Here is a 50,085-nt window from a genome sequence, read left to right as displayed (position 1 = left end):
CCGCTGACCGCTGACCTTTACCAAATCATCTCAACAAATTCTGGATGATCGATATATGGATTGCGATTGCCTTGATGCTCATAAGCGGCTTGGTTTCTATCTAGTTCAAGTTGACTGACTGGATCGTCGTTATGCCAATTAACCAACATAGTCACTACCCAATTCTCAAACACTTGGTTACTAGAGCCGTTAAGCACGGCATTACTAGCCGTGGTGTTGTTTTGCCAAGTACCAATGACGTTTTCGTAGCGGGTTGCCATATAAAAATAGGCGCGGGCAAAGTCACCTTTAAACTCATCGATTGGCTCAAATACTGTGCCTGAGTAATTAATCGAGCTGGCTGCACTGCCAAGTTTACTGCCATTGCTTGAGGTGAAACTGGCGCTGCCTACTTCGCCAAATGGGTAATTGCTACGTTTTGAATTAACATAACCATCGGTTGCAAAAATATGATGTACGTCTGAATTCATAGGCTCATTTGTGCCGCCAAACCAACTTTTCGGAAATGAATGTTCGCGGTTATAACAATCAGCTTCACTATTGTAAGTGCCGCATTGATCACTTACAGCGACATAGTTATAGCTGTCTTGACCGGTGGGATTTTCTGAATAGCGATCGAGTATTGAATTGTCATTTTCAAAGTACTTATCCCGTGAAGCAAGATCGTAAAAACTCCAAATAGCTGAATAACCTTGTGAGTTGTGACCTTTAATAATGTTATAAAGCGCGGTTTTAAGTGCATAGCCCGTTAAACCTTGTGCTGTAACATAGTAGCCAGTTGGCTCGATGGGTGGCGTTTCGGGGTTGGTATTATCACCAAGTATAAAGGGAGTTGCTTCACTGCTTTGAAAACTACTGCCGTTAGCCAATGTTGTTTGGGCAGATGTTAGCGCGTAGCTACCATTACCAAATGAACAGCAAATACCGTCGCCGTAACTATCAAAAATACTAAATGTGTAATCGCCATCAACTAAGCAAGCTTGCTCTGTGTAGCTGTTGTTGCCACTATAACTGCCACCTGACGCAACTGCTATGCCTTGGGCGTTAGTGATCTGCCAGCTAGTCTCTTCGCCATAGTTATCAGTTGTCAGTGCTAAGTTAACGGTGTTATCAGCACAACCGACTGGTGGCGGTGGGGTGGTATCACTAGAACCTGGTGTAAAACTATCCACATAAATAGTTTCACTGCCATCAAAGCCGCTGACATCGTAAAAACGCAGGCCCACGGTAATCGTAGCATTGCTGGTTGCTGTATATGTATAGCTTATTTGTTGCCACTGATTTAATAACGCTGGATTTGAATAGCCTTGATAGCCGTCGGCAATTAAGCGCGCTTTAATGCCGCCTTCGGTGTGATAAACCCAGCTTGAGAATAAGTAGCTTTTGCCGGCCTCAACAGTAACTTCTTGCAGTAAATCAGTATTGCTTTGACTAGCGGTATTAACCACTACTTTTGCAGCAAGAGCTCCTGAATTCACTATGGTATTTGAAGCTGATAGTGTAATGCCTGAGTCAATCGTACTCCAGCCGTTTGGGCTATTACTTGACCAGTTTTCAAAGTCACCATTATTAATGCTGGCCATGCAGGGAAGTGCTGTAGCTAACATAGCACTGCTGAGTATGAGTTTTCTATATGCCCCGTGTGACATAGTGTTTCCTTATTGTATTTATAGTCGGCGCACAGAATGTGGCCAAATCCACTATAGCCTACTCAAGATTTGTTGCAAAAAAGTTAATTTGTATTTTGAAAAAAATGAAGTGAATAAATTTTTGTATGATATTTCTGATCGGCTAAGCGTGGTGCTGAAATCATCAGCAGTTATTTTTACCTTTTAATCTGTTTTTACTGGTTAATTTATAAATTAATAACTAAATGGAATAACAAAGCAGATTCTATTCTTTTTTTATTGGCGCGTACCCCGTTATTCTTCACACTAAGAGAAATCTTTAGGGCCTGAGTTATTTGCCTTAAAGGCGACACAAATTTTAGGCAAAGTGATTACTGTAATCAGTGATCATTTTGCAGATAACTTTCAGGGTTACGGGGAATTAATTCATGTTGTTAGGTCAACTCAATGCCGCGGCAAGTCCGCTATCGCAAGAGCAAGTACAAAAGCTGCAAGGTTTAGTGGCTGAGCTTAATCCAATTCAGCAAGCTTGGGTAAGTGGCTACCTTGCTGCGAATGCCAATACGGCGGCCTTAGGTGGTGTTGTAGGTGCTGCGCCAAGTGCTGGAGATGCAGCTGCATTGACCATTTTATATGGCTCACAAACCGGTAATTCAAAAGGTGTAGCGACTAAGCTCAAAGAGCAAGCGGAGTCTCGTGGTTTAGCTGTTAAGTTAGTTAGCATGGCTGATTACAAACCAACGGCCCTGAAAAAAGAAAAATTCTTAACTGTCGTTGTTTCTACTTACGGTGAAGGTGAGCCGCCTGAAGATGCAGAAACATTACATGAGTTTTTAGCAACCAAAAAAGCACCTAAGCTTGATGGCGTTAAAATTGCGGTTATAGGTTTAGGTGATTCAAGCTATGAGTTCTTCTGTCAAACAGCAAAAGATTTTGAACAGCGCTTAAATAAGCTCGGTGCAGAAACCATTTATCAGCGTGCTGATTTAGACGTTGATTACGATGATGAAGCCGCCAGCTGGATCAGCGGAGCACTTGATGCATTTGAACCTGATTTAAAAGCACAGCAAGGCGCAACAGGTGGGCAAGTGGTGTCATTTGGTACACCAGCAACAGCTGCCAGCCAATATACTAAGCAAAACCCATTTCCAGCAGAGCTTAGCCTAGTGCAAAAGATCACTGGTCGTGACTCTAGCAAAGATGTGCGCCATGTTGAGATTTCACTGGAAGGGTCTGATATTACTTACACACCGGGTGACTCGCTGGGTGTGTACTTCTTAAATGATGAAGCACTGGTTGATGAAGTACTGACACTGACGCAAATTGATGCTGCAAGCCAAGTTAAAATCGCTGATGAAGAGCTCAGTATTCGTGATGCACTGATTGAAAAACTTGAATTGACTCAGTCATACCCTGGCTTTGTGGAAAAGTACGCGATAGCGACAGGCACACCTGAGTTATTAAAGCTGGTTGAAGATAAAGCGGCAATGCGTGAATACATCGAGCCTCGTCAAATCTATGATGTGATCCGCCAAAATCCAGCCAAGCTTGAAGCACAAACTTTAGTTGATTGCCTACGCAAACTACAAGCGCGTTTATATTCTATCGCTTCAAGCCAAGCTGAGGTTGAAGATGAAGTGCATTTAACCATTGGTCTAGTTGAATTTGAGGCATTCGGTAGTGAGCACTTAGGTGGTTGTTCGGGTTATTTAGCACGTCGTGCCGAAGAAGGCTGTAGAGTAAAAGTATATAGCGAGCATAACGATAACTTCCGTTTACCTGCTAACGACGAAACGCCAGTGATCATGGTCGGCCCTGGTACTGGTATTGCGCCGTTCCGTGCTTTCTTACAAGAACGTGATGCCCGCGAAGCATCCGGTAAAAACTGGTTATTCTTTGGTAACCCACACTTTACCCAAGATTTCTTATATCAAGTAGAAATTCAAGGTTACTTAAAATCAGGGCTACTAAGTAAAGTTGATGTGGCGTTTAGCCGTGACCAAGCAGAGAAGGTCTACGTGCAAGACAAGCTACGCCAAAACAGCAAAGACGTATTTGCATGGCTAGAAGCGGGCGCGCATTTATATATTTGTGGTGACGCTAATCGAATGGCAAAAGACGTGCACAATGCGTTGGTTGATATTATTAGCGAGAACACAGGTAAGAGCTATGAAGATGCAGATCAATACTTGAAAGATTTGCGCAGCGCTAACCGCTATCAGAAAGACGTGTACTAAGCGCACGTAGTTTATTTTATTAAAAGCTAACAGCCGTCACTGTAACAAATTTAGGATTAAACATGAGCGAACAAGATAAAAACGTAAAGCTTTCTGATAACGAGCGCTTGAAAAGAGAAAGTAACTTTTTACGTGGCACAATTGAACAAGACTTAAAAAATGAGATCACCGGTGGTTTCACTGCGGATAACTTTCAGTTAATTCGTTTCCACGGGATGTATCAGCAAGATGACCGTGATATTCGTGGTGAGCGTGCTAAGCAAAAGCTTGAGCCATTACACAACGTCATGTTACGTGCACGTATGCCTGGCGGTATCATCAAGCCAGAGCAATGGTTAGCAATTGATAAGTTCGCAGATGAAAAAACCAGCTACGGTAGTATTCGTTTAACAACTCGCCAAACGTTTCAGTTTCATGGTGTGTTAAAGCCAAATATAAAAGGCATGCACCAAATGTTGGATAGCGTGGGCATTGACTCAATCGCAACAGCGGGTGATGTAAACCGTAACGTACTATGCACTACTAATCCGGTTGAATCTGAGCTGCATCAAGAAGCGTATGAGTGGGCAGCGAAAATTTCTGAGCACTTGTTACCAAAAACTAAAGCGTATGCTGAAATTTGGCTAAACGGCGAAAAAAGCGAAACCACAGAAGAGCCAATTTTAGGTTCAACTTACTTACCACGTAAGTTTAAAACCACAGTGACTATTCCACCGAACAACGAAGTGGATGTGCATGCGAATGACTTAAACTTTGTCGCGATTGCTGATAACGGTAAATTAGTTGGTTTTAACGTGCTAGTAGGTGGTGGTCTTGCTATGACTCACGGCGATACTGCAACGTATCCACGTAAAGCCGATGATTTTGGTTTTATCGCACTCGAAGATACGCTAAAAATTGCTGAGCATGTGGTGTCTGTACAGCGCGACTGGGGTAATCGCTCAAACCGTAAAAATGCAAAAACTAAATACACCTTAGATCGTGTAGGTACTGATGTATTTAAAGCGGAAGTAGAGCAACGTGCAGGGGTTAAATTTGCACCAAGCCGCCCTTATGAGTTTACTCATCGTGGCGATCGCATTGGTTGGGTTGAAGGTATTGATGGTAAGCATCACTTAACCTTATTTATCCAAAGTGGTCGTATTTTAGATTTTCCGGGTAAACCACTGAAAACAGGTTGTCGTAAAATTGCTGAAATTCACCAAGGTGATTTTCGTATGACGGCAAATCAAAACTTGATCATTGCCGGTGTGCCTGCTGATCAAAAAGCAATAATTGAAAAAATAGCGCGTGAACACGGTTTGATTGATGACAAAGATTCAGAGCAGCGAAAAAACTCAATGGCCTGTGTTTCACTGCCGACTTGCCCTTTAGCGATGGCGGAAGCCGAGCGTTATTTACCAAGCTTAATTGAAAAAACTGAAGCGCTGCTTGCTAAACACGGTATTCCTGATGATAGTATTATCATGCGTGTTGTTGGTTGCCCGAATGGCTGTGGCCGCGCAATGTTGGCTGAAGCAGGGTTGGTGGGTAAAGGACCTGGCAAATATAACGTTTACTTAGGTGGCAATCTTGAAGGTACTCGTATTCCTAAGTTGTATTTAGAGAATGTCGGTGAAGACGTGTATTTAGAGGCCTTTGATAAATTAATAGGTCAATGGGCAAGTGAGCGTAACGACGGCGAATGTTTTGGTGATTTTGTGATCCGCAAAGGCATTGTTGCTGAAGTTAAAGTCTCAGTCACCGATTTCTACGCATAATTTAAAGCAAGCGTTCGCGCTTGCTAAGGTTTGGAATTTACTATGAGTGAATTTAAAAACATTTTACAGCTTGATAAAGAAAGCCAAGTAACACTGCTTGCTGATGCTAACCGCATATTAAAAGATATGAGCGCTGAGCAGCGTGTAGCATGGGCACTGGAAAACTTGCCAGATACGCAGTTTTTATCATCAAGCTTTGGTATTCAAGCCGCGGTAATGTTGCATTTAGTAACGTCACAAAAAGCCGATATTCCAGTGGTGCTAACTGATACAGGTTATTTATTTCCAGAGACTTATCAGTTTATTGAGCAAATGACCGAACGCTTATCACTAAATTTGAAAGTGTATAAGTCGCAGTTAAGCCCAGCTTGGCAAGAAGCCAAGTTTGGTAAGTTATGGGAGCTAGGCGAAGCGGGTATTAAACAATATAACCAGCTTAATAAAGTTGAGCCAATGACTCGCGCATTAAAAGATATAAATGCAGGTACTTGGTTTAGCGGCTTGCGTCGTGACCAATCATCGACACGTGCTGACAAGCAAGTTGTTGAAATTAGCCGTGGCACGGTAAAGGTTTATCCAATCATTGAATGGTCAAATCGCGATGTTTATCAGTACCTGACTAAACATGACTTACCATACCACCCATTATGGGAGCAAGGTTATGTGTCAATGGGCGATGTGCATACTACGCGTAAACTAGAGCCAGGTATGACCGAAGAAGAGACCCGTTTTTTTGGTCTAAACCGCGAATGTGGCCTACACATTGATGGTGATGGGATCTAATCTTACGGTTATCATTAAATTCCTAAAGCGCAGCCTACTAGCTGTGCTTTATTTTTTTGACTACAGTATAAAGTAAGTAGCCATTAGCTTTGTGTGCATCATTGATGAATAGATACTTTGCTATCTTGTTTTTATTTTTTCCAAACCACTCTTTTGCTGACACCTTTCGTGTTGCGTTACCTGATGAGAATTATCCCCCATATCACATTATTGGAGGCGCTAAAAAAGGACTGTTGAATGAGTTAATAACCCAGTTTGCTGAGCAGCACTCCCTTACTATTGAGTATACATATGTCCCTGAAATGCGCTCGGAGAAAATGGTTTGTAATGGTGAGGTTGATGCGCGTATGGAATCTGAAAGTTGGCTCTTGACAGCCCATAAGTATTATTGGAGTCAAGAAATTGTGATGGTTGAAGATGTCATGGTGGTGACCCATGGTGCAAACCCCAGTGATTTTCAAGATGAAAAAGTGCTGCATAATGGTGTACTGCTAGGGCGCTTTGGTTATGTATATCCTGAATATGAGCCATTGGTGCGTGATCAAATCCTACATCGTGAGAACTTTTATTCGGATCTAGATGTATTACAGAGTCTTTATAATGATAACCATATTAGTAGACGTTTTACTATTATGTCGCGCGCGGTTTTTGATTGGTACGTCAATAAATACCCTAAATTCTCAGCTCTTGGTGTAAGTGCTTTTAATGTCGGTGAGGCGCCTTTGCAGCTACAATTTGCACATACTGAGCGTGGCAAGAAGCGGGCAAAAGAATTTAATGATTTTTTACAAAGCTTGAAAGATAATGGTGACCTAGCTAAAATCATAGCTCGCTATCAATGATAGTAAGAAAATAGAAAGAAAAAAATTTAACTCAAAGGATTGAAGATGAAGTATTTTGCGTACCTAGCGATTATGGTATTGCTGATCAGTGTCGCGGCATTATTTTACTTGCAACGACCCGATGGCCAAACGTGGTTAACCAGTGATGGTATTAGTAGTAAATCAAATCAGCTAACAGAGCAAATGGTTGAGTTATCAAGTGACACCTTTGCTATAGCTGCCAAATTGGTCAGTGAGACTAGTCAAAAAGTTGTTGAATCAATTACCGATGAAAGCTCAGTAGCAACGACCGTTATTTATAAATGGCAAGATCAGCAAGGGCAATGGCATTACTCCGATCAGCCTAATCCTAACGGTACAAGTGAAAAAGTAATTCTAGATCCGCGTGATATTACGGTAACTGCCGCAGAAGATACGTCTATTTTAAAAGGTACCTCAAAAACAACTAATATGTCTTTAATGCCAAACTCAAGCAGTGTTTATGATCCTGCGGTGATGAAAAAGCTGTTTGAAGATGCAGAGCAAGTGAAAGAACAGTTAGAGCATCGCACTAAATCGTTAGATGAGACGCATTAATTTGCTTCAATAGCGTTGTTTTGCTGTGTTTTTTCGGGCTGTGTTACAAAAAATTGTTGCTTAATGATTGGCAGGTTATAAGCTTTTAACCAACGCTCAGTAGCTATCATTAGTTCTCCTGAAGCAACTAACCTTGTCAGGCCTTCATCAAAATTATCTCTGACAGACTTATCTTGAAAAACAATGTAAGAGCCTTGATAGTTTAAAATATCGCGATATATAAAACTTGTAGGGTCAAGTTGGGTGTTTGTTGATGTATGCCAGTAGAGCATTAAATAATCACCGATACGGACATCGATCTTATTGGTAAGTAACTGTTTATTTAGGGCTTGTTGATTTCCTACTTCACTATAGTGAGTGAATACCTGTGTCGCCATGTTTTTATACTCAGCACCAAAGATATCGCTCGCCCCTATAAAACTACCGACTCTTAAATTTTTCAAATCGTTCAGCGTAGTTACTTTCTCGGTCCATGCAGAACGGAGCATGGTCACGCGGTTCATAAATCGCACACGATAACGAGAAGTAAAGGCGTGTGCAGCTGGTTGTGCCGTATAGTTGATCGCGATATCAGCGACTTTATTGTTGAAGTAGCGTTGAATAGCATCATTATTTAACGGCACCAACTGCGGGTTTTGATAGCCTTGTATCCGTAACACTTGAACCACAAGCTGATCGAAGTAACCATTACCGGTTACGTTATCTTGCATGAAATAAGGTGCAAAATTACCGGATGCAATAATCAGTTTTTCATTTGCACGTAATTGAGTGGGTAAGCAAAGCACTAAAAGTGCCGCTATTAATAAAGTTTTAGAGGTGTTAAATGGTTTGATTAATTGCAAGACCTTGCTGCTATACATGTTGGTCATGTACAGCCTCTATGTTCATTAAAACAATAGTGAGGTAAATTTTTGTAGGCAGAGAAAATAGCACCCCAATAGCAATAAAAGCGGCGCTGATAATAATGCCATGAATACTATTTTGTTCACCAAACAGATCAGACACTAATAAATAATGTCCAGTCACAATAAGGCATATGCCAAGGACAATAAATACTTTTAGTACTTTGATGATCTTTTGCTCGGTCATAGTATGCAGGCGTTAATGATAAGATGAATTAAGTGTAGTTAATAATGAGTAAGCTGACTTGTTTTACATCAAAAAATTAAGGGCTAAGCAAATTAATTTTGCAAAGCCCTAATATTATAGATTAATTAGCTAGTTAACATATTACGCAATACATACTGTAAAATGCCGCCATGTTTGTAGTAATCCCACTCTTTGGGGGTATCAATACGGACATCGGCACTAAAGCTTAGTTTTTTGCCTTCGCTATTGGTGGCAACGACACTAACTTCCTTGGTTTTATCGTAGAGACCTTCGATATCGAACTGCTCTTGACCTGTTAACCCCAGTGATTCATGGCTCTCACCTGCTTTAAATTGCAGTGGTAGCACGCCCATGCCAATTAGGTTCGAGCGATGAATACGTTCATAACTTTGCGCAATGACCGCTTTAATACCTAATAATAGCGAACCTTTCGCTGCCCAGTCTCGTGATGAACCCGTACCATACTCAGCACCGGCAAGCACAACGAGTGGCACGCCTTGCTGTTGATACGCCATTGCAGCATCGTAAATACTGGCAAGCTCATCATCAGGTTGAGTGCGCGTTACACCGCCTTCGGTGCCTGGTGCAAGCAAGTTTTTTAAGCGTACATTGGCAAATGTACCGCGCATCATTACTTCATGATTACCACGGCGAGAACCGTATGAGTTAAATTGCGATTTATCTACGCCATTTTCTTGTAAGTATTCGCCAGCAGGCGCGCTTGCTTTAATTGCACCAGCAGGGGAGATATGATCAGTAGTGACGGAATCGCCAAGTTTTGCTAAACAGCGAGCACCCGTAATAGTAGGGATGCCTGGTGGTTCTGTCGTCATGCCATCAAAAAACGGCGCTTTTTTAATATACGTTGAGGCATCATCCCAGTCATAAAGTTTACCATCAGGAATTTTGATTTGTTGCCAGCGATCATCACCCTTATAAACATTACCGTAACTGGTAGCGAACATTTCTTTAGTGACGGTTTTTTTCACCAGTTCATTCACTTCGCTGACACTAGGCCAAATATTTTTCAGGTAAATATCGTTACCATTAGCATCTTGCGCAAGTGGCTCGTTATAAACATCGATATCAGTACGACCTGCAATCGCATAGGCGACAACTAAAGGTGGTGAGGCTAAAAAGTTCATTTTCACATCTTGGTGAATACGTCCTTCAAAGTTACGGTTACCCGATAAAATAGAGCTTACTACTAATTTATGTTGTTGAATTGCCTCACTGATCTCATCGGCAAGCGGACCTGAGTTACCAATACAGGTAGTGCAGCCATAACCTACTAGGTTAAAGCCAAGTGCATCTAAATCATCCATCAGGCCTGCTTTTTTTAAGTAGTCAGTGACCACTTGTGAGCCAGGTGCCAGTGATGTTTTTACCCAAGGTTTTACGTTAATTCCTAACTGGCGAGCTTTTTGCGCGACTAAACCCGCGGCTAAAATCACACTTGGGTTAGAAGTGTTGGTACAGCTAGTAATGGCAGCAATTACACAAGCGCCATCTTTTAACTCAAATTCTTGCCCTTTAAAGTTAACCTTTGCTGCGCCCATAAATTGCGCTTCGTTGGTTGGCTCATCAGGATTAGTGACAGGGCCTTCACCTTCAATTCGTGATTGCTGTTCATCACTATCGTCGCGCTTAGCAAGACGTTCATCTTGAAAGGTTTTTAAATGATTGGCAATAACTTCGCCAGCTTGATCAAGGGCAATTCTGTCTTGTGGACGTTTCGGACCGGCAAGGCTTGGCACTACATCATTTAGGTTTAATTCGAGCTTGTCGGTGTAATTTGCTTCATCGCCATCGTTGCGCCATAAACCTTGATGTTTTGCGTAGTCTTCTATCAGTTTTAGCTGTGTTTCATCACGGTTGGTTAAACGAAGATAATTAATTGTTTCATCATCGATAGGGAAAATACCACAGGTAGCGCCGTATTCCGGTGCCATGTTGGCTATGGTTGCGCGGTCGGCTAGTGGTAAATCAGCAAGGCCATCGCCATAAAATTCTACAAATTTACCGACAACGCCATGCTTACGCAATATTTCAGTAACGGTCAGCACTAAATCGGTCGCTGTGGTGCCTTCAGGTAAGCGGCCACTGAGCTTCATGCCCACAACTTGTGGGATCAGCAAGCTAATTGGCTGGCCGAGCATTGCGGCTTCTGCTTCAATACCACCTACACCCCAGCCAAGCACGCCTAAGCCATTGATCATGGTAGTATGAGAATCAGTACCAACTAAGGTATCTGGGTAAGCAAATTTTTGCCCGTTGCGGTCTTCGTTAAATACCACTCGTGCCAGGTATTCTAAATTCACTTGGTGAACGATCCCTGTTGCAGGCGGCACTACTTTTAAGTTATCAAAGGCTGTTTGCCCCCAACGTAAAAACTCATAGCGTTCTTTATTGCGTTCATATTCTAGCTTGGCATTTAAATCAAATGAGCCATCATTACCATAGCCATCTACTTGTACAGAGTGATCAATTACCAATTCGGCAGGAGAGAGTGGGTTTATTTTCGCAGGATCGCCACCGAGTTTTTCCATGGCGTCACGCATTGCGGCTAAATCAACGATTGCTGGTACGCCAGTAAAATCTTGCATCACCACGCGGGCGGGTGTAAATGCTACCTCAGCACTGGGCTTGGCTTGTGAATCCCAGTTTAGCAACGCTTCAATATCTTGTTTTTTAATATTTACGCCGTCTTCATTGCGCAGTAAGTTTTCGAGTAGGATCTTGAGCGAGAACGGCAGTCGCTTGGCTTTATCGCCTAAACCTTGCAGTGAATGGATATGAAACTGCTCACCGTTGATAGTGAGTTGTTTTTGGGTGTCAAAACTATTATTCATTATATGCCCCTAAAGTAGATGAATGTCCTTAAATGGTAAATGTAACCTCTTTTAAATAGTGAAATGCAAACTGCATACCAGTATCAGATTGCACGATTAGTAGACAGTTTATGATACTGAGATGATGCTGAAAATTTAGATTTCAAGCCATGGGTAGTAAAACCAATCAAAACAACGCAAGCTTGCAGTGATGTTTTATCTCAGCCAGCCTTGTTGTTTGCCACGATGACTAAGTTGTAATAATAAAACAGCGATGATGATCACCAGTAGTGGCATAAATACAGCACTCGCACCGAGTAATGCAATACTGTTAATGACGATAAAATTATAAAATTGCTGGATAAAAATCGCGATTAAAGACAACGCAAAACACGCTCGCGCAATGGCATTTTTAAGCAATAAGAAAACACAGCCTAATGTGCCAGCAAAAACGGCTACAGCAAATGCTAAGGTAGACCATAAAGGGGTATTTGAATATGCAGCTTGTTGATCTGCAGGAAGTTTACTAATCATCTCAGGTGTCATAAGCAGTTGCATAATAAATGCAATTACCCCGAGTAAATTCCAAACTAATGCGGCCCAAGCAACACTTTTGAGCCAAGTAGGGGCTGTTGAAGTCGTCATAAAATGCTTTCTATTTGTCGTTATTTAGAAAGTAATTAAAGACGACCTCAAACTGTTTTACAAGTTATGCTGGTGATTAACCAAATGAAATTGGACGACGGCCCGTTTTTTCATCTACTTTCGGCTTTTTAGTACGTTTACGTTTGTTTTTAGGTGCCGCTGGTGTTTCTTGCACAGGGCTTTTTACACTCTCAGATTGAGTATTTTCCACAGCACGCTGCGCCGGTGTTGCATCTTCACTTAGGGTTAACTTAAATAGCTCACCATCAAATTCAAGCACATCACCACTGTATAATTTTTTCCGCTTGATTGTACAAATTTCATGGTTAACGCCAACATAACCTTCAGTGATAAGGTTTTTGGCTTGGCCGCCACCTTCGACTAAATCAAGAACTTTTAAGAGTTTGCATAGCTCAATTGGCTCTTCTTCTAATTCAATTTCAATATATTCGTCGTTCATGTTTGATCTCATTAAGGTAGGGCACAGCCTGTAGTATAAAGGCTGTGCGCGACTTTTGCATCAAGCTGCCAAAAGTATACAGGGCATTAAATAGAATTAATCTGAAACTTTTTTGAATTTTCTACCGTCTTTAAAAAAACGGTAGTAATTCAAGCGTAGTATCCGCGTCAGTAGCTGGCCTGTAATTTGCTATTCGTGTCGTATTCGATATTTAGTTGGTCATTTTATTACAAATGCCGCAGTACTGGAGATTTAAAATGGGTGTTAGATCAGCCATGAAAAAAGAGTTAATGGGCTTGGAGGGTTCAGGGTTTATGACCGCTGATGATGTAAGGTCTGAACTTAGCAAGATTGTAAAAAAAGCGCCTGATAGGTCAGATCGTGGTTTTTCTTTAATTTCACGTTTTAACGACAATCACAGCCAATTAAGTTGTGGTGAAAATAGTAAAGAAAAACTACTTGAGTTTCAACGTCACCGCTTGTTCAAGGATATTCTATATACCCGTAAAAGTGTGGATGCTTGGCTCAAAAGCCAGGTAAATTAACTTGCTATAAATAGTCACCCCAAATAGACTACAGATGTAATCTATTTGAGGTGACTATGAAATATGGCATTTTAATTGGCATGTTGTTATTACTAACTGCGTGCCAACAACCAACAATATATGTGTACACGCAAGCGTTAACAGAGCTAGAAAAACAACAGCTAACAATACGCTTACAGCAACAACCATTACCGTATCAGTTTATTCAATTACCAATCCCCAAAGAGTTTGCCGCTGCGACACTGTTAACTTCCGAAGATAAGTTACTTACAGCTGAAACAGAGCAGCTTGCAAATATTATGCAAGCAATGGGTTATCAGCCGCAGCTTAATTATGTGTCGGTGGCAAATCATCACTATAGCGATGGCAATATTGGCTTTTACTTACGTGGTGAGCAAATAGAGCAAGGTTTTGAGATGCCGCAACAGCTGCATACTACTGGTTGCGTTGAAGACCGCTACAATAACCTTAAAGTCAGATTTTTTGATAACTTGGTTGAATTTACTTTACTAAACGGTGCCCGCGCTCAGTTAGTTTGGCAGCGTTATGAAAATTATTTAGTCATCAATTATAGAGATACTGCGCAGTCATACACGCATTCAACCCCTTTGGTTGCAACGCCTTTTGGTGAAAAACCCTCAGATACATTTCGCTATAACGCACACATTGCAGGACCGCAATGGTTAAACTGTTCGCTACAGGTTGTGTATATGGATTAGCCGCGTGACTCGAGGTAATCGCTTAATTTAGCAATACGTCCACTCATCCCTTCGATAATGCGGTCTTTAATTTTTTCGCGGATCACATTTGGTAAACGTATTAGTGCTTCGCTGGTAATCGCCAGTACTATGGTATCGCTTTTAGCACGAGCACTGGTGCTGTGCTCGCGGTTATTTATAAACGCACCTTCACCAATAAATTCGCCGGGTTCAATGGTGCCTAAATCCATCAAATGACTATGTTTAAATACCACAATAGCGCCGCTGAGCACGATATACAGTTGTTTGTCGTTATCAAACTGTTTAAACACAAAGCGATCTTTATTGATTAAGTATAAGTGACTGAATGACTCCAGTAATACTTGGCGCTCATTGAGGCTGAACTCTCTAAAAAAACTCAGCCTATTAAGTATCTCCATCTGCTTTATTAATGGAATATGCTCGATTAACTTCAACTTATTTTCCTTCGTTTGAGCAGGGAAGTTAGTTGATATTGCGCTCTTTTAATTTACGGGTCAATGTATTGCGGCCCCAGCCTATTTTTACTGCGGCTTCTTGTTTATGTCCTGCACAGTTTGCCAATGCGGTTTTAATTAGGCGGGTTTCTAATTGCGCTTGTACATTAGGCCAGATGTTTTCTTTGCCTTGCTTAAGCTCTAGGTTAAGCCATTGTTGAAAGGCATCAAGCCAATCACCCTCTTGTTGAGTCTCGTCAATTGCTAAGATCTCTGGAGGTAAGTCTTGCTCACTCACAAGCTCGCCGGGAGCCATAACAGTAAGCCAGCGGCAGGTGTTCTCTAGTTGACGAACATTGCCAGGCCAGTTGAACAAGCGTAGTAAGTCGGTGGCTTTTGAGCTGAGAATTTTGCTTTCGACTTGTAAGTCTTTGGCGCTTTTATGTAAAAAATGCTGTGCTAAGCGTTCAATGTCTTCGGTACGTTCACGCAGTGCAGGTAGGCGCAGGCGCACAACATTTAAGCGATGAAATAAATCGTCTCTGAATTTGCCTTGTTTTACTAAGTCTTCAAGGTTTTGGTGAGTCGCGGCAATGATCCGGACATCAACTTTAATACTTTGATGGCCACCAACACGATAAAACTCACCATCAGCTAAAACACGCAGCAAACGGGTTTGTACATCCAGCGGCATATCACCAATCTCATCTAAGAATAGCGTACCGCCATTGGCTTGCTCAAAGCGACCTTTACGTACGCTATCAGCACCAGTAAAAGCGCCTTTTTCATGGCCAAATAGCTCTGATTCAACCAACTCTTTTGGAATAGCTGCCATGTTTAAGGCAATAAACTGGTTTTCTTTGCGTGGGCTGTGGTTATGTAAAGCACTGGCTACTAATTCTTTACCGGTGCCAGATTCACCATTGATAAGTACGCTCATACTTGATGCTGACAGCTTACCTATTGCCCGAAATACTTCCTGCATGGCTGGCGCTTCGCCAATGATATGGGCACTTTTAGGTGGTGCGGGTTTACGTTTTACTTTTTTAGTTGAGTTAGCGCGACACGCGCTTTCTACTAACGCAACGGCTTCATTTAAATCAAATGGTTTGGCTAGGTATTCAAAAGCACCTTTTTGAAACGCATTTACCGCTGAATCTAAATCTGAATGCGCAGTCATGATGATCACTGGCAAGCCTGGGTTTTGTTCAGCGATCAGTTCTAATAATGCCATACCATCCATACCTGGCATACGTACATCAGACACCAGTACCGTAGGTTGGCTAAACTTTAATGCTGACAGCACGTCTTGTGCATTAGAAAAACTTTCAGCATTAAATCCTGCGCGAGTTAGTGCTTTTTCAAGTACAAAGCGAATAGATGCATCATCATCAACCAGCCAAACTGTTTTCATGCAAACTCCAAAAACCGATTAATCCGCAAAAGGCAGATATATATTAAACTCTGTATGACCTGGCCAGCTATCGCATTCTATATAGCCGTTGTGTTGATCGATCAAGGTTTGTGCAATCGAGAGACCTAAGCCAGAACCACCTTCTTTGTTGGTGATCATCGGGTAAAATAATGTCTCTTTGATGCTGGAATCGATACCTGGTCCGTCATCTGAAATTTGGATCAGCAGTGCCTTTTTAGGGGCTTTTCCGGGGCGACGTTGCTGGTGATTAATACGTGTTTTAATTTTTATCACGCCACCACCGACTAACGCTTGTTGTGCATTTCGAACGATGTTAAGTACTACTTGCTGAATTTTACCTTGGTCAATATAGACATCAGGTATACTTGGGTCGTAATCTTTCTCCAAGCTAATATTGGCGCAATTATCTAATGTACTTAGTTTAATTACAGACTCTAAGGTTTGATGAATATTACCGTATGACTTTTGTGGTAATTGATTCGGGCCCAGTAGCCTGTCAACAAGCTCTCGTAAGCGATCGGCTTGTTCAATAATTAATTCTGCACATTCATCCCGTTCTTGCTGATCAACCTCATACTGCAATAATTGCGCCGCTCCGCGAATTCCGCCTAAAGGATTTTTGATTTCATGAGCAAGCCCTCTAATTAGGTTACGTGCTGCTTGATATTGATGCATTTGATTAGAAGCTTGATCGTGGCGAATTTCATCATCAGTTTGGCGACACTCGAATAAAATAAAATACTCATTTTGTAACTTCACGCGACGCGAACTAATTGCCAGTTTGGCATGACGAGAATCAACAAAAACCACGTCAGCTCTGTGCTGGTGGCAATCTACACCATCTACCAAAGAGTATTGTGCAATGCGTTTAAGGTCAATGGAATGGTAATTAAAAAGACTGTCAAACGGTTGATTGAGGATACGTTTAGGGCCTAATCCTAACAGTTCACTGGCGCTATTATTAGCGTAAATAAGGGTGAATTGTTGATCAAGTAAGATCACTGCCGTTGACAGGTTTTGCCAAATGCTAGTTAGTAACTCAGGGTTAAAATTTTTATTATCGGGCATGGTTGCACCATTTTAGTGCGTTGATGATTATTAGCAGCTTAGCACAAATATTTTAAGTAAATTATGGTCTTTGATAGAAATACATGGTTTTTATAAAGACGATGCTCTATGCATATAAAATGTGCTCACTGGACTAACAGAGACAACAGAGCCTTGTGGGTCAAATAGCTTCAGTTGCAATGTGTGTTCGCCACGGTTTACCTCGCGCAGGGCAAAAGTACTGATATTGCTAGGTTCTGCGTACGGTGCGCCATCAACTAGTAGTTGAATTTTAAAACCATTCTCAAAGCGTGGTGTTATACGGCTAGTTACATACACTGAACCGGTATTTTCACGAACAGTGCCTTGATCGGCAGGGGAAGAAATAACCGCTTTATAGCTTTTCACAGCCGCTGGTTGCTGTTCATCTAAAATGCTTGTATCAACAGTCGGCATCGACAAACTTTGATTGGTGAGCTTGATTTCTTGCGCACCTGGTTTAGGAGTATCTGAAAATACTGATACGCCATTTTTATCTTTCCAAGAATAAATTTTCTTATCGCCAGAATAGCCATAAAAGCTGATTAAAATCAGAGTTACTAGTAATAAAAGCGTCTTTTTCACCTTGTCACCTTGCATTTTTTGCACTAATTAAACTTTAGTGGAGAATGGGAAAATTAGCCATAAAAAAAGCCCGCAGAACGGGCCTTGAGAACACACATATATTATCTATAAGATAATTTTTCTACAGCCTAATTAACAGCTGTAGTACATTTCGAACTCAACAGGGTGAGTCGTCATGTTAAGCTTTTCAACTTCTTTAGACTTAAGCGCAATGTAAGCATCGATTAAATCGTTAGTGAATACACCACCTTGATTTAAGAACTCACGGTCAGCATCTAGAGACGCAAGCGCTTCTTGTAGTGAAGTTGCAACTGTTGGGATTTCTGCTGCTTCTTCTGCTGGTAAGTCGTATAAATCTTTATCCATTGCATCGCCAGGGTGGATCTTGTTTTTGATACCATCAAGGCCAGCCATAAGCATTGCAGCGAAAGCAAGGTATGGGTTAGCTGTTGGATCTGGGAAGCGTACTTCGATACGACGACCTTTTTCTGATGGAACCACTGGGATACGGATTGATGCAGAACGGTTACGTGCAGAATATGCAAGCATTACTGGCGCTTCAAACCCTGGTACTAAACGTTTGTACGAGTTAGTAGACGCATTTGCAAAAGCATTGATTGCTTTAGCATGCTTGATAATACCACCGATGTAGTAAAGCGCTTCTTCAGAAAGACCGCCGTACTTGTCGCCTGCGAATAAGTTAACACCGTCTTTAGCTAAAGACTGGTGACAGTGCATACCAGAACCATTGTCACCAACTATTGGCTTAGGCATGAAGGTAGCTGTTTTGCCATATAAATGAGCCATGTTATGGATAACATATTTCATTTCTTGGATTTCATCCGCTTTTAATACCATAGTGTTAAAGCGAGTTGCGATTTCGTTTTGACCAGCTGTAGCCACTTCGTGGTGATGCGCTTCTACAACTTGACCTAGCTCTTCAAGAACTAAACACGTAGCTGAACGCCAATCTTGGAAATCATCAACTGGAGCAACAGGGAAATAACCACCTTTCACGCCTGGACGATGGCCAGTGTTGCCGCCTTCGTAGCTTTTATCTGAGTTCCAAGCTGCTTGCTTAGAATCAATTTTGTACATTGAACCTGACATATCAGTTTTGTATTTGATGTCATCAAATACGAAGAACTCTGGCTCAGGACCAAATAGCACGGTATCAGCAATACCAGTAGAACGCATGTACTCTTCAGCGCGCTTAGCAACTGAACGAGGATCACGCTCATAACCTTGTAATGTGCCAGGTTCAACAACATCACAACGTAAAATTAAAGTAGCTTCTTCTGTGAAAGGGTCTAATTTAGCAGACTCAGCAACAGGTAGTAATACCATGTCTGATTCGTTAATGCCTTTCCAACCAGCAATTGAAGAACCGTCAAACATTTTGCCGTCTTCAAAGAAATCTTCATCTACTTGGTGATGAGGAATAGAAACATGTTGCTCTTTACCTTTGGTATCAGTAAAGCGTAAATCAACGAACTTAACGTCATTTTCTTTAATAAAATCTAAAACCGATTGTGACATGTGTCCTCCAACTGTTGGGTTTTATTTTGCTGCATAATTGCTTTTGCTTTTATAGTAAGCGGCTTTTATGCCATTTTTATAGTGCATTGTTTTTTAAGGTTAAAAAATAAGTTCTACATCCAGCTGTTATATGTTTTGCACCATATTGGATCGGCTTGTGATCATTTTGGTGCGTCAGTGTGGTCACTTCTCTTTGCGCTAAATTGTATAGATTATAAACACCAACATAAAGCTAACTTACTCACCAAATACTGCCAAATTATGACAATAATAGCTAGGAATGAGCAAAATAGTGACAAATTGAAAAATTAAATTAATTAAAATGTCATATATAAAACAGATACTTATTAGAAGTATGAAGAAAGTTGTGAAATATATATTGGATAAACTTTCATCCATGTCATTAATGAGGGATAATATGCGCCCTTTTAAATCCTATGCTGGGACATCTCGTGAAAACGCAGGTGAGTGCGTAGATCTTGCAGGATCATTGAGAATTAATTTCTCTGAGTAAAAATATGAGCATCGAAAAGTTAAGAAATATAGCGATTATCGCGCACGTTGACCACGGTAAAACAACATTGGTTGACAAACTACTTGAGCAATCAGGTACATTAGAAACACGCGGCGGTAACGAAGAGCGCGTGATGGACTCAAACGACATTGAGAAAGAACGTGGTATTACCATTTTGGCTAAAAACACAGCCATTTCATGGAATGACTACCATATCAATATCGTAGACACCCCTGGACACGCCGACTTTGGCGGTGAAGTTGAACGCGTACTTTCGATGGCTGACTCAGTATTACTACTTGTTGATGCTCAAGAAGGTCCAATGCCACAAACGCGTTTCGTTACGCAAAAAGCATTCGCGCAAGGCTTAAAGCCAATCGTTGTTATCAATAAAATTGATAAGCCAGGTGCACGTCCTGATTGGGTTATGGATCAAATCTTTGATTTATTCGACAACTTAGGCGCAACTGACGAACAGTTAGACTTTAAAGTAATCTATGCATCAGCAATCAACGGCTGGGCAACATTAGATTTAGACGAGCCATCAGACAACATGGAACCTATGTTCAAGATGATCGTTGACGAAGTATCACCACCGGATGCAGATCCTGAAGGTGACTTCCAAATGCAGATTTCGCAACTTGATTACAACTCATATGTTGGTGTAGTCGGTATCGGTCGTATCAAACGTGGTTCTGTTGCTCCTAACCAACAAGTTACTATTATCAGTGCCGATGGTACTAAACGTAATGGTAAAATTGGCGCAGTACAAAGCTACCTAGGCCTTGAGCGTATCGAAACTGATAAAGCTTACGCTGGTAACATCGTTACAGTAACAGGTATTGGTGAGCTTAAGATTTCTGATACAGTTTGTTTCCCTGGCAACGTTGAGGCATTACCACCACTAAGTGTTGATGAGCCAACTGTAACAATGACATTCTCTGTAAATAACTCACCTTTCTGTGGTAAAGAAGGTAAGTTTGTAACGTCACGTAATATCCGTGAGCGTTTAGACAAAGAATTAGTACACAACGTAGCACTTCGCGTTGAAGATACTGCTAGCCCAGATAGCTTCCGTGTATCTGGTCGTGGTGAATTACACCTAGGTATCTTAATCGAAAACATGCGTCGTGAAGGTTACGAGCTAGCTGTTTCTCGTCCAGAAGTAATCTTACGTACTGTTGATGGCGTTCTAGAAGAACCGTTTGAAACAGTAACAATTGACTGTCAAGATGAGCACCAAGGTTCTGTAATGGAACAAATTGGTCTTCGTAAAGGCGAACTAACAAATATGACGCCAGATGGCAAAGGTCGTATGCGTTTAGACTTTATGATCCCAAGTCGTGGTTTAATCGGTTTCCAAACTGATTTCATGACGCTTACATCAGGTTCAGGTCTTATGTACCATACTTTCGACCATTACGGTCCGCACAAAGGTGGCGAGATCGGTGTTCGTAAGAACGGTGTAATGATTGCAAATGCAACAGGTAAAGCACTTACTAACGCATTATTCAACTTACAAGAACGTGGTCGCTTATTCATCGGTCACGGTGTTGAAGTATACGAAGGTATGGTTATCGGTATTCATAACCGTGATAACGACCTTACAGTTAACGCCCTTAAAGGCAAGCAGTTAACTAACGTACGTGCATCTGGTACTGATGAAGCGCAAACGCTTTCTCCGCACCTAAACTACTCACTTGAGCAAGCGCTTGAGTTCATCGATGATGACGAGCTAGTTGAAGTAACACCACTAAACATTCGTATCCGTAAGCGTCATCTTACAGAAAACGAACGTAAACGTGCTGGTCGTGCGCCTAAAGGATAATCACCTTATAAATTAAGCTGATTTTAAAAGCCGCTGTATTGCAAAATACAGCGGCTTTTTTGTGGTTATTAGTTAGCGAGAGTAAAGTTTGTGAGGGGAAGAGCTGTAAGCTATAAGCGGTCAGCTGTCAGATTAGAGCAGCGTAGTTGGCTAGATTGGTGTTTGTATAGCTATTAGGTAAAAACCGCTAGATTTTATAAACCATGCAACATAACCTCTTTCCTCTAAAAGTGCAGCGCCTCTTATCCTCTTTGTGAATAACTGACTTAAAGATTTTTTGCACAAGGAGAAGAAAATGAGCAGTAAAAGAGGAAGGGCTTTTAAAGTAGCTGATAATGCAAAGCCCCTGTTTTTGTTAGCGGGGTATTTTTTCGTTGGGTTTCGCTGCGCTCAACCCAACCTTGCTTAACTTGATAACTTTACTCTAGTTGACTCGCCAACTCCTATTACTTTTTCGGTAATAACGTAATCTTTCCAAATACGCTGGCGTCGATATAGCCTAGGTTGCGGCTGCCATTTACGGGTTGTACTTCATGCGAACCCATAAAGTGCTCACGAATTTTACTGCCGTCGTTATCGCAGTAGGCGAGCATAAAGCCGATTACTTGTTTTGCCGTTAACTTAAGCGGGGTGTTTGGCGCGCCTTCTTGGAAATCATTCGGGTAGAGCTTAATGGCTACTTCCCATGTGATGTTATATGGGGCGGTACTGTTTCGTTGCCAGTGGCTGATTAAATGATCTGTGTATAAATGGGGGTTTTTATCAGCTCCGAAATCGGCAGCTTGGTTATCAAGACCAATGTGATAGGCAAACGCAGTATGATTGAACTGATGGTTACCGCCAGATGCGTCGCTATCAATAAACACTTCTAAGGCATCATCGTCCCAGTACTTATCGGTAGGATCTGGATGGGTATCAATTAGTACATCATCCACAATATCGGCTTGTAAATACAGGTAGTTTTCATCCCAAAGTAACTTGTAGCGGCCTATAAAGTCTTTATCTGAGTCAGGCAAGGTGCCATCCATAAGAAAAGGCATAGGCTGCCATTTTGCTTGGTCCCATGCGCTTTCAGATACACCGTCAATAGTAATTGGTGTTGCTGTATGCTCTACATCGATAGCCATAGCGGCGTTGCTCATTAATAGGCTTAAGGTAAGCGCGGCTGTTTTCATCTAATTCTCAAAGTTTCTTATTTTGTTTATGGCTTAATAGTGACTGAAACAAAAATTGAAAACAACAGACATAATGTTCAGGTATAAAATTACTGGTAGTAATGGATCGTAAGTGAGTACAGTTTTTTACATTGTTGAGTGTAATTAACAGCTAAAGTAATGGCACTACTAGAATTAATATAAAAGGAATAATTGTGGCTAACGTATTGTTGTTGATTGTGGCTATGTTGTTATCTGGCTGTACTTCGTCGCAAGTAATGAGCTCAGGTTGTGACTTTGTTGTTGGTAGTGCGCAAAGTCAGCAACGGCAAGTGCAGAACCACTCGCTTGATAGCTCAGAGACACACCAAACAGCGAATATAATTAATGGTTTTTTTAGTATGTTACTTGGGCCAATACATCGCTCTCTCGGTGATGGTCAATGTAAGGCGGAAGAGCAATCGTATCAGTACCCAAGTATTGTTTTATAGTGCGACACTTTGCCCTTCATTTAAAATATACAGCGGGATTTGTGACTTCATCTCATCATACATATGCAATAAGCGCAGCAATGCAGAATGGCTGCTGTGATCGCCCATCTTCCAACTTGAGTTGCCATAGCCCCAAGGTATCATAACTTTACAATTAAGCTGCTGTGCAGCTGTTAAGGCATCCTCAGGAGTAGTATGTACATAACGATACCAGTTGCCATTCTCTTCGTGGTAATAAGAGGCAATCGGCATTAAACAGATATCAATATCACCGTATTTTTGTTGGATATCCTTAAAATGTTGGGAGTAGCCAGTATCGCCTGCAAAAAATAAAGTGCTGCCATTTTGCTCAAGTAACCAGCCATTCCATAAATCTTTATCGCGATCTTCATAAATAAAAGGTACCAGCACGCGGGCGCTAAAATGATGTGCAGGTAGCGCATGAATGGTTAAATCATCAATGTTAGTGTTTGCGTACCACGCCATTTCGCTAATATTAAAACCACCGGTAGGAAAGTTATCTGCCATACCAAGTGGTGTTAAGTAGCGAGGTTTATTACCGATGCTTTCAATGTCTGCTTTATTGAAGTGATCGTAATGAATATGAGAATAAATTACTGCGTCTAGATTGTTAAGTTCGCTTTCGCTAAGCCAGTCCCCAGGCTTACGATAAAACCCAGATGCAAGCCGAAAAGCTAAATCAACAGGGGAGTCAAATTGCTCTTTTACTGGGTCAAATACAACTTGCTGGCCGTTAGGAGTGTTGATCATAAACCCGGCGTGACCGAGCCAGCGAACTGTGTAGCCGGTATTTAGTTGTGGTGCTAGTTGCGCGCCTTGATAGAGGCAGTTTTCACCCGGAGTTTCACATATCAAGTTAGCATTACTTGGGTAACAATCACTTTCGCAGCTAATCGGATAGGTTTTTTTCCCTGGATAGAGGTTGTGGTAGCGCCCAGCCTGTTCACCCTCTTGATGAAGTGGCACAACAGTATCAGCGCCTGCAATTCTTTGCACATGATTGGCAGTGCTACACGCAGCTAATAAACTTGATGCGATAATTAAACTAACTGCACGTATTTTCATTGTTTAATGTTTTTATAATTCTAATTAGGTAGAATTGTAGCAAAAATAGCCGATGAAAAAACACTTAAAAAGTAACAAGATATAACAACAAAAAAGCCTACATAAATGTAGGCTTTGATTACTCTGCGACTAGCAAACTAGCGCTCTTGATAAGTGACAGGCAAACTCACAGCTGATTTAGCCTGCTTTACTCATTTGCTCAATAAATTTATTTGAATCAGCAATCGACTTGTTCATGTCATCCATTAACACTTTGATGTCGCGCTTAAGATTAGTGAATTCACCTTGAATGGCTGATACAGCTTGTGCATTAAGGTTATGCTTCAAGTATAAAACATTGTCATGCAGTGATGACAGTACCGGCTCCATCTTGCTTTCAGCATTACGCATAGAGCGTAATAGTTTATCAAAGTCACGTTTGGTTGCGGTGAGCTTTTTATTACTTTCACGTTTAAGTGAGGCGTTAGAATACTGTTCTAATTCATCGCTCCATTCTTCAAACAATGCTTCAGCTACATCTTCAACTTTGTTGATGTTATTTGTAACGTCATTAGCAGCCGCAAGGCTAGATTCGTAGTCATCATTGAGTTGGTCATAGGCTGCTTGTACATCTCCACCATCAAAGTTAATCAATGTTGTTAAACGCTCAAGTGCAGATTGGAATTCCTCTTGAGACTCTTCTTGAGACTCTTTAGTTGCTTCTACGCGGTCCACTAAAATGTCACGCTTATGCACACCAACTGATTCCATAGCCGAGTAATATGCAGATTGGCAGCCAGATAAAGCCAGTGATAAGGCCAATATTGGTGCGCTGAGTAAAGTCAGTTTTTTCATCGAGATCCCTTTTTAAATCCGTTAGTGCTGTAAATTATGTGGTGGATTGCTATGATAATCAAAACTATTTTAGCAGAAAGTTAACTTTATGAATGAAAAGGTCGCACATTATAAACAGCAGTTGAGGGTACTTATACGTCAGCAGCCAACGTGGTGGATGCAGTATATTAATCGCTGTATTGACGACCAAATTACTGTAAATGCTGGTTATTTAGCCTATGTAACCTTACTTTCATTGGTTCCTTTAATTGCAGTTGGCGTGGCTATTTTCTCGGCTTTTCCTGGCTTTGAAGATACCCGTATTGCTATTGAAAACTTTTTATTTACTAACTTTGTGCCCACCTCATCAGATGTAATTAAAGAGCATATAACGTCTTTTGCAGGTAATGCGAATCAAATGACTGCTGTAGGTATTGGTTTTCTTGCAGCGATAGCATTGCTACTGATCCGTAATGTTGATGCGACACTGAATCGAATTTGGCGGATTAAAACCAAGCGACCAATGATGATTTCTTTCGCGGTATATTGGATGGTGTTGAGTTTAGGGCCATTGTTATTAGGCGCAAGTATTGGTGTTACTTCATATATTGTGTCGTTAGTATCATTTGCCGATCAGGGTATTCCGGGCTTTAGTGGCTTTTTATTAAAATTACTGCCTTATTTAATTTCTATGGCTGGCTTTATTATGCTCTATACTTTAGTGCCTAATACTCGCGTATCTTTTAAAGCTGCAGTACCAGGTGCTTTATTTGCAGCCTTGTTGTTTGAATTAACTAAAAAAGGTTTTGCACTTTATATCAGTCACTTTCCTTCATACGAAGTGATTTATGGTGCGGTGGCAACTATTCCAATTTTGTTTGTGTGGGTGTATTTGTCGTGGGTGGTTGTGTTACTCGGTGCAGAGTTTACAGTATGTATTGGCCCTAAAAATATCGAAGATACACCCGATATTATCCTTGATGAGGGCGATGCTAATAAGTAATTCACTGCATCGCTGATAGGAGAATCGGCATTATGCAGTTATATCCAAATATTACCCCATACCATGATTTTCATTTGAGTGTGGGAAGTGGGCACCAAATTCATGTACAAGAGTTCGGTGATCCAGCTGGCTTGCCGGTGGTAATTTGCCATGGCGGGCCCGGCGTAGGTTTACATGCTGATAATTGCCGTTTCTTTGATCCTACCCGTTATCGTATTATTTTATATAGCCAACGCGGCTGCGGGCAATCAACGCCTCATTTAACTAGCGCTAATACAACCACAGAACTGGTCGCTGACCTTGATTATTTACGCACTTACTTAGGACTAGAAAAGTGGGTGTTAAGCGGTGGTTCGTGGGGAGCAACTCTGTGTTTGCTGTATGCCATCGAACACACTCAACATGTACATGGGTTAATTTTACGAGGCACGTTTTTAGCTACTTCAGCCGATTTTCAGTGGCTATATAGTCGTCATGGTGCTGCTGCACATTTTTATCCTGAATTATATGCGCGTTTTTCTCAGGATTTACCTGATGTTGCCAGCATTTTTGCGTTTTATCGGCGGCAATTAAATGATGATAATCAAATTAATGCAAATCACTTTGCTAAATTATGGTGCCAATGGGAAAACGTATTAAGCCATGGTAAACAGCAACATCAATGGGGGTTAAGTTCACCACAGTTGGGGCTTAATATGGCGCGTTTAATGGTCCATTACTTTACTGCTCAGTGTTTTATTACTGATAACTTCATTGGTGAACACTATAAAAAAATTAGTAAAATTCCTACTTGGTTTATTCATGGCAGGCATGATTTAGTGTGTCGTTTTAATGCCGTACAGCATTTAGCTGAGCAACTCAACGCACAGTTACTTATTTTAGATGGTGTTGGGCATGGTGTTGATAGTAATGTATATTTAGCGGCAGTGCGGCGTGCAGCCGATCTTATGTGTATCAAATTATCGAGGAATAGATGCAAGGATTAATTCAGCGCGTAAAACACGCAAAAGTTGAAGTGGATGGTCAGGTAATTGGTCAAATTGAGCAGGGGCTTTTATTGTTGCTTGGGGTTGAAAAGCATGATGATCAACAAAGCACTGATAAGCTGCTACATAAAGTTAGTAATTACCGCGTATTTAGCGATGAAAACGACAAAATGAATTTAAGCCTGCAAGATATTCAAGGTGAGTTATTGGTGGTATCGCAATTTACTCTGGCGGCAGATACTAAAAAAGGCATGCGGCCAAGTTTTTCATCAGCAGCCACACCTGCACAAGCTAATGAGCTATACGAATACTTTGTTAGCCAAGCTAGAGTTATGGGGTTAAGCGTAGCTACAGGGCAATTTGCTGCGGATATGCAAGTCAGTTTATGTAATGATGGGCCGGTGACATTTAATTTAACAGTGTAGTTAAGGCTAGCAGTTATTTTCTGATCACCACGATGTTGTTGGCATAACCTGGAATTTTTTCGATGCCAGGTATTTTACCAAAAGTGGTGATCAGCAAATGTTCTAACTGCTTTAATTGTGATTCATGACCAGATAAAAAATTAATAAATAAATAGCCATTTTTAGTTAAAGCACAGCGCAGTTTTTCATAAAAGCGGTGTTTGTATAAAAATAACGGCGCATCTAATTGGCTAAATAGGTCAAGAATGATCCAATCGTATTGTGGGCCATGCTCTAATACAGCTTCAGCATCAAAACAGCGTAAATTCGATGCATGCTCACCACCAAAAAAACGCTTATAGCAATGAATGATATTCGGATTTTTCTCTACAGAAAGTAGCTGACTATCAGGGTAGGTGTGTTGTAAGTAATTGCGGATAGCGCCGCCACCTAAGCCCAGTTCAAGTACGGCGTTTGGTGCCGGGAGTGGTTGCCATAATTGCGCTAAATATTGCAAATGCGGAAACAGCAAATGGCTTGGGCTGCTTTTCTCGACCACTGACTGTAGTGTTTCGTTGATCAATAACCAACGTAACTGCTTATGTTGGCGTACCTGAATGCAATCGGCGCCATATTTGTGCCAATAGAGTAGTTGCCCGATACGGTGACAATCTTCGATAAAGCTGTGTTTTACTGCCCCGTTGTCTTCAAAAAAATGTTCCATAGTTACATCAGCATAGACGAGTCAATCTAAAGTGCCAATATGTCTATCAAGTTTTACAGGTAAAGCAGTTATTTTGCGTTGCTCACCAAAGTCGTATTCCAAGTTTTTACCAGATGGAGTATGGTAGTTTGCAAATAATAACTGACCGCATTTTTAGTTAGATAAACGCATCTTGAATTAGCAAGCGTTTGCGGCCTTGGTAGCAACAGGAGTGATTATGTTTCAGGTGACAACACCACAAAGTAGCGAAGATTGGCAAGCGTATTATCAATTACGTTGGCAAGTATTGCGCGCGCCTTGGAATGAACCGCGTGGTTCTGAGCAGGATGATTTAGAGCAAGATGCTGAGCATCGCTTTATTAAAAATAAAGAGGGGGCAGTGTTAGGTGTTGCACGACTGCATTTTAATAATCAACAACAAGCGCAAGTCCGTTATATGGCCGTTGCACAAGGTAACCGTAATCAACACATTGGTAGCCGTTTATTGCATGAGCTCGAGAAAATAGCCTGGACTCAAGACGCCGATGAGTTAGTTTTATTCGCTCGTGAACGAGCATTAGAATTTTACAAACGTCATGGTTATGAATTAAAAGAAAAGGCTCACTTAGCTTACGATGATGTACAACACTGGAAAATGGTGAAACAAAAACCGTCTGAGCCAGGCTGGTTCCGCCATCCCAATTGGACCCAAGTTCTGCAAAATACCTGGCGCGAATCTATTCCGATCAGCGATGCTATGGGCATTAAAGTTGAAAGTTACACTGATTGGCAATTTACCACCAGTGCAGATTTAAATGCGAACTTAAACTTGCATAACACTATGTTTGCTGGCTCTATTTATAGTTTAGCGACGTTAACCGGCTGGGGCGCGACTTATTTAGCACTCAAAGAAGCCGGGCTTGAAGGTAATATTGTGTTAGCTGATGCTAATATTAAATATTTAAAACCGCTTAATAACGACCCACGTGGCAGCGTTGATTTAAGCGGCTGTAAGGGTAAATTAGCCGAGTTAGAGTCAGAAGGTAAAGCGAGCTATGTAGTACCAGTGGAAATCTACGATGGTGAGTTACTGGTTGCTGAGTTTGAAGGTACATTTAGAATTATTAAGTAGTTAGAATTCAGAGCAAACAAAAGATAAGGCCAAGCAATTGCTTGGCCTTTTTTTATAGTAAATCAGTTAATAATATACCCACGCCAATACGTTCTATGTCAGCGTTATAATCAATTAAACTTTCACCGTAGCCGTTGAAGTATTGGGCGTAACCGCGAACTCGGCCCCATAATGGGAATGACCAATCAAGCTGAATTGCACCGCGGTTATCTGAATTTAAATTATTGCGGGTCATAAAACTAAATTCATGATCATTAAGTCGATATGCACCGCTAAATTCAAAGTAACCCATGTATTTGTAAATATCAGGGTTATCATCACCTCTTGGATCTAATGGCGTTTCCTTCTCGCTTTCTGAAATACGGTACCAAGGTTTAAAGCTAAACACATAGCCATCGTTTTCCCACAAAAAGTTTGCATAAATACGGTTCCATGAGCGCGAATCAGGCTGACTATTACCGTTAGATTGATGCGAAATACCAAGGACTACTGCCATTTCGTCGCCCCATGGAACGTGCTTTTTATCTAAATAATTAACCCAAAAAATTTCAGGCTCATAGTTGGTCTCACGAAATGGTGAGGAACTTTCTTTGTTATAAAGCTGCCAATATGACTGTAATGTAAAGGCAAAAAATATAGCCTGGTCTTCATCAGAAAAATCATCGAAAATAGGTACCTTAATTGAAAGCTGATATTTTGCTTCTAAGTTATCGAGTGGTTCATCTTGTTTTTCACCGGTTAGTTCGTCATACGCTTCAAACGAGCTATTGTTTGGGTGGGATACATAAGAAACAGGTAAAATGTAGTTACGTTTGTGTGGGGTAATAACATTACGGTTTTCTTTACTTACTTCTTCGCGTGCTTGGCGCTTATCGAGTGCGGTAAGTTGTTTGCTTTCATCAAGTGATGAGCATTTTTCACGCAGTTGTGCTAGCGTCATCTCGCCAGCCCCGCCAATTGCCTCATTTAAAATACATTGCTTTACTAGCTCGACATCATCATCTTGCTCGTTGGTTTTTGCTGTTGATTCTGATTGTGCGAATGCAGAGCTTGATAATAGTGCAGTAAATAGGATCCCATAGTGCCAAGTCATTATTATTCCTTTGATAAAATCAAATAGAGAGTAGCTATTGTGTTTTTCGTAAATGAGAATAGGCTAATTTCAGTATCATAAAACGACTAAGATACCTATCCCATACATTTATCCAGCATTTACTTTAACTGAATATCAGTGAATTGTTACTGAACTTAGTTGATTGTGGCGCTTTTTGCCCATAAATACAAAGAAAAAGCGGCCGAAGCCGCTTGTTCAATGCACTTTTTCCAATTGGATAGTCGTGCTCTCACGCAATGAGAAGGGTTGAGCTTGATATAAAAATTAAAGCTCAAATACGTTAGTAAAGAATTTATATAGTTCGGTGCCTTGGTTTACGCTTGCTGAAGCAAAATGCAAAATCGCGATGGCGTCACAATCAAGTGTTAGGGTTTGTAATGGTTGCTCTGCTAGGTAGCGCTCCATTCGCAATACTCTAGCAATCGGCTCGCCAGCTTTGATATGGCCGCCAAGTGGCGCTATATACTCAACCATGCCGCCCATAGGTGCATAGTAAGCAAGGTAATCATTTAAATCACAGCCGTAGCGCTTCATTACTTTTGGCTGATAGGGGGCATCAACGAATACCTGCTTATGATTTAGGTAACTTAAAATACTATTAGCATCATCAAGGGCCGCAGTTAAATCGATTTTTTCTTGGCTGCCGAGTTCGACCGTAAAAGCTTCAACCTGCACTTTAAACTCACGCCCTTGTTGAGCTAATGCCTCGGTTAATTGCCACCATGGGCAAAAACTTGCTTCATCCATTGCTCCTGCAAAATCATTAGGGATGATTAATACATGAGGAATATTAAAGTAGTTGGCACTGGCCTTGGCATAATCTGGGCAATATAAATGCTGACTCGAAATGGGGCCTGTGTGTAAGTCGAGCACGATATCAGCTTGGTGTGCCAACTTTTGCAAGTTAAGTGCAATGCGTTTGCCTGTAGTTAGGCGATAAGCTGGACCGCTGAGTTGTTGGTCTACTTCATCAATCAGTGCGGCTTTAAACGCACTTTTTAAGGTTTGCTCATCGGCATCACTATATTGCTCAGCAAATTGGCTCGCGAGCTTACTATTACAGTGATACATGCGGTTCCAGTTGGTGCCGGTGATTGGATCAAAACGACCAAGGGTAAATTCCCCCGATTTTTGATTGCAACCAATTGGGTTCGCGTAAGGCACTAGGGTGATATCGCCTTTGAGTTCAAGGTGCTTAAGCTGCTCAAGTAATTGGTAAATAACCGCATTGCCTTGTACTTCTGCACCGTGCATATTAGCTTGCACATACACACTTGGCCCAGTGCCATCGCCTTTTAAACGATAGACAGGAATTGTGAGCGGTAGGCCGTTGGCAACTTCACCAACTACTATGTTTTCTTGGCTTATAGCTTTAGTCGTACTCATCTCAATTACCTTAAGTAGTAGCTGGCATCTTCAGCTGTGCGAATACAGTTAAGCTCGCCATTTTGTAATGTGTATTCAGCTGCTAGCTCATGACATAAAAAATACGGCATACTTTCGGTAAAGCCGTACGCGCCACATTGGCTAAACACCAACCAGTCTTGCTCATTTAAATCACTAGGTAATTGGTGTTCACCTAAGTAATCAAGTGCTGTACATAATGGCCCATATAAGCTCATAGTTTGGTATGCAGCAGTTGAGTCTCGTAATAATCGTGCTGGGAAATCTTGGCTGGTGACTGCAGGGCGCAATAAATGATTAATACCGCCGCTTAAGATCACTTGTTGTTGGGCATAGTTAAGTTTTCGCTCAACGACAGGCGTTGCGTAATGACCGCATTCGCCCACAGCATAACGGCCAAGCTCCATCCAGAGTTCTTGTACGCCTGCGGCATGTTTAATGTTAGCTAATGCATCAATGAGCGCATCCCAACTTAAGGTTGGTGCATCAAGAGTGTAAGGAATACCTAAACCACCGCCTAAGTCGAGTACTTTTAAGTGAATACCTAAGTCGTTGGCAAGCTTTGTTAACGGCGTAATCATTTGTGACCAAAGTTCAGCGAGTTTGTCGCTGCTAAGCATGTTGCCCCACTGAAAAATATGCAGGCCGTCAAAATTAAGCGCTGGGTAGTCGCTAGTATTTAGCGCTTGCCATTCATCGCAACTTAAACCAAATGGAGTAAGGCTATCGCCACCAAGTGGGTTTTTTTCCCCTTCAGGCCAGCGTAATTGCACTCGCAGTAATACCTGTAACTGACAGTTTTGTAAGCTTGCTTGCTCGTTAAGCCAGCGTACTTGATTAAGGCTTTCGGCAACAAAGGTACGTACGCCGCGCGCAATAAAGTGTTTAATTTGTTTTGGGCTTTTGGCAGGCCCTGTATTGAGCACGCGCTCGCTGTTAATACCTTGTGCCAGAACTTGCTCAAGTTCGCCTTTACTTGCTACATCAAAGTTAAAACCCACGTTATCTAAGCTTTGAATGACTTTAGATAATGGATTAGCTTTTACGGCATACCACAGTTTTACCTCAGTTTGCGCCACTAATCGCGTTAAGTGTGCGTTTAATGTATCAAGGTCGTAAATAAAAAATGGTGTATCAAGCGTAGTTGATAGCTCATCAATGGCGGTTTTAACTGGCGTGCTCAAAAAGCTCATTAACGTAAAACCTCTTCAAGCAGCAATGATGCATCACTTTGTTCATCACGGTATTTTACAATTAATGCACACGACATACTTAATCCTTGCTCGCGGGCCCAAGTATTAGAAGCTGGACGAGAGCCTGGAATAACAATCGCGTATTCAGGAATAGGCTCGCCTTTAGCCAGCTGGCGCTCATTAACACAGTCATAAACAGGAATAGTTGCTGATAAGCGTACACCTGGTGCGAGCACCGCGCCTTTTTTCACTACTACGCCTTCAACAATCACGCAACCTGCACCGATGAATGCATCGTCTTCTACCACCACCGGGCTTGCACCAATAGGTTCAAGTACACCGCCTAGTTGTACTGCAGCGCTTAAATGTACATTTTTACCTACTTGCGCACACGACCCCACTAACGCGTGGCTATCAACCATCGTGCCTTCGTCGATAAACGCACCAATGTTTACATATGCTGGTGGCATAATAATCGTGCCCTTAGCAACGTGTGCGCCACGGCGAACGCTTGAGCCACCAGGTACCATACGCACTCCAGCATCGGCTGCAAAACCTTGTGGTGCTAAATTGTGTTTATCAACAAAGCCACCTGGAAATTCGGTATTAGTGCCATTTTTAAACGCTTCTAAAATACCTTGTTTTACTGCAACGTTAGCATGCCATTGGCCGTTGTCGTCTTGTGTTGCTGCGCGCACAGCGCCCGATTCTAAATTATTTAGTAGTTCTAACCAGCTCATTATAAAAACCTGTATTTAATGCCAAGATAAAATGGTGTTGTTTGCGTTGTTAATACAATCAGTTTGCGTTAACTCAAGATGCGTCAAAGGTGGACGTAAGTACGGGCTGTTAATTCGCCCTTGTAAATGCATCAATACTTTGACGGGGATAGGGTTTGCGACAGCAAACAAGCTTTGAATGGCTTGTGACCAGTCGGCAAATAAATTGGGGTGTTGACCGCTGAGACTTCGTTTTACAAACTCATGGGTTTGCACAGGCCATGCATTAGCAGCCACAGAGACTAAACCTTTTGCGCCAGCCTGGGCAAAGTAAGGCATCAGTGCATCGTCACCGCTAAAAATAGCTAAATTAGGTGCGACTTTTCTAAAACCTTCAAATTTAGCAATGTCGCCACTGGCTTCTTTGAGTGCCCACAAGTTTTTATGGTCTTTCAAGTTGCTAATTACGGCCGATGGAATATCAACAGCACTGCGCCCTGGTACGTTATAAAGCATGCAAGGATGTTTACTGGTATTAAGTAAGCTTTCAAACCAATGTGTTTGGCCTACCACGCCGGGCTTAGCGTATAGGGGAGTGCCCAGTAAATAGCTATGAATGGGTAACTGATTACAGTATTCAACCCAGGCAAGTTGTTGCTTTAGATTTATACCGCCTACTGCAGCCATCAGCGGTACTGTTGGCGTTAATTGGCACACGTGTTCAACAATCGCTTGTTGCTCTTTGAGTGTTAGTGCGAGGCCTTCGCCGGTGCTACCAAGTAATAAAATACCATTGTCAGCCACTTGCTGCTGTGCAACTAACTGATCAAGAGTGGCATAGTCGACTTCACCAGCGTCAGTAAATGGCGTGACGAGTGCCGTCCACAAAGGGTAGTCATTTAAATTGAAGTTATTGATCATCTCTCACGAACTTATAAGTGATTCGAGGAGTTAATAAGCTTTTATGATTGGAGCCACATTAACGTCGTTCGAACTAATAATTCGAAGAGCGAATGGGCTTAATATAATAGGGCGCTATGGCCTTATTACGCTAAGACCAGAAGCTCTCCACCAAATATTTTAACAGCCAAGCTGTTATTGGTGACAGTCGCTGGGATTCAACCCAGTCGCCCGAAGTAAAACTTCACAAAAAGTGTTACTTCTCGGCGTTAATTCCCCTCACGTATGATCACTGGAGTATGTGCTCCTCACATACGTTACCTGAATAACGCACCTCTTCTAGCCCATGGTGTAAGTTTTATCGTTTAAAACTCAAACCTTTAATAGGGGTAATGCGAAAGATTAAAGCATTTTAGCCGTCTAGGTGTCAAGGCTGGATATTTTTAAGTTTATTTTTAGCTGCAATGTGCTCCTGACATTTTTTTACAACGTAAATAGCGTTACAGTAAGCGTAATAACAAGCAGTGGTAGTGAGTAATGGAAAAATTTCAAGATATATATCAACGAGCGGCACAGCGAAAAGGTAGCGAAGTAATGTTACAGCAATTACTTGTTGCCCCTCAAAATGCAAAGCAATTAACTGCTTTACCTGATGATGCATGGCTTGAAGAGTTTACCCGCAAAATTTTTCAAAGTGGTTTTTATTGGTCAGTGATCAACAATAAATGGCCAGGTTTTCGGGAAGTATTTTGGGATTTTAGTGTGGCTAAATTATTAATGATGCCGCCAGATATGCTTGAGCAAAAAGCCACCGATGGGCGAAGCGTTCGTAACTTTAAAAAAGTGCAAACGATCCCAGAAAATGCGTATATGATCCATGAAGTGGCAAGTGAACATGGCAGTTTTAGTCAGTTTATTGCAGATTGGCCGAGCGACGATATTATTGGTTTGTGGGGGTATTTAAAAAAGCATGGGGCGCGTTTAGGTGGTAACACCGGCCCTTATGCATTGCGAACCTTAGGGAAAGATACTTTTTTATTATCGCGTGATGTAGAAAGTTATCTCCGTGCTCATAAAATAATTGATGGCGGTTTACAAACTAAAAAGTCACTTGCCAGCGCTCAACATTTTTTTAATGAATTGCAGCAACAAAGCGGATTAAGCCTACAAGAGCTCAGTCTGTTAGTTGCATACAGCGTGGGCGATAATCGCGTTGGTATACAAACAACCCAAGCTTAAGGAATACTATGAAATTAGTTGCTCGTTACACCCAGATTGCTGATGATTTTGCTGTGGCTGATCAGCCAAGTGCTGTTATTGCTCCAAACTTACTGCTGTGGAACGATACGTTAGCTAGGCAGCTTAATATTGAGGTTGTCACATCAGAACGTGCGGTAATTTTTTCTGGTAATCTTAATAACAGCGATGTTGCTGCTGTGGCATTAGGTTACTCAGGGCATCAATTTGGACATTTTTCACCGCGTTTAGGTGATGGGCGAGCACATTTATTAGGGGCTGTCACTGATCAGCAGCAACAGCTTTGGGACATTCAACTCAAAGGTTCTGGTGCTACGCCATTTTCACGTGGAGGTGATGGCCGTTGTGCAATCGGTCCTGCGGTACGTGAATATATAATGAGTGAGGCAATGCACGGGCTTGGCATAGCGACGACACGTTGTTTGGCAGTTGTTGCCAGTGGTGAAACAGTTTACCGTCAACCACCACAACAAGGAGCCATTGTTACCCGCGTTGCTAGTAGTCATATACGTGTCGGTTCGTTTCAGTATTTAGCTGCGCAAGGTGACGTTACTGGTTTAAAAGCCTTAGCTGATTTAGCTATTGAGCGTCATTATCCTGAGATAAAGTCTACGGGCTCTGCGCGTTATTTGGCATTTTTAAGTGCGGTAATTGAAAAGCAAGTTAGCCTGATTGTTAGCTGGATGCGCGTTGGTTTTATTCATGGAGTAATGAATACTGATAATACGCTCGTCAGTGGTGAGACCATCGATTATGGCCCTTGTGCAATGATGAATCAGTTTGATTTTGATACTGTATTTAGTTCTATTGATCGCCAAGGTCGCTATGCTTTTGGCAATCAACCTAATATTGCTAATTGGAATTGTGCACGTTTAGCTGAAAGTTTAATTCCTTTAATTAGCGATGACGAAGAGCTGGCTGTTGAGCTATTAAGCCCATTAATAAATGGTTTTGCTGAGCAGTTTCATCAAGCCTTTACACAGATGTGGGCGAAAAAGTTGGGCTTTGATGGTCATCAAGATGGCGATGCTGAATTAGTATCCGAGTTATTAACTTTACTGAAAACCCATCAGCTTGATTACACCAATACTTTTGACTCCTTAACAGAATCATTGCAAGGTCAGACTGCCATTCCGAGTGACTTGGCTGGTTGGTCTATTAAGTGGTTAGCCAGAACAAATACGCAAAGCTATCAGCTGATGCGCCAAGCCAACCCACGCTTGATCCCGCGTAATCATATTGTTGAAAGCATAATACAGCAGTATGAAAGTACTGGTGAAAGCAGCATGTTAGATGAATATTTAACGGCCTTGAGGTCGCCTTACCAATTGTTGGCAAGCCCTGCATTTTGGTACTCCCCGCCTGTTGATGGGGATACTAATTACCAAACATTCTGCGGAACATAATAACGCAGTGCTGATTGTTAGGCGTATTGTTCGTAAATTGAGCGACGATTAATGAATTGATGTGACTTATACATCCAGATCTTTAGTTAAAAGCTGTTATTTATTAATAATTATAAGAAATAAATATGCTTAACTACTTGTTGATTTAAAATTAACCAATATAATGCACTCATTAGCTTAAGCATTTAAATTATTAAAGCCAAAGATATTAGAAACGTTGTGGCTGAAATTGCAGTGATAGCAACTACAATGCTGACAATCGATAGATGTGCAAGTTAGGTAAAGTTTTTTATCTGAACTATAATGTAGGGCGCTTTATTTTAATAAATAGTTAAATTGCAAAATATGCATTTAAATATTTTCGTTAAGTAATGATTAACTAAAGATACGGTACTCTATGGTTAAACTTATTGAGCTAGGGTCTCTTAGCTACAATTTTAATTGTGAAAATGGGAAGGAAACAATGAAATTAAAATCACTTACTATTGCTTTAGCACTAGCTGCAACTAGCGCTTCAAGTTTCGCTGCTGAAAAAGAAGGTTTCTTTATCGGTGCTTTTGGCGATTATTACGATGCTTCATGGGAAAATGTCCGTGGAAGCGCAGGTACCAACGTTGATGATTCAACTGGTTGGGGTGCAGAAATTGGTTATCGTTTTAACGATTACTGGAGTGCACGTCTAGAATATGCTGATATGGATTTTGACATTTCAAATGCAAATCCTGCCATGAACGCAACAAGCATGGACGGCGACCGTTTAGGTATTGATGGTCTTTATCACATCAACGGCGGCCCTTTCTATGGTATTTTCGGTCTTAAAAAAATCGATATTACAGAAAACCTAACTTTTGCTAATGTGGGTGCTGGTTACCAACATTACTTCACTGATAATTTTGCATTTAATGCTGAAACATCTATTTACCAAGGCCTTGACCGTGGTTACACAGATGTAGGTGCTAAACTTGGTCTTAGCTATTTATTTGGCAAGCAAAGTTCAGCTGCTGAGCCAGTTAAAGCTGCTCCAGCTCCAGCTACAGTAGTACCTGTAGCAGTTGCCCCGGTAGATAGCGATGGTGATAACATCCCTGATGCAGATGACCAATGTGCAAACACACCAATGACAGATGCTGTTGATGGTACAGGTTGTACTTTATATGAAGACCGTGAAGTAACTAAAAGCTTGTTAGTAACATTCCCTAACAACGCCTCAAAAGTTGCTGGTAAATATGACAGCGGTATTGACCAAGTTGCTAGCTTCTTAAAAGAGCATACAGACACAACAGTATTACTTGAAGGTCATTCTTCAGCTGTTGGTAAAGCTGAGTATAACAAGTGGTTATCGAAAAAGCGTGCTGATGCAGTTGCTGCTAAGCTAATTGCTGATGGCATTGCTGAAGATCGTATTACTACTGTTGGTCTAGGCGAAGAGCGTCTTAAAAATACAGACAACACACCTGCTGCACACGCGGAAAACCGTCGTGTAGAAGCACACCTTAAGTCAATTGAGCGCGTGAAAGTTAAGCGTTAATAGCATTTGATTTATTAAAAACCCAGCAAGATGCTGGGTTTTTTTATGCCTAAAAAATAGCAATAATTCGCAGTTAATTAACATTCATGTGAATGGTTTTTTCCTAATTGGTTATTCACAGTATTTATAATGAGTATAGAATTTTGCTTGATTGCACGGATTTTCATCTATATTTAAAAGCTTTATAATTAATCGTCAGAATACTATAAGTATTGAGTAATTTTTCGCGAGAATGTGTATTACTGAATACTTTCACGTCACCAAGAGGGCAATATTGTGCTAGAAGATTATCGTAAACACGTAGAAGAACGTGCCGCGTTAGGTATCGTACCAGCGCCATTGGATGCTCAGCAAACGGCTGATCTTATCGAGCTAGTTAAAACACCACCTGCAGGTGAAGAAGAGTTTATTTTAGACTTATTAGTAAATCGCGTGCCGCCAGGTGTGGATGACGCAGCTTACATCAAAGCTGGCTTTTTAGCCGCAGTTGCTAAAGGTGAGGCAACTTCACCACTAATTTCAAAAGAAAAAGCAGCTGAACTATTAGGCACAATGCTTGGCGGTTACAACATCGCCCCCATGATTGAGCTACTTGACGAAGAAGCGCTTGCGCCAATCGTTGTTAAAGGTCTTGCAAATACGTTATTAATGTTTGATGCATTTTATGACGTTGAAGAAAAAGCAAAAGCGGGTAATGAATACGCTAAGCAAATTATTGAATCTTGGGCTGCTGCAGAATGGTTTACCAATAAACCTGCGGTTGCTGAAAAAATCTCAGTTACGGTATTCAAAGTAACAGGCGAAACAAATACTGATGATTTATCACCAGCGCCAGACGCCTGGTCACGTCCTGATATTCCATTGCATGCTTTAGCAATGCTAAAAATTGAACGTGACGGTATTACACCTGATAAAGCTGGTGAAGTTGGTCCAATTACACAACTTGAAGAACTAAAAACGAAAGGCTTACCACTTGCCTACGTAGGTGATGTTGTTGGTACTGGCTCTTCTCGTAAGTCAGCAACTAACTCTGTACTTTGGTTTATGGGCGATGATATCCCGTTTGTACCAAACAAGCGTGTTGGCGGTGTATGTTTAGGTAATAAAATTGCGCCAATCTTCTTCAACACAATGGAAGATTCAGGCGCATTACCAATCGAATTAAATGTTGATGAACTTAACATGGGTGAGCAAATCGATATCTTCCCTTACGAAGGTGTTGTTAAGCGTCATGGTACTGATGAAATTATTTCTACTTTTGAACTTAAATCTGAGGTAATTTTAGATGAAGTTCGTGCTGGTGGTCGTATCCCACTAATCATTGGTCGTGGTTTAACTGACAAAGCGCGTACATCTCTTGGCTTGGGTGCAACAGATGTATTTAAAGTACCAACAGCAACAGAAGTTTCTGATAAAGGCTTCACACTAGCGCAAAAAATGGTTGGTAAAGCATGTAACGTTGCTGGTATTCGCCCAGGTCAATACTGTGAGCCTAAAATGACAACTGTTGGTTCGCAAGATACAACCGGTCCTATGACGCGTGATGAACTTAAAGATTTAGCCTGTTTAGGTTTCTCTGCAGATTTAACAATGCAGTCTTTCTGTCATACATCAGCTTACCCTAAACCTATTGATGTAAATACTCACCATACGCTTCCTGATTTCATCATGAACCGTGGCGGTGTTTCACTTCGCCCAGGTGACGGTATTATCCACTCATGGTTAAACCGCATGTTATTACCAGATACCGTCGGTACTGGTGGTGATTCACATACACGTTTCCCATTAGGTATTTCATTCCCAGCTGGGTCGGGTGCAGTAGCATTCGCAGCAGCAACTGGTGTAATGCCACTTGATATGCCTGAATCAATTTTAGTCCGTTTTAAAGGCGAAATGCAGCCTGGTATCACATTACGTGACCTAGTACATGCAATCCCTTACTACGGTATTAAGCAAGGCTTATTAACCGTTGAGAAAAAAGGAAAAATTAACGAATTCTCTGGTCGTGTACTAGAAATTGAAGGCGTTGAGCACCTAACTGTTGAGCAAGCATTTGAATTATCTGATGCATCTGCAGAGCGTTCGGCGGCAGGTTGTACTGTTAAGTTATCTAAAGAATCTATTTCTGAATACCTAGAATCAAACATTGTGATGCTGAAGTGGATGATCTCTGAAGGTTACGGTGATGTACGTACGATTGAACGTCGTGTTACAGCAATGCAAGAGTGGTTAGCTAACCCAGAACTTATGGAAGCTGATAAAGACGCTGAGTACGCTCATATAGTTGATATCGATTTAGCCGAAATTAAAGAGCCAGTTCTTTGTGCACCAAATGATCCAGATGATGCGCGTCTTCTTTCTGATGTTGCAGGCGAGAAAATTGATGAAGTATTCATCGGCTCTTGTATGACTAACATTGGTCACTTCCGTGCTGCTGGTAAGTTGCTTGATGGCTTTAAAGGTCAATTACCGACTCAGCTTTGGGTTGCTCCACCAACTAAGATGGATAAAGACCAACTTACAGAAGAAGGTTATTACGGTATTTTTGGTCGTGTTGGCGCACGTATCGAAACTCCAGGTTGTTCACTATGTATGGGTAACCAAGCACGTGTTGCAGATCAAGCAACAGTTGTGTCTACCTCTACACGTAATTTCCCGAACCGTTTAGGTAATGGCGCAAACGTATTTTTAGCTTCATCTGAACTTGCTGCAATCGCTGCAATTTTAGGTAGGTTACCAACATCTGCTGAGTATCAAGAATATGCTGCGAAGATCAATGCAACAGCATCAGATACATACCGTTACTTGAACTTCCATCGCATGCCTGCTTACACTAAAAAAGCAGACAACGTGATTATTCAACAAGCTGTTTAAAAGTCTACTTGTTGCAAAAAAACCCACAATATGTGGGTTTTTGTTAAGCCTTTGTTCATTTTCACTTGACGAAAAGTTTTCTTAGTCTAGAATCTTACCAATAAAAAATTAACATATGTTATTAGTTGCCATGGAAAAGGCGATAACTTCCTTCATGCTATTAAAATAATCAATCAGCAATGAAAGGCACCATCGTAAACTCCTTAGCTAATTTCAATTTCATTTACCACATCAAATTACGCAGCATCAATATCTTTAGTGTACGAAAGAATAATTAGCCTATGAGAATCAGGGGATTGGGAGATTTAATAACTTGAGAATGATGATTCGAGCTTGAGGCTTCTGAGGTGTAATTCTTAAAGTATAAATATAAAAAGTTATAAGAACCGAAAACAAAATTTTAAAGCCACATTAAGCTAAGGCTTTTTTAAATTATTAAAGGGAAATGATTTAAACACAGCTCCCTCAATAGCATCCATTTAAAAGGGGAATAAAATGGGTTTTTTTGAAATAAAGCTACGCATAGGCTTACTAGCCAGTGCACTATTTTTAACTGGCTGTGGAGGCGGAGGTGATGATAGCGGTAGTACAACGCCAAAACCTGTTGACCCAGTTAACCAAGGCCCAATAGTTACACTAACGGCTGCAGATGAACAAATAGAACAAGAAACATTCACTCTTAAAGCGACAGCAAATGATACTGATGGTGAAATTTCGTCATATAGTTGGAGCCACGATGCGAGCTTTGACTTTATCAGTGATGGTCTTTCCAGTGCTGAAGTGAGCTTTACTTCCCCCGATATCAGTGAAGACATTACGGTTAATTTTACTGTAACGGTTACTGATAATGATGGTGCTTCAGCATCATCCTCTCAAGCGGTGCTCATCAAGCGTAAAGTATCCAATGTAACCATAACAGGGCTTGTTACTGATGAGCCAATTGCAAATGCTGAACTTGAAATTGTTGTTGGTGGTGAATCGTTCCAGGTTCAAGCAAATGATAGTGGTCGTTATACAGCGGTTTTAAATATCGATGAGTCATCAACTAAAAAGTTGGTAAGAGTAAAAGCGAAAGGACTAGATACCTTAAACCCAGGTGTTGAGTTTGTATCGCAGCTAAGTTCAGTTGAAAAGCTTTTAGCACAAGCGGGCGAGGATAATACGCTTGATAGTAATGATAATTTTGGTGTCAATATCACTAATGTTACCACTGCTGAATTTGCACTTTTAACACGTGATGGTACAGAGCCTGCGAGTGAAGAAGAGCTTAATAGCGCACTGTTAAATGTTGATGCGGATGAGAAGATTCAGCTAGCAACACTTATTAAGATTGTTGTTGATAATCCAGATTATCAATTACCTGAAGGTATTAATAGCACGCTGGAGCTTGTTGCGAATGAACAAGTCGCGAAGCAGTTTGAAGAAGAAGTGATAGAGAAAGATCCTGAAATCATCGAAAAAACCAAAAAAGAAATTAAAGAAGATGATGCTCTAGTAACCGGCGCAACAGGTACGCTCGAGGGTAATTATATTATTAACTCACCTCGTTATCATACCAATACAGCATTCCACCTTAGCTTAAGGGCTGATGGAAGCGGGCAGTTTAGCTCTAATACCAGTAGTGCGATCTCTTGGGCTGAAAATGCAGGCGTTTATACATTAGACTTTGCTGAAAAAGTTACGATTTATCAAAATTCAGATGCAGAAAGTTCAGAGTCTGTAGTTTTAACTGGATTCAGCTTTACTGTATTGGCTGAAAACGATGTGTTTAGAACCATCGAAGTGACGCGTTCAACAGAGCGAACGGTTGTTAATAGCAACAGCGGTTCAGTTACAATGACGACTGAAGATGATGAAACATATACGACGAATCTAATATATAAAAATAAAACCATTTCATTATTAGCTGAACAGCTGGTAGGTGAGTGGGCACTTCATGTACAAGATAATGACTTTTATACTAGCTACGATCCCAACCTACCTGAAACTCTGCAATTTTATGCTGACGGTACAGGCGTTGTTGATAGTAGCGAAGCGTTTACTTGGCAGCTAAATAGCCATAGCTTAATTGTTAACTATGATGACGGCGGCGAAACAGGGCAGCTAGAGCTTTGGTTTACAAAAGCATTAAGTGGCGGCTATCAATTAGTTGGTCTTGATACGAGCTTTGATAAGCCGAGTGACACCCTAACGGGGCTATTAATCAAAAAACAAGCGGTATCGACTACGAATGATGATTTAATTGGTCGTTGGCATGGCTTTATCGGCACATCTCAATCGTATGATTTAAATATTTTTAGCGATGGCACAATGATGATCGGCCTAGGCATCACTGATTGGCAGGGGCATTTAAATGATGGTCAGTTTACACGTAAGCGTTTTATTTATAACAATGAAATTGTTACGTCATGTGAAGGCTTTGGTGCAAGTTGCTACCTTGAAAGTGAAATGATTCATGAGTTCATCAGTATTGTTGGTAACCTGTATTACATTAAGCGCACTCTAAATTACTATTTACCAAATGGTGAGATTAGGTCTCAAAGCGGTGCAATATTAGTTTATGAATACAGCAAAGACTTAACCTACAGCGCATTCACCGAAGAGCTATTAGAGAATTACACAGAGTTTTATTCAGCAGATGGCCAAACAGATAGAATTTATACTGAATATGACGAAAACGGTAACGTAATATACGTTGTTGAATTAGAGGGGCAGACTTACACCGGCGCAACCTTTAATGACGGTGTATTAAGTTATGACCGAAATGGTGAAATGTGGCATCTTGAGCTTGTTTCATCAGATACCGGCAGCATTGTAGTTTGCCATTATCAAGATGGTGGCACGTGTAATGCTGCGTCACAAATTACTTACTTACCAAAGCGCCCTAAAGTTACCCTTAGCGCTAACTCAAGTGGCAATGGTGAAATTTCACCCGCATCACAAGCGTCATTTTTGTATCAAAAAGTTGGGTTTGAAATCATTCCTGACGACGGTTTCGTTTTAGACGTAATTGAAGGCTGCGATGGCTATATTGAAGGTAATCACTACATTGCATTTGCAAGTAACACTGATTGTGAAATTACAGCAACCTTTAAAGAGCAACAGCAAACAGTTGGTAGCTTCATTATTGGTAATCAAGATCTGTATTATGCAAGTGCTTATACTGTAGATCTTAATGAAGATAATACCGGCTATTTAACCTACAACGGTAAAGTTGATATTACTTGGCAAGAGGATAAGCAAGGTGTGATTGAAATCACCCCACAGCAAGCGTTTATTCTTAATGAATATCAAAATATAGAATACCCAGAGGGTTTTCCACTTGAAGTTAATTTTAAAGATATTGCTACAAGCCTGAGATTAAAACCATTACCAGAGAAAGGAATTAACTGGTATGAGTTAGATCGAGTAATCGAACAATATAAAGATGATGTGTTAGTTGATGAATACACAACTTCTTATGAAGTGAGTAAAACATCACTCGATCAACGTTTAGCTATTACAACCGATGATATCGCAGGACAATGGTCAGTTGACTTGGTCGGGGAAAAGACTGTTAATAAAGTAAATTTTAATCTTGATGGGTCTGGTGTATCTCATAATATAAGTGACTTATCCGAAGAGAATTTCACTTGGCAAATAGTTGATAACTCTATAGCGCTTTTCTTTCCTGAAGATAACGGAACTGAATCATTTTATATCACTAAAGGTTTAAATGTTGGTTACCAGCTTGTTACTCAAGGTATTTTTGACGGTGAGCATTATACAGATTCAGGCATCATGGTGCGTCGTAATGAACAACCAATTAGTGCAGATAACTTTGCTGGTCGTCACCAGTTTAGAGATGGTCATGACCTAGACACCCATTGGGGGGAAATACAAGTTTATGATGATGGAGAGGTTTTCTTTACTTTTGACACAAGCTCTTTTCAAGGAGGGTTTGAAGGTGGACATTTAAAACGTGATCGATATTCTGAATACGTTGATGGCATCTATCAGAGAGTTGATTGGTGCGATGTTTCTTTAGATACATGCACACTTGAGGGGGAGTTTATATATACCCTAGTTGCTGTTGATGGTCAGCGTTATTTTATAGAGCGGACGCTTAGCGGTGCCGTAAATGGTGGAGACACTACAGCACATTTATATATACATGATTACACACCTTCAACAGATGTCGCTCATTTCGAAGAACATAACTTAGTTTTTAGCCTTTATCAAAATGATAGTAATGGTATTGCTCGCTGGGCTGTTACCTATGGTTACTATGATGAAGTGCTAAATAAGCAACACTATATTTTCCAGATTGACGACACTGAACCTGTATATGTTGAGCTAGTTGATGGAAAGTTAGAGTTAACCCTCGACGGTCAAGATACTGTTATTGAATTAATTGATAACAACCGCCGTAATGTTACTTTCTGTAAGTACTTAAAAGGTAATAGCTGCTTAGAGCAAGATAAAGTTTACTTATCGTTTGATTTACCTATGCATACAATCACAGTTAATGGTGATGGTAATGGCTCATTAGCTGTAGGAGATGATAGTAATGTTGCTCATGGCTCAAATTGGTCGACATCTATTGAGCCAAATTCAGGTTATGAGCTTAATAGTATTTCAGGTTGTGACGGCTATGAAGATGGCAGTGATTATAGAATCCCTTATGTGAAAGAAAGCTGTCAAATTGATGTAACGTTTAAAGAGCTTATTCCGTTATCTACCCAAGCGAATATTACAGATCCTGCGCTTGCAATGTGTGTTGATAATTCAGGTGAAACAAGCTTAGAGAGTGTGATTGAATTAAATTGCCTGTGGAACAACTATGGTGAGATTACGTCTTTAGCCGGTCTAGAGGCCTTGCCTAATTTACAGATTCTTGAACTCTCAGACTTAAACTTGGGTCCCCATCTTGATTTATCTGCTTTTGAGCAATTAACAGAGTTTTCTAATGGTTATAACTATGGTTCTGAGCAGCAAACAAAAATAGAATCTATTCAATTTTACGACTCTAGTCTAATTACTCGCCTAGAGTTGAGTGGACAAAATCTTTCAGATATTGACTTATCTGCATATACCTCACTGCAGTATTTAACTTTGCATGATATGCCATTGACTCAGATTGATTTATCTAATCAAACACAATTAGTGCATTTAGACTTACAAGGCATAGAGTTAAATCAGCTAGACCTAATCTTTAACACTCAGTTAGAGTACTTAGCAATTAATAGTGGTAGCTTAACTGAACTCAATATTGGGCATTTAACAGAGCTAAGAAATGCGTTTTTATGGGGGCAAACGGGGGTAACAGAGCTTGATGTCACCAATTTAACGAAATTAACTCGCCTTGATATTGGTAAAATGGGGGTTTCAGTGCTTAACCTAACAAATCTCGTTAATTTAGAAAGCCTTAGCATTTCGTATACCTCAATAAATAATCTAGATTTTTCAGCTTTACAAAGCTTGACTTCATTAAGTATCGAAGGTATTGAGCAATCACTTGTGCCATGGTCACAGGTCTATCACATATCAAGTTTAACGATAGGTGGAGCTAATTATACAAGTTTTGATTTTTCGTCTTTTACTAATTTATCAAGACTAGGAATATATCAATCAGGTATTAGTGACTTATCGTCAATTGCTAATCCTGAGCTAATTTTATCACTGGATTTGTTTGGTAATTATCAGCTTGAACAGCTAAATATAAGTGAGATGACGTCTTTATACTGGCTGCAGGTGAATAACTCTCCAATTACGACTCTAGATTTTAGTAATAATAGCAATTTAACAGACGTCTATTCTAGACAGAATGCATTAGAGACTATTAGTGGAATAGAAGCTATTGCTGATAAATCAGCAAGGTTGGACTTTGATTATAATCCGCTAAGCAGTGGTACTGTTAGTTATTTAGATGATTTACGTGATAACCAAGGTTATTACAATATTTCGTATTCAGTACACTACAGTGTTACTGTGAACGTTACTGGCAACGGTAGTGTTAGTGAATCTAACTTTCTATAATCAGATGGTGAAAGCCGCGGGATAAATTTATACCACTGATAGTGGTTATGAAGTTGTAAGCGTAACAGGCTGTGATGGTACTTGGGACTCAACTGACTATTATGAGGTAGGTCCAATCACAGAGTCGTGCGAAGTAAATGTTGAGTTTGTAGAAACAACACCTTAAGTTTATTGAATACTTTTTGTAGTTGATAAAACGACCACGCCACGTGGTCGTTTTTATTTTTAAATTAAAAATTCAATAAAACCCACATTTGGATCTTAATTTTATACTTTTAAACTCCTTTTATTAAATAAAGACGCAAAAAATCCTCTCTACTTGCATTAAAATCCCCTTCAATATTTATGAGTTAGTCTCTTATTTTTTAGGTGATATTTTATGACAGCATTAAACAACCAGAACCTATTACAACTTCGTTTTGTAAACCAAGCTCATATCGAGGCAGTCAAGCCATCATTTGCTAATCTACCTGCTAATCCGTACGCCGATGGTGCGTTTCGTAAACGCCGCTATTCAGTGATCAAAGCACAAGGTGGCGAACTAAAACTACAAGCCACTAAAGCCTTTGTACAAGATGATTCAATTAATACCTTTCAAGGTAATGTTGAGCGTACTTACGAGAACTTAGAGTCAAGCTTACTGCAAAGTGAAGGCATGAAAAGTATCGTTAATGAGTTTCGTGCTATCACAGGTATAGACGAAGACCGTGATATTGAGATCCACCAGTTTAGAATGCTAGCAATTGAAAGCGACACGCCACCGGCGCCAGAAGGTATTCACCAAGACGGCTTTGATCATGTATGTATTTGTGGTGTATCACATGAAAATCTAGAAGGTGGTGAATTACTTGTTTATGAAAACAAACAAGCTGAGCCGTGTTTTAAAATGGAAATTAAAGACGGTATGTTTGCATTAATCAACGACCGTGAAGTATGGCACAACGCCACGCCGATGAATAAGATTGATGCAAGTAAAGACGGTTACCTAGATTGTTTCGTACTAACGGCTTAAGGAATGATAATGAATTTAACTAAACTTCGTCGTCAGTTTCCGGCACTTATGCAACAAGTTGCGGGTAAATCGCCAATATTTTTAGATGGCCCGGGTGGTTCGCAAGTACCACAATCAGTGCTTAGTGCAATGTCAGCTTACTTAGGTTATTACAACTCTAACTTAGGCGGCGCGTTTTTTTCAAGCGATAAAACCGTTGAGTTAATGGCCAATGCGCGTCAAGCAGCTGCTGATTTACTTAATTCCCCATCGCGCGATCAAATTGTATTCGGTGCGAATATGACTAGCCTTACTTTTAGCTTTAGCCGTGCGATTTCTCGTGATTGGCAAGCGGGTGATGAGATTATCGTGACTAATGCAGATCACTTCTCAAATGTATCCTCTTGGCAGCAGGCTGCAGAAGATAAAGGCGCAAAGGTTAATACTGTATTGATTAACGAAGCTGATTGCAGCTTAGATTTAGCGCATTTTACAAGCTTACTGAGTACTAAAACCAAATTAGTAGCCGTTACTTATGCATCAAACACTACCGGCTCTATAAACGACATTAAACGCATTGTTGAAATGGCTCATAGCGTAGGTGCTTTGGTGTATGTGGATGCTGTGCATTATGCGCCACATGAGCTGATTGATGTTCAAGCACTTGATTGTGATTTTTTGGCCTGCTCTGCGTATAAGTTTTTCGGCCCACATTTAGGTATGGTGTACGGTAAGCGTGAGCACCTTGAAGAGTTTCGACCATACAAAGTCGAGCCTGCCAAAGATGTTATTCCTGGGCGCTGGGAAACCGGCACGCAAAGCTTTGAAGCACTCGCAGGTTTAATTGCTGCTGTTGACTACATTGCAGATATTAGTGAGCTTGATGGTAGCTATTCACGCCGCGATAAATTAGCTTCTGCTTTTGCAAAAACTAAACAGCATGAAATGGCGTTAAGTGAGTACTTCCTTACTCGACTAGTTAACTATCCTAAGATCAAACTATTTGGTATTGATGATTTAGATCGTTTAGCTGAACGTACCCCAACTTTTGCTTTAACCTTTGCAGGGCTTGAGCCACGTCAGGTGTCTGAGTTTTTAGGTAAGCAACATATATGTGTGTGGGATGGTAACTTCTACGCTCAGGGCTTATGCAAGCAATTGGGTGTATTGGATACTGGCGGCGTTGTACGCATTGGTTGCATGCATTACAACACCATCGAAGAGCTAGATAAGTTATTTGATTTGTTTGATGAACTGATTTAAAGCTATAAGTCATAAGCTGTAAGTTTTAAGCGACCAGAGCGCTTGGTAAGCCTTGACATAAAATCTGA

Annotated in this window: 40 protein-coding genes and 1 riboswitch; of the genes, 20 read left to right on the top strand and 20 right to left on the bottom strand. The window is 40.9% G+C overall.

Annotated features, from left to right (window positions below; all coding sequences use genetic code 11):
* Nucleotides 1–17: 17 nt before the first annotated feature.
* Nucleotides 18–1,649, bottom strand: a complete 1,632-nt coding sequence (locus tag H5232_RS09570) for an endonuclease (protein WP_182718969.1) — start codon at nt 1,647–1,649, stop codon at nt 18–20.
* Between the two features lie 407 nt (nt 1,650–2,056).
* On the opposite strand from H5232_RS09570, the gene H5232_RS09565 reads away from it, so the two are divergent.
* The 5 genes from H5232_RS09565 (at nt 2,057) to H5232_RS09545 (ending at nt 7,826) form a co-directional block, all read left to right on the top strand.
* Nucleotides 2,057–3,865: an assimilatory sulfite reductase (NADPH) flavoprotein subunit gene (locus H5232_RS09565; RefSeq protein WP_182718970.1), complete on the top strand. Its 1,809-nt coding sequence runs from the start codon at nt 2,057–2,059 to the stop codon at nt 3,863–3,865.
* A 62-nt stretch (nt 3,866–3,927) separates the two neighbouring features.
* Entirely contained in the window at nt 3,928–5,625 is a 1,698-nt protein-coding gene (gene cysI, locus H5232_RS09560) for an assimilatory sulfite reductase (NADPH) hemoprotein subunit (protein WP_149980449.1), read from the top strand.
* Between the two features lie 42 nt (nt 5,626–5,667).
* Nucleotides 5,668–6,408 carry a phosphoadenylyl-sulfate reductase gene (locus tag H5232_RS09555; RefSeq protein ID WP_182718971.1) on the top strand — a complete coding sequence of 247 codons (741 nt, stop codon included), beginning with the start codon at nt 5,668–5,670 and terminating at the stop codon, nt 6,406–6,408.
* A 104-nt stretch (nt 6,409–6,512) separates the two neighbouring features.
* Complete coding sequence (locus H5232_RS09550) at nt 6,513–7,250, top strand: transporter substrate-binding domain-containing protein (protein WP_182718972.1); 738 nt, start codon at nt 6,513–6,515, stop codon at nt 7,248–7,250.
* A gap of 45 nt (nt 7,251–7,295) precedes the next feature.
* On the top strand, nt 7,296–7,826 hold the full coding sequence (locus H5232_RS09545; RefSeq protein ID WP_182718973.1) for a DUF4124 domain-containing protein: 531 nt from the start codon (nt 7,296–7,298) through the stop codon (nt 7,824–7,826).
* Here the strand turns inward: H5232_RS09545 and H5232_RS09540 are convergent.
* From H5232_RS09540 to H5232_RS09520, 5 genes are all read right to left on the bottom strand, one after another.
* Nucleotides 7,823–8,695 (bottom strand): ABC transporter substrate-binding protein, encoded by an 873-nt coding sequence (locus H5232_RS09540; protein ID WP_182718974.1) that lies wholly within the window; start codon nt 8,693–8,695, stop codon nt 7,823–7,825. The genes H5232_RS09545 and H5232_RS09540 overlap by 4 nt on opposite strands.
* Nucleotides 8,679–8,915 carry a hypothetical protein gene (locus H5232_RS09535; RefSeq protein WP_149980454.1) on the bottom strand — a complete coding sequence of 79 codons (237 nt, stop codon included), beginning with the start codon at nt 8,913–8,915 and terminating at the stop codon, nt 8,679–8,681. Before H5232_RS09535 ends, H5232_RS09540 begins: the two co-directional genes overlap by 17 nt.
* Before the next feature lie 125 nt (nt 8,916–9,040).
* The gene (gene acnA, locus H5232_RS09530) at nt 9,041–11,788 is read right to left on the bottom strand and encodes an aconitate hydratase AcnA (RefSeq protein ID WP_182718975.1); all 2,748 of its coding nucleotides are present in this window, start codon (nt 11,786–11,788) and stop codon (nt 9,041–9,043) included.
* Between the two features lie 195 nt (nt 11,789–11,983).
* Nucleotides 11,984–12,412: a hypothetical protein gene (locus H5232_RS09525; protein WP_145237927.1), complete on the bottom strand. Its 429-nt coding sequence runs from the start codon at nt 12,410–12,412 to the stop codon at nt 11,984–11,986.
* 76 nt (nt 12,413–12,488) lie between these two features.
* Nucleotides 12,489–12,872: an RNA-binding S4 domain-containing protein gene (locus H5232_RS09520; protein WP_064667768.1), complete on the bottom strand. Its 384-nt coding sequence runs from the start codon at nt 12,870–12,872 to the stop codon at nt 12,489–12,491.
* A 257-nt stretch (nt 12,873–13,129) separates the two neighbouring features.
* On the opposite strand from H5232_RS09520, the gene H5232_RS09515 reads away from it, so the two are divergent.
* Nucleotides 13,130–13,417, top strand: coding sequence for a hypothetical protein (locus H5232_RS09515; protein ID WP_182718976.1), 288 nt, complete (start codon nt 13,130–13,132; stop codon nt 13,415–13,417).
* 56 nt (nt 13,418–13,473) lie between these two features.
* Nucleotides 13,474–14,136: a hypothetical protein gene (locus tag H5232_RS09510; protein ID WP_182718977.1), complete on the top strand. Its 663-nt coding sequence runs from the start codon at nt 13,474–13,476 to the stop codon at nt 14,134–14,136.
* Here H5232_RS09510 and H5232_RS09505 read toward each other — a convergent pair.
* The 5 genes from H5232_RS09505 to glnA form a co-directional block, all read right to left on the bottom strand.
* Nucleotides 14,133–14,591 carry a cyclic nucleotide-binding domain-containing protein gene (locus tag H5232_RS09505; protein WP_182718978.1) on the bottom strand — a complete coding sequence of 153 codons (459 nt, stop codon included), beginning with the start codon at nt 14,589–14,591 and terminating at the stop codon, nt 14,133–14,135. The two genes, H5232_RS09510 and H5232_RS09505, sit on opposite strands and share 4 nt — an antisense overlap.
* A 28-nt stretch (nt 14,592–14,619) precedes the next feature.
* Complete coding sequence (gene ntrC / locus H5232_RS09500; RefSeq protein ID WP_145237940.1) at nt 14,620–16,005, bottom strand: nitrogen regulation protein NR(I); 1,386 nt, start codon at nt 16,003–16,005, stop codon at nt 14,620–14,622.
* A gap of 18 nt (nt 16,006–16,023) precedes the next feature.
* Nucleotides 16,024–17,094 carry a nitrogen regulation protein NR(II) gene (gene glnL / locus H5232_RS09495; protein WP_145237942.1) on the bottom strand — a complete coding sequence of 357 codons (1,071 nt, stop codon included), beginning with the start codon at nt 17,092–17,094 and terminating at the stop codon, nt 16,024–16,026.
* Between the two features lie 90 nt (nt 17,095–17,184).
* The gene (locus tag H5232_RS09490; RefSeq protein WP_246175485.1) at nt 17,185–17,697 is read right to left on the bottom strand and encodes a DUF4124 domain-containing protein; all 513 of its coding nucleotides are present in this window, start codon (nt 17,695–17,697) and stop codon (nt 17,185–17,187) included.
* 132 nt (nt 17,698–17,829) lie between these two features.
* A complete protein-coding gene (gene glnA, locus H5232_RS09485) occupies nt 17,830–19,236 on the bottom strand; it encodes a glutamate--ammonia ligase (protein ID WP_182718979.1) in 1,407 nt (468 codons plus the stop codon).
* Between the two features lie 518 nt (nt 19,237–19,754).
* Here glnA and typA point away from each other — a divergent pair.
* Entirely contained in the window at nt 19,755–21,578 is a 1,824-nt protein-coding gene (gene typA / locus H5232_RS09480) for a translational GTPase TypA (RefSeq protein WP_145237948.1), read from the top strand.
* Between the two features lie 446 nt (nt 21,579–22,024).
* Here the strand turns inward: typA and H5232_RS09475 are convergent, their stop codons facing one another.
* A complete protein-coding gene (locus H5232_RS09475) occupies nt 22,025–22,753 on the bottom strand; it encodes a CBM9 family sugar-binding protein (protein ID WP_182830821.1) in 729 nt (242 codons plus the stop codon).
* 194 nt (nt 22,754–22,947) lie between these two features.
* Here H5232_RS09475 and H5232_RS09470 point away from each other — a divergent pair, with 194 nt between their 5' ends.
* Nucleotides 22,948–23,223, top strand: a complete 276-nt coding sequence (locus tag H5232_RS09470; RefSeq protein WP_182718981.1) for a hypothetical protein — start codon at nt 22,948–22,950, stop codon at nt 23,221–23,223.
* Here H5232_RS09470 and H5232_RS09465 read toward each other — a convergent pair.
* Nucleotides 23,218–24,309 (bottom strand): MBL fold metallo-hydrolase, encoded by a 1,092-nt coding sequence (locus H5232_RS09465; protein ID WP_182718982.1) that lies wholly within the window; start codon nt 24,307–24,309, stop codon nt 23,218–23,220. The genes H5232_RS09470 and H5232_RS09465 overlap by 6 nt on opposite strands.
* 177 nt (nt 24,310–24,486) lie before the next feature.
* Nucleotides 24,487–25,143: a DUF2959 domain-containing protein gene (locus tag H5232_RS09460; protein ID WP_145237960.1), complete on the bottom strand. Its 657-nt coding sequence runs from the start codon at nt 25,141–25,143 to the stop codon at nt 24,487–24,489.
* Between the two features lie 88 nt (nt 25,144–25,231).
* Here H5232_RS09460 and H5232_RS09455 point away from each other — a divergent pair, with 88 nt between their 5' ends.
* Genes H5232_RS09455 through dtd form a run of 3 tightly spaced genes read left to right on the top strand, consistent with a single transcriptional unit; the run spans nt 25,232 to nt 27,536 of the window.
* Complete coding sequence (locus tag H5232_RS09455; protein WP_145237963.1) at nt 25,232–26,125, top strand: virulence factor BrkB family protein; 894 nt, start codon at nt 25,232–25,234, stop codon at nt 26,123–26,125.
* A gap of 32 nt (nt 26,126–26,157) precedes the next feature.
* Nucleotides 26,158–27,111 carry an alpha/beta fold hydrolase gene (locus H5232_RS09450; protein ID WP_145237966.1) on the top strand — a complete coding sequence of 318 codons (954 nt, stop codon included), beginning with the start codon at nt 26,158–26,160 and terminating at the stop codon, nt 27,109–27,111.
* The gene (gene dtd / locus H5232_RS09445) at nt 27,099–27,536 is read left to right on the top strand and encodes a D-aminoacyl-tRNA deacylase (RefSeq protein WP_182732350.1); all 438 of its coding nucleotides are present in this window, start codon (nt 27,099–27,101) and stop codon (nt 27,534–27,536) included. The genes H5232_RS09450 and dtd overlap by 13 nt, the downstream gene beginning before the upstream one ends.
* Before the next feature lie 13 nt (nt 27,537–27,549).
* Here dtd and H5232_RS09440 read toward each other — a convergent pair whose 3' ends face one another.
* Nucleotides 27,550–28,239 carry a spermidine synthase gene (locus H5232_RS09440; protein ID WP_182718985.1) on the bottom strand — a complete coding sequence of 230 codons (690 nt, stop codon included), beginning with the start codon at nt 28,237–28,239 and terminating at the stop codon, nt 27,550–27,552.
* Between the two features lie 217 nt (nt 28,240–28,456).
* Here H5232_RS09440 and H5232_RS09435 point away from each other — a divergent pair, with 217 nt between their 5' ends.
* Nucleotides 28,457–29,350: a bifunctional GNAT family N-acetyltransferase/hotdog fold thioesterase gene (locus tag H5232_RS09435; protein ID WP_145237973.1), complete on the top strand. Its 894-nt coding sequence runs from the start codon at nt 28,457–28,459 to the stop codon at nt 29,348–29,350.
* Nucleotides 29,351–29,402: 52 nt separating this feature from the next.
* On the opposite strand, the gene H5232_RS09430 is transcribed toward H5232_RS09435, so the two are convergent.
* The 5 genes from H5232_RS09430 to dapA form a co-directional block, all read right to left on the bottom strand.
* Nucleotides 29,403–30,443 carry a phospholipase A gene (locus tag H5232_RS09430; protein WP_149980465.1) on the bottom strand — a complete coding sequence of 347 codons (1,041 nt, stop codon included), beginning with the start codon at nt 30,441–30,443 and terminating at the stop codon, nt 29,403–29,405.
* Nucleotides 30,444–30,728: 285 nt separating this feature from the next.
* Nucleotides 30,729–31,850 carry a succinylglutamate desuccinylase/aspartoacylase family protein gene (locus tag H5232_RS09425; protein WP_182768011.1) on the bottom strand — a complete coding sequence of 374 codons (1,122 nt, stop codon included), beginning with the start codon at nt 31,848–31,850 and terminating at the stop codon, nt 30,729–30,731.
* A gap of 5 nt (nt 31,851–31,855) precedes the next feature.
* Nucleotides 31,856–33,061 (bottom strand): PLP-dependent decarboxylase, encoded by a 1,206-nt coding sequence (locus H5232_RS09420; RefSeq protein ID WP_182794425.1) that lies wholly within the window; start codon nt 33,059–33,061, stop codon nt 31,856–31,858.
* Entirely contained in the window at nt 33,061–33,801 is a 741-nt protein-coding gene (locus H5232_RS09415) for a 2,3,4,5-tetrahydropyridine-2,6-dicarboxylate N-succinyltransferase (RefSeq protein ID WP_182735693.1), read from the bottom strand. Before H5232_RS09415 ends, H5232_RS09420 begins: the two co-directional genes overlap by 1 nt.
* A 15-nt stretch (nt 33,802–33,816) precedes the next feature.
* A complete protein-coding gene (gene dapA, locus H5232_RS09410) occupies nt 33,817–34,701 on the bottom strand; it encodes a 4-hydroxy-tetrahydrodipicolinate synthase (RefSeq protein ID WP_182830820.1) in 885 nt (294 codons plus the stop codon).
* Between the two features lie 132 nt (nt 34,702–34,833).
* Nucleotides 34,834–35,027: riboswitch (Lysine riboswitch) on the bottom strand.
* 190 nt (nt 35,028–35,217) lie between these two features.
* Here dapA and H5232_RS09405 point away from each other — a divergent pair.
* The 7 genes from H5232_RS09405 (at nt 35,218) to H5232_RS09375 (ending at nt 50,017) form a co-directional block, all read left to right on the top strand.
* Entirely contained in the window at nt 35,218–35,919 is a 702-nt protein-coding gene (locus H5232_RS09405; RefSeq protein WP_182830819.1) for a DNA-3-methyladenine glycosylase I, read from the top strand.
* An 8-nt stretch (nt 35,920–35,927) separates the two neighbouring features.
* Nucleotides 35,928–37,343 carry a YdiU family protein gene (locus H5232_RS09400; RefSeq protein ID WP_182794426.1) on the top strand — a complete coding sequence of 472 codons (1,416 nt, stop codon included), beginning with the start codon at nt 35,928–35,930 and terminating at the stop codon, nt 37,341–37,343.
* 463 nt (nt 37,344–37,806) lie between these two features.
* Entirely contained in the window at nt 37,807–38,871 is a 1,065-nt protein-coding gene (locus H5232_RS09395; protein ID WP_182740387.1) for an OmpA family protein, read from the top strand.
* Between the two features lie 276 nt (nt 38,872–39,147).
* Entirely contained in the window at nt 39,148–41,745 is a 2,598-nt protein-coding gene (gene acnB, locus H5232_RS09390) for a bifunctional aconitate hydratase 2/2-methylisocitrate dehydratase (RefSeq protein WP_149980473.1), read from the top strand.
* A 495-nt stretch (nt 41,746–42,240) separates the two neighbouring features.
* Nucleotides 42,241–47,763 (top strand): leucine-rich repeat domain-containing protein, encoded by a 5,523-nt coding sequence (locus H5232_RS09385; protein WP_182830818.1) that lies wholly within the window; start codon nt 42,241–42,243, stop codon nt 47,761–47,763.
* 379 nt (nt 47,764–48,142) lie between these two features.
* Entirely contained in the window at nt 48,143–48,775 is a 633-nt protein-coding gene (locus H5232_RS09380) for a 2OG-Fe dioxygenase family protein (protein WP_182718990.1), read from the top strand.
* Between the two features lie 9 nt (nt 48,776–48,784).
* Nucleotides 48,785–50,017 (top strand): cysteine desulfurase-like protein, encoded by a 1,233-nt coding sequence (locus H5232_RS09375; RefSeq protein ID WP_182768016.1) that lies wholly within the window; start codon nt 48,785–48,787, stop codon nt 50,015–50,017.
* The last annotated feature ends 68 nt before the right edge of the window (nt 50,018–50,085 follow it).

Origin of the sequence: Pseudoalteromonas sp. SG41-5, from assembly GCF_014164495.1 — a bacterium.
GTDB lineage: Bacteria > Pseudomonadota > Gammaproteobacteria > Enterobacterales > Alteromonadaceae > Pseudoalteromonas > Pseudoalteromonas rhizosphaerae.
This window is presented reverse-complemented; position numbering and strand designations above follow the sequence as displayed.

What these genes read in the sequence shown, in the direction of transcription:
- H5232_RS09570 (WP_182718969.1), bottom strand. Translation starts at nt 1,649, where the DNA reads ATGTCACACGGGGCATATAGAAAACTCATACTCAGCAGTGCTATGTTA.
- H5232_RS09565 (WP_182718970.1), top strand. Translation starts at nt 2,057, where the DNA reads ATGTTGTTAGGTCAACTCAATGCCGCGGCAAGTCCGCTATCGCAAGAG.
- cysI (WP_149980449.1), top strand. Translation starts at nt 3,928, where the DNA reads ATGAGCGAACAAGATAAAAACGTAAAGCTTTCTGATAACGAGCGCTTG.
- H5232_RS09555 (WP_182718971.1), top strand. Translation starts at nt 5,668, where the DNA reads ATGAGTGAATTTAAAAACATTTTACAGCTTGATAAAGAAAGCCAAGTA.
- H5232_RS09550 (WP_182718972.1), top strand. Translation starts at nt 6,513, where the DNA reads ATGAATAGATACTTTGCTATCTTGTTTTTATTTTTTCCAAACCACTCT.
- H5232_RS09545 (WP_182718973.1), top strand. Translation starts at nt 7,296, where the DNA reads ATGAAGTATTTTGCGTACCTAGCGATTATGGTATTGCTGATCAGTGTC.
- H5232_RS09540 (WP_182718974.1), bottom strand. Translation starts at nt 8,695, where the DNA reads ATGACCAACATGTATAGCAGCAAGGTCTTGCAATTAATCAAACCATTT.
- H5232_RS09535 (WP_149980454.1), bottom strand. Translation starts at nt 8,915, where the DNA reads ATGACCGAGCAAAAGATCATCAAAGTACTAAAAGTATTTATTGTCCTT.
- acnA (WP_182718975.1), bottom strand. Translation starts at nt 11,788, where the DNA reads ATGAATAATAGTTTTGACACCCAAAAACAACTCACTATCAACGGTGAG.
- H5232_RS09525 (WP_145237927.1), bottom strand. Translation starts at nt 12,412, where the DNA reads ATGACGACTTCAACAGCCCCTACTTGGCTCAAAAGTGTTGCTTGGGCC.
- H5232_RS09520 (WP_064667768.1), bottom strand. Translation starts at nt 12,872, where the DNA reads ATGAACGACGAATATATTGAAATTGAATTAGAAGAAGAGCCAATTGAG.
- H5232_RS09515 (WP_182718976.1), top strand. Translation starts at nt 13,130, where the DNA reads ATGGGTGTTAGATCAGCCATGAAAAAAGAGTTAATGGGCTTGGAGGGT.
- H5232_RS09510 (WP_182718977.1), top strand. Translation starts at nt 13,474, where the DNA reads ATGAAATATGGCATTTTAATTGGCATGTTGTTATTACTAACTGCGTGC.
- ntrC (WP_145237940.1), bottom strand. Translation starts at nt 16,005, where the DNA reads ATGAAAACAGTTTGGCTGGTTGATGATGATGCATCTATTCGCTTTGTA.
- glnL (WP_145237942.1), bottom strand. Translation starts at nt 17,094, where the DNA reads ATGCCCGATAATAAAAATTTTAACCCTGAGTTACTAACTAGCATTTGG.
- glnA (WP_182718979.1), bottom strand. Translation starts at nt 19,236, where the DNA reads ATGTCACAATCGGTTTTAGATTTTATTAAAGAAAATGACGTTAAGTTC.
- typA (WP_145237948.1), top strand. Translation starts at nt 19,755, where the DNA reads ATGAGCATCGAAAAGTTAAGAAATATAGCGATTATCGCGCACGTTGAC.
- H5232_RS09475 (WP_182830821.1), bottom strand. Translation starts at nt 22,753, where the DNA reads ATGAAAACAGCCGCGCTTACCTTAAGCCTATTAATGAGCAACGCCGCT.
- H5232_RS09465 (WP_182718982.1), bottom strand. Translation starts at nt 24,309, where the DNA reads ATGAAAATACGTGCAGTTAGTTTAATTATCGCATCAAGTTTATTAGCT.
- H5232_RS09460 (WP_145237960.1), bottom strand. Translation starts at nt 25,143, where the DNA reads ATGAAAAAACTGACTTTACTCAGCGCACCAATATTGGCCTTATCACTG.
- H5232_RS09455 (WP_145237963.1), top strand. Translation starts at nt 25,232, where the DNA reads ATGAATGAAAAGGTCGCACATTATAAACAGCAGTTGAGGGTACTTATA.
- H5232_RS09450 (WP_145237966.1), top strand. Translation starts at nt 26,158, where the DNA reads ATGCAGTTATATCCAAATATTACCCCATACCATGATTTTCATTTGAGT.
- dtd (WP_182732350.1), top strand. Translation starts at nt 27,099, where the DNA reads ATGCAAGGATTAATTCAGCGCGTAAAACACGCAAAAGTTGAAGTGGAT.
- H5232_RS09440 (WP_182718985.1), bottom strand. Translation starts at nt 28,239, where the DNA reads ATGGAACATTTTTTTGAAGACAACGGGGCAGTAAAACACAGCTTTATC.
- H5232_RS09435 (WP_145237973.1), top strand. Translation starts at nt 28,457, where the DNA reads ATGTTTCAGGTGACAACACCACAAAGTAGCGAAGATTGGCAAGCGTAT.
- H5232_RS09430 (WP_149980465.1), bottom strand. Translation starts at nt 30,443, where the DNA reads ATGACTTGGCACTATGGGATCCTATTTACTGCACTATTATCAAGCTCT.
- H5232_RS09425 (WP_182768011.1), bottom strand. Translation starts at nt 31,850, where the DNA reads ATGAGTACGACTAAAGCTATAAGCCAAGAAAACATAGTAGTTGGTGAA.
- H5232_RS09420 (WP_182794425.1), bottom strand. Translation starts at nt 33,061, where the DNA reads ATGAGCTTTTTGAGCACGCCAGTTAAAACCGCCATTGATGAGCTATCA.
- H5232_RS09415 (WP_182735693.1), bottom strand. Translation starts at nt 33,801, where the DNA reads ATGAGCTGGTTAGAACTACTAAATAATTTAGAATCGGGCGCTGTGCGC.
- dapA (WP_182830820.1), bottom strand. Translation starts at nt 34,701, where the DNA reads ATGATCAATAACTTCAATTTAAATGACTACCCTTTGTGGACGGCACTC.
- H5232_RS09405 (WP_182830819.1), top strand. Translation starts at nt 35,218, where the DNA reads ATGGAAAAATTTCAAGATATATATCAACGAGCGGCACAGCGAAAAGGT.
- H5232_RS09400 (WP_182794426.1), top strand. Translation starts at nt 35,928, where the DNA reads ATGAAATTAGTTGCTCGTTACACCCAGATTGCTGATGATTTTGCTGTG.
- H5232_RS09395 (WP_182740387.1), top strand. Translation starts at nt 37,807, where the DNA reads ATGAAATTAAAATCACTTACTATTGCTTTAGCACTAGCTGCAACTAGC.
- H5232_RS09385 (WP_182830818.1), top strand. Translation starts at nt 42,241, where the DNA reads ATGGGTTTTTTTGAAATAAAGCTACGCATAGGCTTACTAGCCAGTGCA.
- H5232_RS09380 (WP_182718990.1), top strand. Translation starts at nt 48,143, where the DNA reads ATGACAGCATTAAACAACCAGAACCTATTACAACTTCGTTTTGTAAAC.
- H5232_RS09375 (WP_182768016.1), top strand. Translation starts at nt 48,785, where the DNA reads ATGAATTTAACTAAACTTCGTCGTCAGTTTCCGGCACTTATGCAACAA.